The sequence below is a fragment of the Veronia pacifica genome, assembly GCF_001707825.1.
GTDB lineage: Bacteria > Pseudomonadota > Gammaproteobacteria > Enterobacterales > Vibrionaceae > Veronia > Veronia pacifica.
Genome location: NZ_LYBM01000028.1, coordinates 1 through 57,671, shown reverse-complemented (window position 1 = coordinate 57,671; position 57,671 = coordinate 1). Strand labels below are relative to the sequence as shown.

The 57,671-nt window shown below is 47.6% G+C and carries 52 protein-coding genes, 8 tRNA genes and 3 pseudogenes (1 of these 63 running past the window's edge); 26 read left to right on the top strand and 37 right to left on the bottom strand.

All coding sequences use genetic code 11. The annotated features are described in order from the left end of the window. The 8 genes from A8L45_RS14915 to dinB form a co-directional block, all read left to right on the top strand. Window positions 1–531, top strand: the 3' portion of a protein-coding gene (locus A8L45_RS14915; RefSeq protein ID WP_068903646.1) for an NADH:ubiquinone reductase (Na(+)-transporting) subunit B. It extends 714 nt beyond the left edge of the window; 531 of the gene's 1,245 nt are visible here — the last part of the coding sequence; its start codon lies beyond the left edge, outside the window; the stop codon is at window positions 529–531. Beyond that, a complete protein-coding gene (locus tag A8L45_RS14910; protein WP_068903644.1) occupies window positions 518–1,300 on the top strand; it encodes a Na(+)-translocating NADH-quinone reductase subunit C in 783 nt (260 codons plus the stop codon). The genes A8L45_RS14915 and A8L45_RS14910 overlap by 14 nt, the downstream gene beginning before the upstream one ends. Beyond that, window positions 1,293–1,925: an NADH:ubiquinone reductase (Na(+)-transporting) subunit D gene (locus tag A8L45_RS14905; protein ID WP_068903641.1), complete on the top strand. Its 633-nt coding sequence runs from the start codon at window positions 1,293–1,295 to the stop codon at window positions 1,923–1,925. The genes A8L45_RS14910 and A8L45_RS14905 overlap by 8 nt, the downstream gene beginning before the upstream one ends. 6 nt (window positions 1,926–1,931) lie before the next feature. Further along, window positions 1,932–2,528, top strand: coding sequence for an NADH:ubiquinone reductase (Na(+)-transporting) subunit E (gene nqrE, locus A8L45_RS14900; RefSeq protein ID WP_068903639.1), 597 nt, complete (start codon window positions 1,932–1,934; stop codon window positions 2,526–2,528). Window positions 2,529–2,559: 31 nt separating this feature from the next. Further along, window positions 2,560–3,783, top strand: coding sequence for an NADH:ubiquinone reductase (Na(+)-transporting) subunit F (gene nqrF, locus A8L45_RS14895; protein WP_068903637.1), 1,224 nt, complete (start codon window positions 2,560–2,562; stop codon window positions 3,781–3,783). Window positions 3,784–3,913: 130 nt separating this feature from the next. Continuing rightward, window positions 3,914–4,930 carry an FAD:protein FMN transferase gene (locus A8L45_RS14890; protein ID WP_068903668.1) on the top strand — a complete coding sequence of 339 codons (1,017 nt, stop codon included), beginning with the start codon at window positions 3,914–3,916 and terminating at the stop codon, window positions 4,928–4,930. A 10-nt stretch (window positions 4,931–4,940) separates the two neighbouring features. Beyond that, window positions 4,941–5,162 carry a (Na+)-NQR maturation NqrM gene (nqrM, locus tag A8L45_RS14885; RefSeq protein ID WP_068903635.1) on the top strand — a complete coding sequence of 74 codons (222 nt, stop codon included), beginning with the start codon at window positions 4,941–4,943 and terminating at the stop codon, window positions 5,160–5,162. 144 nt (window positions 5,163–5,306) lie between these two features. Next, on the top strand, window positions 5,307–6,380 hold the full coding sequence (gene dinB / locus A8L45_RS14880) for a DNA polymerase IV (protein WP_083228355.1): 1,074 nt from the start codon (window positions 5,307–5,309) through the stop codon (window positions 6,378–6,380). Between the two features lie 80 nt (window positions 6,381–6,460). Here dinB and A8L45_RS14875 read toward each other — a convergent pair whose 3' ends face one another. The 3 genes from A8L45_RS14875 to A8L45_RS14870 form a co-directional block, all read right to left on the bottom strand. Next, window positions 6,461–7,243 carry a ligand-gated ion channel gene (locus A8L45_RS14875; RefSeq protein ID WP_217492164.1) on the bottom strand — a complete coding sequence of 261 codons (783 nt, stop codon included), beginning with the start codon at window positions 7,241–7,243 and terminating at the stop codon, window positions 6,461–6,463. A 117-nt stretch (window positions 7,244–7,360) separates the two neighbouring features. After that, on the bottom strand, window positions 7,361–7,600 hold the full coding sequence (locus A8L45_RS25030; protein ID WP_217492163.1) for a hypothetical protein: 240 nt from the start codon (window positions 7,598–7,600) through the stop codon (window positions 7,361–7,363). A 356-nt stretch (window positions 7,601–7,956) separates the two neighbouring features. Beyond that, window positions 7,957–9,429 (bottom strand): aminoacyl-histidine dipeptidase, encoded by a 1,473-nt coding sequence (locus A8L45_RS14870; protein ID WP_068903631.1) that lies wholly within the window; start codon window positions 9,427–9,429, stop codon window positions 7,957–7,959. A gap of 382 nt (window positions 9,430–9,811) precedes the next feature. On the opposite strand from A8L45_RS14870, the gene A8L45_RS14865 reads away from it, so the two are divergent. From A8L45_RS14865 to A8L45_RS14840, 6 genes are all read left to right on the top strand, one after another. Then, a complete protein-coding gene (locus tag A8L45_RS14865) occupies window positions 9,812–11,098 on the top strand; it encodes an NCS2 family permease (protein WP_068903629.1) in 1,287 nt (428 codons plus the stop codon). 55 nt (window positions 11,099–11,153) lie between these two features. Then, a complete protein-coding gene (gpt, locus tag A8L45_RS14860; RefSeq protein WP_068903627.1) occupies window positions 11,154–11,612 on the top strand; it encodes a xanthine phosphoribosyltransferase in 459 nt (152 codons plus the stop codon). 125 nt (window positions 11,613–11,737) lie between these two features. Then, a complete protein-coding gene (gene frsA, locus A8L45_RS14855) occupies window positions 11,738–12,991 on the top strand; it encodes an esterase FrsA (RefSeq protein WP_068903666.1) in 1,254 nt (417 codons plus the stop codon). Window positions 12,992–13,128: 137 nt separating this feature from the next. Continuing rightward, window positions 13,129–13,533, top strand: a complete 405-nt coding sequence (crl, locus tag A8L45_RS14850; RefSeq protein ID WP_068903626.1) for a sigma factor-binding protein Crl — start codon at window positions 13,129–13,131, stop codon at window positions 13,531–13,533. A 105-nt stretch (window positions 13,534–13,638) separates the two neighbouring features. Beyond that, window positions 13,639–14,769 carry a glutamate 5-kinase gene (gene proB / locus A8L45_RS14845; RefSeq protein ID WP_068903624.1) on the top strand — a complete coding sequence of 377 codons (1,131 nt, stop codon included), beginning with the start codon at window positions 13,639–13,641 and terminating at the stop codon, window positions 14,767–14,769. A 30-nt stretch (window positions 14,770–14,799) separates the two neighbouring features. Continuing rightward, on the top strand, window positions 14,800–16,053 hold the full coding sequence (locus tag A8L45_RS14840; protein WP_068903621.1) for a glutamate-5-semialdehyde dehydrogenase: 1,254 nt from the start codon (window positions 14,800–14,802) through the stop codon (window positions 16,051–16,053). Window positions 16,054–16,116: 63 nt separating this feature from the next. Here A8L45_RS14840 and lipA read toward each other — a convergent pair whose 3' ends face one another. The 13 genes and pseudogenes from lipA to leuS form a co-directional block, all read right to left on the bottom strand. Continuing rightward, window positions 16,117–17,082 (bottom strand): lipoyl synthase, encoded by a 966-nt coding sequence (gene lipA, locus A8L45_RS14835; protein WP_068903619.1) that lies wholly within the window; start codon window positions 17,080–17,082, stop codon window positions 16,117–16,119. After that, on the bottom strand, window positions 17,079–17,666 hold the full coding sequence (gene lipB, locus A8L45_RS14830; RefSeq protein ID WP_390336091.1) for a lipoyl(octanoyl) transferase LipB: 588 nt from the start codon (window positions 17,664–17,666) through the stop codon (window positions 17,079–17,081). The genes lipA and lipB overlap by 4 nt, the downstream gene beginning before the upstream one ends. 200 nt (window positions 17,667–17,866) lie before the next feature. Then, window positions 17,867–18,136: a DUF493 family protein YbeD gene (gene ybeD, locus A8L45_RS14825; RefSeq protein ID WP_068903614.1), complete on the bottom strand. Its 270-nt coding sequence runs from the start codon at window positions 18,134–18,136 to the stop codon at window positions 17,867–17,869. A 203-nt stretch (window positions 18,137–18,339) separates the two neighbouring features. Beyond that, a complete protein-coding gene (locus A8L45_RS14820) occupies window positions 18,340–19,506 on the bottom strand; it encodes a serine hydrolase (RefSeq protein WP_068903612.1) in 1,167 nt (388 codons plus the stop codon). 211 nt (window positions 19,507–19,717) lie between these two features. Then, a complete protein-coding gene (locus tag A8L45_RS14815; RefSeq protein ID WP_068903611.1) occupies window positions 19,718–20,890 on the bottom strand; it encodes a serine hydrolase in 1,173 nt (390 codons plus the stop codon). A 91-nt stretch (window positions 20,891–20,981) separates the two neighbouring features. Beyond that, complete coding sequence (locus A8L45_RS14810; protein WP_068903609.1) at window positions 20,982–21,797, bottom strand: septal ring lytic transglycosylase RlpA family protein; 816 nt, start codon at window positions 21,795–21,797, stop codon at window positions 20,982–20,984. After that, window positions 21,797–22,921 (bottom strand): peptidoglycan glycosyltransferase MrdB, encoded by a 1,125-nt coding sequence (gene mrdB / locus A8L45_RS14805; protein WP_068903664.1) that lies wholly within the window; start codon window positions 22,919–22,921, stop codon window positions 21,797–21,799. Before mrdB ends, A8L45_RS14810 begins: the two co-directional genes overlap by 1 nt. After that, window positions 22,917–24,794: a penicillin-binding protein 2 gene (gene mrdA / locus A8L45_RS14800; protein WP_068903607.1), complete on the bottom strand. Its 1,878-nt coding sequence runs from the start codon at window positions 24,792–24,794 to the stop codon at window positions 22,917–22,919. The genes mrdB and mrdA overlap by 5 nt, the downstream gene beginning before the upstream one ends. Window positions 24,795–24,797: 3 nt before the next feature. Next, a complete protein-coding gene (gene rlmH / locus A8L45_RS14795) occupies window positions 24,798–25,268 on the bottom strand; it encodes a 23S rRNA (pseudouridine(1915)-N(3))-methyltransferase RlmH (RefSeq protein WP_068903605.1) in 471 nt (156 codons plus the stop codon). A gap of 4 nt (window positions 25,269–25,272) precedes the next feature. Beyond that, window positions 25,273–25,590, bottom strand: a complete 318-nt coding sequence (rsfS, locus tag A8L45_RS14790) for a ribosome silencing factor (RefSeq protein WP_068903603.1) — start codon at window positions 25,588–25,590, stop codon at window positions 25,273–25,275. A gap of 133 nt (window positions 25,591–25,723) precedes the next feature. Further along, on the bottom strand, window positions 25,724–26,743 hold the full coding sequence (gene holA / locus A8L45_RS14785; RefSeq protein ID WP_068903600.1) for a DNA polymerase III subunit delta: 1,020 nt from the start codon (window positions 26,741–26,743) through the stop codon (window positions 25,724–25,726). Next, window positions 26,740–27,393 carry an LPS-assembly lipoprotein LptE gene (locus A8L45_RS14780; protein WP_068903598.1) on the bottom strand — a complete coding sequence of 218 codons (654 nt, stop codon included), beginning with the start codon at window positions 27,391–27,393 and terminating at the stop codon, window positions 26,740–26,742. Before A8L45_RS14780 ends, holA begins: the two co-directional genes overlap by 4 nt. Before the next feature lie 12 nt (window positions 27,394–27,405). Next, window positions 27,406–29,978 (bottom strand): annotated as a pseudogene (gene leuS / locus A8L45_RS14775) (leucine--tRNA ligase). 107 nt (window positions 29,979–30,085) lie between these two features. Here leuS and A8L45_RS14770 point away from each other — a divergent pair. Further along, window positions 30,086–30,562, top strand: coding sequence for a zinc ribbon-containing protein (locus tag A8L45_RS14770; protein ID WP_068903596.1), 477 nt, complete (start codon window positions 30,086–30,088; stop codon window positions 30,560–30,562). Between the two features lie 137 nt (window positions 30,563–30,699). On the opposite strand, the gene A8L45_RS14765 is transcribed toward A8L45_RS14770, so the two are convergent. The 6 genes and pseudogenes from A8L45_RS14765 to miaB all read right to left on the bottom strand — a co-directional run bounded on the left by A8L45_RS14765 (window position 30,700) and on the right by miaB (window position 36,843). Then, window positions 30,700–31,290, bottom strand: a complete 591-nt coding sequence (locus tag A8L45_RS14765; RefSeq protein ID WP_068903594.1) for a lipid-binding SYLF domain-containing protein — start codon at window positions 31,288–31,290, stop codon at window positions 30,700–30,702. 84 nt (window positions 31,291–31,374) lie between these two features. After that, the gene (lnt, locus tag A8L45_RS14760; protein WP_245680736.1) at window positions 31,375–32,883 is read right to left on the bottom strand and encodes an apolipoprotein N-acyltransferase; all 1,509 of its coding nucleotides are present in this window, start codon (window positions 32,881–32,883) and stop codon (window positions 31,375–31,377) included. A gap of 23 nt (window positions 32,884–32,906) precedes the next feature. Then, window positions 32,907–33,772: pseudogene (gene corC, locus A8L45_RS14755) on the bottom strand (CNNM family magnesium/cobalt transport protein CorC). A 20-nt stretch (window positions 33,773–33,792) separates the two neighbouring features. Then, window positions 33,793–34,257, bottom strand: coding sequence for an rRNA maturation RNase YbeY (gene ybeY, locus A8L45_RS14750; protein ID WP_068903590.1), 465 nt, complete (start codon window positions 34,255–34,257; stop codon window positions 33,793–33,795). After that, window positions 34,258–35,340 (bottom strand): PhoH family protein, encoded by a 1,083-nt coding sequence (locus A8L45_RS14745; protein ID WP_068903588.1) that lies wholly within the window; start codon window positions 35,338–35,340, stop codon window positions 34,258–34,260. It abuts the gene before it with no gap. 78 nt (window positions 35,341–35,418) lie between these two features. After that, window positions 35,419–36,843: a tRNA (N6-isopentenyl adenosine(37)-C2)-methylthiotransferase MiaB gene (gene miaB / locus A8L45_RS14740; RefSeq protein ID WP_068903585.1), complete on the bottom strand. Its 1,425-nt coding sequence runs from the start codon at window positions 36,841–36,843 to the stop codon at window positions 35,419–35,421. A gap of 325 nt (window positions 36,844–37,168) precedes the next feature. Between miaB and A8L45_RS14735 the strand changes: the two genes are divergently transcribed. Next, window positions 37,169–38,332 carry a 2-octaprenyl-3-methyl-6-methoxy-1,4-benzoquinol hydroxylase gene (locus tag A8L45_RS14735; RefSeq protein ID WP_068903583.1) on the top strand — a complete coding sequence of 388 codons (1,164 nt, stop codon included), beginning with the start codon at window positions 37,169–37,171 and terminating at the stop codon, window positions 38,330–38,332. Between the two features lie 146 nt (window positions 38,333–38,478). Here the strand turns inward: A8L45_RS14735 and A8L45_RS14730 are convergent. The 13 genes from A8L45_RS14730 to lolB form a co-directional block, all read right to left on the bottom strand. Continuing rightward, window positions 38,479–38,553: transfer RNA gene (locus A8L45_RS14730), tRNA-Gln, on the bottom strand. Window positions 38,554–38,589: 36 nt separating this feature from the next. Next, a tRNA-Leu gene (locus A8L45_RS14725) sits at window positions 38,590–38,676 on the bottom strand. Between the two features lie 49 nt (window positions 38,677–38,725). Next, window positions 38,726–38,810, bottom strand: a tRNA-Leu gene (locus tag A8L45_RS14720). A 41-nt stretch (window positions 38,811–38,851) separates the two neighbouring features. Beyond that, window positions 38,852–38,938, bottom strand: a tRNA-Leu gene (locus A8L45_RS14715). Window positions 38,939–39,017: 79 nt separating this feature from the next. After that, window positions 39,018–39,094 (bottom strand) — tRNA-Met (locus tag A8L45_RS14710). A gap of 11 nt (window positions 39,095–39,105) precedes the next feature. Continuing rightward, window positions 39,106–39,180, bottom strand: a tRNA-Gln gene (locus A8L45_RS14705). A gap of 37 nt (window positions 39,181–39,217) precedes the next feature. Beyond that, window positions 39,218–39,304, bottom strand: a tRNA-Leu gene (locus tag A8L45_RS14700). A 32-nt stretch (window positions 39,305–39,336) separates the two neighbouring features. Next, window positions 39,337–39,413 (bottom strand) — tRNA-Met (locus A8L45_RS14695). A 251-nt stretch (window positions 39,414–39,664) separates the two neighbouring features. Next, complete coding sequence (gene ychF, locus A8L45_RS14690) at window positions 39,665–40,756, bottom strand: redox-regulated ATPase YchF (protein WP_068903581.1); 1,092 nt, start codon at window positions 40,754–40,756, stop codon at window positions 39,665–39,667. Between the two features lie 38 nt (window positions 40,757–40,794). Beyond that, window positions 40,795–41,385, bottom strand: a complete 591-nt coding sequence (gene pth, locus A8L45_RS14685) for an aminoacyl-tRNA hydrolase (protein ID WP_068903662.1) — start codon at window positions 41,383–41,385, stop codon at window positions 40,795–40,797. A gap of 182 nt (window positions 41,386–41,567) precedes the next feature. Further along, window positions 41,568–42,515: a ribose-phosphate pyrophosphokinase gene (locus A8L45_RS14680; protein ID WP_068903660.1), complete on the bottom strand. Its 948-nt coding sequence runs from the start codon at window positions 42,513–42,515 to the stop codon at window positions 41,568–41,570. A gap of 42 nt (window positions 42,516–42,557) precedes the next feature. Beyond that, complete coding sequence (gene ispE / locus A8L45_RS14675) at window positions 42,558–43,427, bottom strand: 4-(cytidine 5'-diphospho)-2-C-methyl-D-erythritol kinase (protein WP_175401996.1); 870 nt, start codon at window positions 43,425–43,427, stop codon at window positions 42,558–42,560. Beyond that, on the bottom strand, window positions 43,415–44,005 hold the full coding sequence (gene lolB / locus A8L45_RS14670; protein WP_068903577.1) for a lipoprotein insertase outer membrane protein LolB: 591 nt from the start codon (window positions 44,003–44,005) through the stop codon (window positions 43,415–43,417). Before lolB ends, ispE begins: the two co-directional genes overlap by 13 nt. A gap of 253 nt (window positions 44,006–44,258) precedes the next feature. Between lolB and hemA the strand changes: the two genes are divergently transcribed. The 6 genes from hemA to kdsA are packed head-to-tail and all read left to right on the top strand — an operon-like array spanning window position 44,259 to window position 49,562. After that, a complete protein-coding gene (hemA, locus tag A8L45_RS14665; protein ID WP_068903575.1) occupies window positions 44,259–45,518 on the top strand; it encodes a glutamyl-tRNA reductase in 1,260 nt (419 codons plus the stop codon). Between the two features lie 15 nt (window positions 45,519–45,533). Continuing rightward, window positions 45,534–46,622: a peptide chain release factor 1 gene (gene prfA / locus A8L45_RS14660; RefSeq protein ID WP_068903573.1), complete on the top strand. Its 1,089-nt coding sequence runs from the start codon at window positions 45,534–45,536 to the stop codon at window positions 46,620–46,622. Further along, window positions 46,622–47,482, top strand: coding sequence for a peptide chain release factor N(5)-glutamine methyltransferase (prmC, locus tag A8L45_RS14655; RefSeq protein WP_068903570.1), 861 nt, complete (start codon window positions 46,622–46,624; stop codon window positions 47,480–47,482). Before prfA ends, prmC begins: the two co-directional genes overlap by 1 nt. 15 nt (window positions 47,483–47,497) lie before the next feature. Then, the gene (locus A8L45_RS14650; protein ID WP_068903568.1) at window positions 47,498–47,878 is read left to right on the top strand and encodes a SirB2 family protein; all 381 of its coding nucleotides are present in this window, start codon (window positions 47,498–47,500) and stop codon (window positions 47,876–47,878) included. A gap of 6 nt (window positions 47,879–47,884) precedes the next feature. Continuing rightward, window positions 47,885–48,694 carry a SirB1 family protein gene (locus A8L45_RS14645; RefSeq protein WP_068903566.1) on the top strand — a complete coding sequence of 270 codons (810 nt, stop codon included), beginning with the start codon at window positions 47,885–47,887 and terminating at the stop codon, window positions 48,692–48,694. Window positions 48,695–48,707: 13 nt separating this feature from the next. Continuing rightward, window positions 48,708–49,562: a 3-deoxy-8-phosphooctulonate synthase gene (gene kdsA / locus A8L45_RS14640; RefSeq protein ID WP_068903564.1), complete on the top strand. Its 855-nt coding sequence runs from the start codon at window positions 48,708–48,710 to the stop codon at window positions 49,560–49,562. Window positions 49,563–49,687: 125 nt separating this feature from the next. Here the strand turns inward: kdsA and A8L45_RS14635 are convergent, their stop codons facing one another. Then, window positions 49,688–51,562, bottom strand: a complete 1,875-nt coding sequence (locus A8L45_RS14635; protein WP_068903562.1) for a methyl-accepting chemotaxis protein — start codon at window positions 51,560–51,562, stop codon at window positions 49,688–49,690. 426 nt (window positions 51,563–51,988) lie between these two features. On the opposite strand from A8L45_RS14635, the gene A8L45_RS14630 reads away from it, so the two are divergent. From A8L45_RS14630 to A8L45_RS14615, 4 genes and pseudogenes are all read left to right on the top strand, one after another. After that, window positions 51,989–53,323, top strand: coding sequence for a Na+/H+ antiporter NhaC family protein (locus A8L45_RS14630; RefSeq protein ID WP_068903560.1), 1,335 nt, complete (start codon window positions 51,989–51,991; stop codon window positions 53,321–53,323). A 179-nt stretch (window positions 53,324–53,502) separates the two neighbouring features. Beyond that, window positions 53,503–55,172, top strand: a pseudogene (gene ushA, locus A8L45_RS14625) (bifunctional UDP-sugar hydrolase/5'-nucleotidase UshA). A gap of 126 nt (window positions 55,173–55,298) precedes the next feature. Continuing rightward, on the top strand, window positions 55,299–55,784 hold the full coding sequence (ybaK, locus tag A8L45_RS14620) for a Cys-tRNA(Pro) deacylase (protein ID WP_068903558.1): 486 nt from the start codon (window positions 55,299–55,301) through the stop codon (window positions 55,782–55,784). Next, window positions 55,785–56,399, top strand: a complete 615-nt coding sequence (locus A8L45_RS14615) for a LysE family translocator (RefSeq protein ID WP_068903556.1) — start codon at window positions 55,785–55,787, stop codon at window positions 56,397–56,399. Window positions 56,400–56,464: 65 nt separating this feature from the next. Here A8L45_RS14615 and smrA read toward each other — a convergent pair whose 3' ends face one another. Continuing rightward, window positions 56,465–57,049, bottom strand: a complete 585-nt coding sequence (gene smrA / locus A8L45_RS14610; RefSeq protein ID WP_083228356.1) for a DNA endonuclease SmrA — start codon at window positions 57,047–57,049, stop codon at window positions 56,465–56,467. Window positions 57,050–57,671: the final 622 nt, after the last annotated feature.

The window sequence follows — 57,671 nt, the reverse complement described above, 5'->3', positions numbered from 1 at the left end:
AGTCAATGGGCTTCTGGTGGTCAAGGAGAACTGGTACACAACGTAACAGGTCAGACTATCACCTGGATGGATGCCTTCATTGGTAACATTCCTGGTTCAATCGGTGAAACCTCAACACTGGCTTTGGCTATTGGTGGTCTGTTCATCATTGGTCTGGGCATTGCGTCATGGCGCATCGTGCTGGGTGTGCTGATTGGTCTAGTGGCGACAGCGACCCTGTTCAATGTTGTTGGCTCTGACACTAACCCAATGTTTAACATGCCTTGGCACTGGCACCTTGTTCTGGGTGGATTTGCGTTTGGTATGTTCTTTATGGCAACCGATCCCGTCTCTGCTTCATTCACCAACAAAGCGAAATGGTGGTATGGCATTTTGATCGGTGCAATGGCTGTAATGATTCGTGTGGTTAACCCAGCATACCCAGAAGGTATGATGCTGGCTATCCTGTTCGCGAACCTGTTTGCACCGCTGTTCGACAACCTGGTTATCCAGGGCAACATCAAACGGAGACTGGCTCGTGTCAAGCAATAACGATAGTTTTAAGAAAACGCTGACAGTTGTAATCTCACTGAGCCTAGTGTGCTCAGTGATTGTATCGATGGCGGCAGTATTTCTGCGCCCTCAACAACAGGAAAATGCGCGCCTGGATGTTCAGCGCAACATTATCGCCGTGGCTGGTCTCGCTGGCGACACCTCGAACGTTACTGAAATGTTCGACAAGTACATTGAAACCAAGCTGGTTGATTTGAATACTGGTGAGTATAGCAATGCAGTAGATGCAGCATCGTACAATCAAAACCTTGCTGCAAAAGAGGCGGATAAGTCAGTAGCACTTACGCCTGAGCAAGACAAAGCTAAGATCTTACGTCGTGCCAACCTTGCTAAGGTTTATTTGGTGAAAGACGACAAGGGCAACACGACTCGCATGATCCTGCCAGTACATGGCAACGGTCTGTGGTCGATGATGTACGCGTTCGTTGCTATCGAAACCGACGGTAACACAGTGGCGGGCATCACTTACTACAAGCAAGGTGAAACTCCGGGACTTGGCGGTGAAGTTGAAAACCCTCGCTGGCGTGCGCAGTTTGTGGGCAAAGAGCTGTTTGATGATAATGGTCAGCCTGCATTAAAAGTCGTTAAAGGCGGTGCACAACCGGGTGATGTTCACGGTGTAGATGGCCTTTCAGGTGCGACTCTGACCAGTAATGGTGTTCAGGGCACGTTTGATTTCTGGCTTGGCGACAACGGTTTCGGACCTTTCCTAGCTAAGGTTCGTAATGGAGGCCTGAACAATGGCTGAAGCGAAAGAACTTAAAAAGAATCTGTGGGCACCAGTCCTAGATAACAACCCGATTGCCCTGCAGGTACTCGGTGTTTGTTCGGCACTGGCAGTTACCACAAAGCTGGAAACAGCGTTCGTAATGACTATCGCAGTAACGTTTGTAACTGCTTTCTCGAACCTGTTCGTTTCGGCTATTCGTAACCATATACCTAACTCAGTGCGTATCATCGTCCAGATGGCGATCATTGCATCGCTAGTTATCGTGGTTGATGAAGTGTTGAAAGCCTATGTGTATGACATCTCTAAACAGCTGTCAGTATTCGTTGGTCTTATCATTACTAACTGTATCGTTATGGGTCGTGCTGAAGCATATGCGATGAAGTCTGCTCCTTTACCGTCATTCATCGATGGTATTGGCAACGGTCTTGGTTATGGTTTCGTCCTTGTTACTGTTGGTTTCTTCCGTGAGCTGCTGGGTTCTGGCAAGCTGTTCGGTATGCCTGTAATGCCTTTGATATCTGAGGGTGGTTGGTATCAGCCTAACGGTCTGATGCTGCTGGCACCTTCTGCGTTCTTCCTGATCGGTCTTCTGATCTGGGGTATTCGTAGTCTGAAACCAGAACAAGTCGAAGCGAAGGGGTAAGACGTCATGGAACATTATATTAGTCTGCTGGTTCGTTCGATTTTTATCGAAAACCTGGCATTGTCTTTCTTCCTTGGAATGTGTACGTTTCTGGCCGTTTCGAAGAAGGTAAAGACGGCATTCGGTTTGGGTGTTGCGGTAACTGTCGTTCTTGCAATCGCAGTACCGGTTAACAACCTTATTTACACCAATGTTCTGCGTGAAAATGCGTTGGTTCAGGGCGTCGATCTGACGTTCCTTAACTTCATCACCTTTATTGGTGTAATTGCGGCGCTGGTACAGATTCTTGAAATGATTCTGGACCGTTTTTTCCCGCCACTGTATAACGCACTGGGTATCTTCCTACCGCTGATCACAGTTAACTGTGCAATCTTCGGTGGTGTATCCTTCATGGTACAACGTGATTACAACTTTGCTGAGTCTGTAGTATACGGCGTAGGCTCAGGTATCGGCTGGATGTTGGCAATTGTGACACTTGCGGGTATCCGCGAGAAGATGAAGTATTCTGATGTACCACCTGGACTCCGTGGTCTGGGTATCACCTTCATCACTGTCGGTCTGATGGCGTTAGGCTTTATGTCTTTCTCCGGTGTACAACTGTAAGTCGGGTAAACCGCGAATTAAGGTATAGTCAATGGACATTATTCTTGGTGTTGTGATGTTTACTCTTATTGTACTGGCACTGGTTTTGGTGATTTTGTTCGCCAAATCCAAGCTGGTACCATCAGGTGACATCAGCATTCTCATCAATGGGGATGCAGACAAAACAATTAACACGCCAGCTGGCGGTAAGCTGCTGAGTGCGTTAGCAGGTTCAGGTATCTTTGTATCATCTGCATGTGGTGGTGGTGGTTCTTGCGGCCAGTGCCGTGTGAAGATTAGCTCTGGCGGCGGTGATATTCTGCCGACTGAGCTCGACCACATTTCGAAGGGTGAGGCTCGTGAAGGTGAGCGTCTAGCCTGTCAGGTTGCAGTAAAATCTGACATGGAAATTGAATTGCCTGAAGAAATCTTTGGTGTGAAAAAGTGGGAATGCTCTGTTATCTCTAATGACAACAAAGCGACCTTCATCAAAGAGCTTAAGCTGCAAATTCCGGATGGTGAATCTGTGCCGTTCCGCGCAGGTGGTTACATCCAAATTGAAGCACCTGTGCACCACGTTAAATACGCAGACTATGATATTCCTGAGGAATACCGTGGCGACTGGGAGAAATTTAATCTCTTCCGTTACGAGTCTAAGGTGAACGAAGAAACGATTCGTGCTTACTCAATGGCTAACTATCCAGAGGAAGAAGGCATTATTATGTTGAACGTGCGTATCGCTACGCCGCCGCCTAATAATCCTAATGTTGCTCCGGGTATCATGTCATCGTACATTTGGTCTCTGAAGCATGGTGATAAAGTAACCATTTCTGGGCCGTTCGGTGAGTTCTTCGCGAAAGATACTGACAACGAGATGGTTTTCGTGGGCGGTGGTGCAGGTATGGCGCCTATGCGTTCACACATCTTTGACCAGCTCAAACGTCTGGGCTCCAGCCGTAAGATGTCTTTCTGGTACGGTGCTCGTTCCAAGCGTGAAATGTTCTATGTAGAGGACTTTGACGGCTTGCAGTCAGAAAACGACAACTTCGTTTGGCACTGTGCATTGTCTGATCCGCAGCCAGAAGATAACTGGGACGGTTACACTGGCTTCATTCACAATGTCCTTTATGAAAACTATCTGAAAGATCATGAAGCGCCGGAAGACTGTGAATATTACATGTGTGGTCCACCGATGATGAACGCGGCCGTTATTGGCATGTTGAAAGACCTCGGTGTTGAAGACGAAAATATTCTGTTGGATGACTTCGGTGGCTAGATAAGCTATTGAAATAATGGATGTATGGCTGACCTGTTTGGGTCAGCCATTTTTCGTAAAGGGCAGAAGAAACAAGGATGCTATTCAGTTATTTTTTCTGGAATCTGTCTCGCAAAATGTGGAATACGTGATGAAAAAAATCTTCTTACACATAGGCCTGGTTATCGGTCTAATGTTGTCTGTCGCTGGGTGTGACAAAGCACCTGAGCTTGTTCATCTCAAGGGCTCAACAATGGGAACCTACTATTCAGTGAAATTCACTGATGAGGGGAATCTTCCTGATGCCAAAGCCATCCAGGCTGAAATTGATAAGCGCCTCGAGCTGGTCAACGACCAGATGTCGACGTATAGAAAGAATTCTGAACTGAGCCGTTTCAACCAGTCAAGAGACTCAAAGCCTTTTGAAGTATCTGCAGACACTGCCAAGGTGATAACGGAAGCACTTCGTATAAATAAACTCACCGAAGGCTCACTGGATATCACCGTGGGACCCTTGGTTAATCTTTGGGGTTTTGGTCCTGAAGGCCGACCTGATCGTGTACCATCGGCAGAGCAGATAGCTGAGCGCCGTGCGATAGTCGGTATAGAACATTTGTCTGTTGATGGCAATAAATTGGAAAAAGACATCCCTGAGCTCTATGTCGATCTTTCGTCAATTGCGAAAGGTTATGGCGTGGATGTAGTTGCTAATTATCTTGCAAGCATCGGGGCACAGAATTACCTGGTAGAAATCGGTGGTGAATTACAGCTTAAAGGTCTGAATCAAGAAGGCAAACCGTGGAAAATTGCTATCGAGAAGCCGACTGCTGGTCTTCAGTCTGTACAGGAAATCATCGCACCGGGTGATATGGCTATGGCCACTTCGGGTAGTTATCGTAACTATTTTGAGGAAAATGGTGTACGCTATTCTCATACCATAGATCCTAAAACAGCCAACCCGATCAAACACAGATTGGTATCAGTGACTGTTCTGGATAAGTCATGTATGACCGCTGACGGTCTCTCTACTGGCTTTATGGTGCTGGGAGCGGAAAAAGCGCGTGAACTGGCAAACAAAGAGAACATTCCTGCCTTCTTTATCGTGAAGACAGATGAAGGTTTCGATGAGATTGCGTCAGACGCGTTTGCTAAGTATTTGTCTAAATAAGGGTCACTGAATGTCTGTGTTTTTTGTGACATTCTCTATCTTCTTGCTCGTCATTGGCGGCATGGCGATTGGTTACATAGTTCAGCGTAAAACTATCAGCGGAAGCTGCGGAGGTCTTGGACCTTTGGGTATTGAAAGGATTTGTAACTGTCCCGAGCCCTGTGATGCACGTAAAAAACGTGAAGCAAGAGCTGCAAGAGCAGAGGAATGGAAGAGAAACCAAATCCTCTGATGTCGTAAGGAAAGCCGCCTACGGGCGGTTTTTTCTTGTCTGCAATATTTACGTTATTTCCTTCAAAGACTTGCCATATTCCACTTTCACATATTTGATTAACACTGTATAAATAAACAGTCTTGAAACGTTAATACTCTGTCTATGAGAAAGATCATCCACATTGATATGGACTGCTTTTTTGCCGCAGTGGAGATGCGAGACGATCCATCGTTAGCTTCTATACCTCTGGCGATTGGTGGTTCTGAAAAGCGTCGGGGAGTGATTTCTACCTGCAATTACATAGCCCGAGAGTACGGGGTACGTTCTGCGATGGCGACAGCACACGCATTACGCCTTTGTCCAAACCTCAAAGTTGTCCGTGGTAACATGGCGAAGTACAAGGCCGTTTCTCTTCAGATTCGTGAGATTTTTTCTCGTTACACCGATAAAATTGAGCCTCTTTCTCTAGACGAAGCCTACCTGGACGTAACAGACAGCACCCTCCACCAAGGCTCTGCGACGCGAATTGCGGAAAGTATTCGAGCCGATATTGTTAATGAACTCAGGCTGACAGCGTCAGCTGGCGTTGCTCCAGTGAAGTTTGTTGCTAAGGTTGCATCTGATATTAATAAGCCAGATGGAATTTGCGTTATACCACCTGCCGCAATTGATGATTTTGTTCAAACACTGCCGCTTGAAAAAATTCCGGGAGTAGGAAAAGTCACATTAAAAAAGCTCCACGGTCTTGGCCTGTATTCCTGCTCAGATGTGCAAAAATATGACAGCACTGAGCTAGTAAAACAATTTGGTAAATTTGGCTATTCACTCTGGAAACGCAGCCACGGTATTGATGACCGGGATGTTGAGACTCACCGAGAACGAAAGTCCGTGGGCGTTGAACGCACATTGGCCCAAGATATAAGTACACAGCATGAATGTTTGGCCGTCATGGAGACCCTTTACGATGAGCTTGAAAAGAGGTTGGCTCCAGTGTTGGCGGAAAGAGAGATTAATCGGCAGGGTATAAAACTCAAGTTTTCTGATTTTCAACAAACTACCGTCGAACATCGTCAGGATGTCTTTAACAGGGAAGTATTTCCATTACTACTCAGAGAGGCCCTGGAGAGACAGCAGGGGCGTGGAATACGTTTAATTGGCCTATCTGTAGGCCTTGCATCGAAAGCCTCTCAGAATCAACAGCAGCTCAGTTTTGACTGGGATCGAAAAAGCACATGACGACATGCTTTATTTCACCCTGTCTTTATCTATTGCATTTCAACAGATCTAGTGGCGATACGTCACCTTAAAACACAACCCTATCTGACTGAGAGTGTGATGCCTACCAATGCGATTAATGTAAGAGGCCAGTACCCCTGTTTGGCAATAATGTTATCCCCATAATGAATAATCCTCGCCCAGCGCGCCCTGACTGAAAAGAGATAAGCATTCGTCGAAGCTAATGCCAACAAGCAGTACATTAAAATATAAAAGTACTCGATATATACGATGCCAGAGCCCGGAAATTCTTCCCTCAACTGAATGTGTGCAAGCATCACAACAAAAAATAGGGCTGAACAGGCACTGATAAAACCTGACATCGTAAAACCAAATCGGCTCTCTAGATGCTCTTTATCCGTGATCGTTAATAATGCTGAAAACAGGAGTGTTGCGACTAAAAATAAGGGAAGAAGGTAAACGATAAAGGCATTCTCAAATTTTCTTTTCAGTAAAACATTAAAGTGCAACTCAGGAAATCCATTCTGGCCTATGTACGCGCTATTACCAAAGTTACTGTCGTAATTTGAATATCGGTAATTAAAGTATGTGTTGTCGCTTTCCCATGTGCCAAGAACAATATCCTTTTCTAGACCGAATGTTTCAGTTGAGCTAACTGATTTATAAGCGTCAAAATCCGGGACTAATACTACATTACGGTAAAAATCTTTTGCCCATAGGTGAATCCATACTGTCTTATGATCAAATGGATAAAGTGAATAATCAAAATATTGTCGTAAAGTTGCCTCAAAAGACCAGCCGATAACTTCAATATTATTTTCTTTAATACGGTATTTTTCCGTTATCTTTGTTTCTGAATTCACTTGTTAGGGTAATTCAAAGCCAACTTCTCCCGGTGCCGGCTTTATTTCGTCATGTATTCCATCCTCATAGTGCTGCCAGATATAGCCCGATAGCGTCACATCAGAAGCATTTTTAAATTATAGAGACTGGATAAAAATACCTGTTTTAACCTGTAACATAGGTTCACTCTGCTGAGTCTGCCAATCAGCCAGTGCATTATCAACATCACTGTCATTCACCAGTTGAAGCGGTCTTGCATGCTCATTGTTCATGCCAACCCAGAGGCTTATTAACGTAATCACCAACACCAGAGAAATGCATGTAGATATTATCCAGCCAATCGAATGCTTGGATAAATATAACTTTCCTATTGTCACAAGTGGATTCCCGTAAACGAATGGATGACCCTGTAGTGTGATTCGAAGTCTGAGTCACAGGGATGCTAATCAAGTTGGTTGTACTTTAACGCCACAGCGTTTATCCGAAAGATGACAGCTTTATGTGTAGGGGAAAGATCACGAAAAAAATTACGCTTTTTCATGATGTTAAATGTTTAAATGCGAAGGGTTGTTTGCAAGTTTAGAAACAGTATTTTCGGGATACGCTTTCTACATGACCTACAGGTAGGCAGTAAACGAGTGTTTTGGTATTCGAGCCAATGACAGTAACGACTAATCCTGTGTTACAGGCAAGAAAAAAGCACTCCGGAGAGTGCTTTTAAACGCTGAGATTGTTAACTTTTTTCTGGAATGGCTTTCAGCATTGCCAGCATTTGTTCCCAGAATAGAGCAACCGTTTTTATCTCCACTTTCTCATCCGGAGAGTGAGGGAATTTAATGGTCGGGCCGAAAGAGATCATATCCATTTCGGGATACGGTTCTTTGAATAACCCACACTCAAGACCTGCATGGATCACCATAATATTGGGGACACGACCGTAAATGTCTTGATATGTCTGACGGAAAATCTTCATTACCTGTGAGTCAGCATCAGGCTTCCAGCCCGGGTATGCACCACTGAATTGAGATGCGGCACCTGCCAATTCAGCCAGCGAAGCGAGCATGCTCTCAACGCTCTGTCGACCGCTGTCAGTGAGAGAGCGGATCAAACAAAGCACAGTGACTTGCTCAACGTCTGTGCTGATCACTCCCATGTTCAGTGATGTTTCAACCACTCCTTCAATATCATCGCTCATACGGATAACGCCATTAGGACACGCGTTGACGGTGGCAATGACACGTGCTTGGTCGGATAAGCTCAATGCGTTTAGAGCGGCCTCTGAATCAACCACAGTCAGTTCGATACTGTCTTCAATGCTTCCTAACTCCGCTTTTAGCGTCTGCTGGAACTGCTCAAAGCAGGCAATCAGTTTTTCTGTTTGCTGTGATGACAGGGCGATATCTGCAGCTGCCTCACGCGGGATAGCATTGCGAAGCGTGCCGCCTTTTAACGACAGCAGGCGCAACCCAAGATCATCGCTGTGGGCGGCAAGAAAACGGCCGAGCAATTTGTTGGCATTTGCGCGACCAGTGTGGATGTCGCATCCAGAGTGACCGCCTTTAAGTCCCTTAATCTGTAGGCGACGGGCAACATAGTCTCCTGCCAGTGTTTCCCGCTCAATATTGAACGTCATAGAGGCATCCACGCCACCGGCGCAGCCCATATAGACTTCACCTTCCTGCTCTGAGTCAGTGTTGAGCAGAATATCGCCCTGAAGCCAGTCTGCCTGCAGGCCAAACGCACCCGTCATGCCTGCTTCTTCATCTATAGTCAGTAATACTTCAAGCGGACCGTGCTCAATGGACTTGTCTGCCAAAACGGCAAGGCAGGCAGCCATGCCCATACCATTATCAGAGCCCAGCGTGGTGCCTTCAGCCGTTACCCACTCGCCATCGATATAAGGGCGAATAGGATCGCGTGTAAAGTCGTGGTCTGTCTCTTCATTTTTTTGCGGCACCATATCAATGTGCGCCTGCAAGACCACGCCTTTACGATTTTCCATCCCAGCACTGGCGGGTTTGCGGATAAGTGCGTTTCCTACCTTATCTCGCTCAACCTCCAGGCCTTCGCCTGTTGCCCATTGAATAATGTACTGTGCCAGCTGTTCTTCATGCTTTGAAGGGTGTGGAATAGAACAAATTTTATCGAAAAACTGCCAGACGGGTTGTGGTGATAAATGACTGATTTCAGACACGTATAGCTCCATAATCTTTGCTAACAACCGTTGTTTACCGAGAGTCGCTCTTAAGTACAAGAGCAGAAAGAACGATTGTTCTGGTTACTGTTGTTTACAGAATATCACTGCTGCACCATCAGTTATAGGGCAATCAAACCTGCGGGGATGGTGATGGTAAAAAATGGTATGCGTCTCAGATATTGCGTTAGTAATCAAAGGCGGTGATCGCGCAACAGTAGGTGTGAAAGGTACAGAAAATCAAAAATCCAAAGCATGCTTGATGATGATATCACTTTCAGCTGGAAATTTTGGTAACCCGACGGTACTATGCGCGTAAATTTTAAAGCAAACGTTTTCCTTTGCTTTTTTGCTGCCAAGTATACGTTTTAAACACTTTCAAGGAATCCATTCTATGCTAGAGCGCCTTTTTAAATTAAAAGAGCACGGCACCGATATTCGCACCGAGATGATTGCAGGCCTTACTACCTTTCTTACCATGGCCTATATCATTTTTGTTAACCCACAGATTTTGTCAGAAACAGGGATGGATCGGGGAGCTGTTTTCGTAGCGACCTGTATTGCGGCAGCAATCGGCTGTTTTATCATGGGTTTTGTTGCTAATTACCCAGTGGCTCAGGCACCAGGTATGGGGCTCAATGCCTTCTTTACCTACACAGTCGTTTTCCAGATGGGTTACTCCTGGCAGGTTGCTCTGGCTGCTGTCTTCTTATCCGGTGTGTGCTTTATTTTGCTTAGCTTATTTAAAGTACGTCAGTGGATCATCAATTCTATTCCAGTTTCGCTTCGTACCGGTATTACAGCTGGTATTGGGATGTTTCTCGCCCTCATTGCGCTGGAAAACTCACAGATAGTTGTTGATCATCCAGCAACGCTTGTTGCATTGGGTGACATTACTGCATTTGGTCCTGCCATGGCCGCGCTAGGCTTTTTCCTGACCATTGGTTTGGTAAATCGAGGCGTTAAAGGGGCAGTGATGTTGGCTATTCTGATTGTTACCACGATCAGCGTATTGGCAGGCCATGTTGACTATAATAGTGTGATATCTGCACCGCCGAGCCTGATGCCGACGTTCATGCAACTGGATTTTGCTGGCGCATTTGAGGTTGGACTTATCTCAATTGTGTTCGCTTTCCTGTTCGTGGATTTGTTCGATACAGCGGGTACATTGGTTGGTGTGGCACAGAAAGCCAACCTGATGGATGAAAATGGAAACGTTCCCCGTCTCGGCCGTGCGCTGTTTGCCGACAGTACAGCAACATCGGTAGGCGCACTTCTGGGAACATCAAATACGACCTCATACATTGAGAGTGTTTCCGGTGTAGCCGAAGGCGGCAGAACCGGATTAACCGCCGTTGTCGTTGGTTTACTGTTTCTTCTGGCGCTGTTTTTCTCGCCGCTGGCGGGTATGGTTCCTGCCTATGCGACAGCGGGAGCGTTGTTCTACGTTGCGATTCTTATGATGTCAGGTCTGGTGAATGTGAACTGGCGAGACCTGACTGAAGCGGCCCCCGTTGGCGTAGTCTGTCTGATGATGCCTCTGACGTACTCGATAGCCAGCGGTATTGGTCTAGGATTTATATCCTATTGCGCAATAAAAGCGCTCAGTGGCAAAGCTAAAGACGTTCATATCAGTATTTGGGTGCTTGCAGTACTCTTCTTGCTCAAGTTCTACATGTAAACCAGAAAGAAGTCATCTCTGACTCTCTGGTTAACTTGGTATTAAAGGTTAATTTATGACAACAAAATTCGTGATCACTTGGGACAACATGCAGATGTACACCCGTCAATTGGCAGAAAAACTTCTCCCTGCCGATCAGTGGAAAGGCATCATAGCAGTGAGCCGTGGCGGTTTAGTACCTGCCGCTATCTTGGCCCGGGAACTGGGTATCCGCTATGTCGATACAGTCTGCATCTCAAGCTATGATCATGATCATCAGCGCGATATGCGAGTTCTGAAGCAAGCCGATGGTGACGGTGAGGGATTTATTGTCGTTGACGACTTGGTTGACACTGGCGGTACGGCTGAAGTTGTCCGTCAAATGTACCCTAAAGGCAAGTTTGTCACTGTATGTGCCAAGCCAGAGGGCAAGCACCTCGTTGATGACTATGTTGTCGATATTCCACAGGATACCTGGATTGAACAACCATGGGATATGGCAGTGACATACGTCGATCCCATCAGTAAAAAGTAAGTAAATACATACTCTGAAAGCCCCTCTATGGGGCTTTTTTTGTATCTATTGTTGAACTGTTGCTTCCTCAAGTTACACGGTCTGATTTACACTGTGGAAAAGCAGTAATGAAATTGGAGACCGGCTTGTCTGAGGCTTATACCGAAAATTTATCCGAGACACTTTTTAACAACTATAGGCATGCTAGGGAAACCTCGGTTATCGTCGGAACTGATAAAAAACATGTCGGCAAGGTCAGCCAGGCGATTGATGGCATCAGTAAAACGGGCTGGTACCGTGTGCTTCGCCGCCCTCAGTGGATATGGCAGGGTGTCGATCCGATTGAGATGGAGGCAACACTGGCAAAAATTGCGGCATCCAATAACCAAAGATCGGATGATATGTTGCTTGATACTGTTGTCGGCTATCGTCCGGGTAACTGGATCTATGAATGGTCCACGGTAGCCATGTCATATCAAAAGAAAGCGCAACTTTGCTATGAGGCTGGCGAGAAAAAGCGCGCTGCAGAACTCTGGATGAAAGCGTCCACTCACTTCAGCATTGCAGCATATCCCCATCTTAAAGGTGATTCCCTTGCAGCACAGGCTGAAATACTGGCAAAGCAGGCTTTTACCTTAGCCACTGAAAACCTTCCAACGAAAGTTAAAACTATTGAATTTACCCATCAGGGTAAGCCTGTCAAAGGCATGTTATACCTGCCTCATACTGTCTCCCCTCTGCCTGTGGTCATAATAAGTGGTGGACTTGAGACACTCCAGACCGAGCTGTGGCAAGTATTCACTGACTACTTTGCTGAGCAGGATGTTGCCCTTCTGACTCTGGATATGCCGTCTGTGGGGTATTGCTCAGATCATCAATTGTCACAGGACAGCAGTTGTCTACATCAGGCTATGCTTCAACACCTCCGCAAGGTGCCATGGGTTGATCATAACCGTGTCGGCTTTCTGGGTTTGCGATTTGGCGGCAATGCCGCAGTCAGAATGGCATTTGTCGAGCCTGACAGGGTGAAAGCCTGTGTGTCATTGGGTGGTATCGTTCACAGTGTCCTTAACGATCAGAAAAAACTGTCTGCGGTACCTTCTATGCATCTGGATATGTTGGCTTCACGTCTGGGACGGAGATTGGTGACGGGAACATTACTGACATCACTAAGGGCGTTGTCTCTCAAAAATCAGGGGCTGTTAGCTGGTCGGCGAACTCAGGTGCCTGTGCTGGCAATCAGCTTGAAAAATGACCCTGTTTGCCCTGAGTCGGATAACAGACTGATTGCGACTTATAGCCAAGGCGGAAAGGCCATTACCCTACCAAATAAACCGCTGCATGATGGTTATCACAGTGCGATGCAGGAAACAGTTCAATGGTTTGCAAAGCACTTGTGATCGATATCAGTTAAATGTTGATCTTTGGATGATCAAAAGCCCATAGGTCGTTGGTGAAAAAGAAATTTCAGTATCAGCGTGATATACCCATAGAACAGATAACAACAATGTAAATCAAATTCTTTGGGAGTTTTGCTATGGCTGAAGATACTGTGATCCTTTCACATGGAAGATTGCTGACTCGCTTTGCGGCGCTGGGTCCTTACCTCAGGCAGAAAAAATCCAGCCCAGACACCTACTTTTTTGACTGCTTGTCGGCGTGTGTTAATGCTAAAAAAGCGCCTGAATCCCGTGAGTTTTGGGGCTGGTGGTTGGAATTAAGCGCAAGGGAAGGCGGCTTTGATTACAACTACTGGTTTGGAAAGTTTGACGATAAAGGTAACTGGCAGGAAGAGACGGTGCCAGCCAAATCAAGTGATGAGGTCGTTGCAACACTGGAGAGTTTCTTCACTAAAATTCGTGGTTTTGTTGAAGGTGACTTGCAACTTACAGTGACGCCAGCTGGTAATCTTGCACACCCCAAACTTGGTGAAGACGCCTGATCATTCCTGTTTTTTTGTGATTTCGCGCTTTTACTTGTGATCTTTGCCCGGGATTGATAAAAGATTGATTATATAAACATCATTTATAATCCCAGGGCAGGGTCAGTGAATACAGAAAGCGTTAAAAATACATCTTCCCAGACTATCGTTGTCAAACTCGGCACCAGTGTACTGACAGGGGGTACCCTAAGCCTTGACCGGGCACATCTGGTCGAGCTAATACGCCAGTGCGCCCATCTTATCCGCGATGGACATAAAATCATCATAGTCACATCAGGGGCTATCGCCGCTGGTCGTGAACATCTTGGTCATCCTCAACTTTCTGATACGGTTGCAAACAAGCAAATGCTGGCCGCTGTCGGCCAGAGTAGCCTTATTCAGGCGTGGGAAAATCTGTTCGGTATTTACAATATCCACATTGGCCAGATGCTGCTGACCCGGGCCGATCTTCATGACAGAGAACGTTATCTCAATGCCCGCGATATGCTTCATGCATTGCTCGACAACGGAATAGTGCCAGTCGTCAATGAAAATGATGCAGTTGCAACGAGCGAAATCAAAGTAGGTGACAACGATAACCTATCAGCGCTGGTTGCCATTTTAGCTGAGGCTGACAAGCTCTTGCTGTTAACTGATCAGCCTGGCCTGTTCACCGCTGACCCGCGCAGTAATCCGAATGCTGAGTTGATCCGTGAAGTACACACTATCGACGAGACGCTTCATAAACTGGCCGGTGGCAGTGTAAGCGGGCTGGGTACGGGAGGTATGGCGACTAAACTTCAGGCTGCAGATGTCGCGCGCCGGGCAGGCATTGAAGTGACCATTGCAGCGGGAAGTCGACCGGAAGTTATTGAGCATCTGGTAGTCGATAAGCCCGCTGGTACGCGTTTTCTCCCGTTGGCATCACCACTTGAAAGTCGGAAAAAATGGATTTTGGCCGGCCCCCCGCCAGAGGGAGATATCAGGATTGATGATGGCGCTGCCAATGCGGTACTTAAGCGAGGCAGTAGCCTTTTAGCAAAAGGTATTACCGATGTAACTGGACAGTTTGATCGCGGAGCGGTTGCCCGAATTTGTGATAATAAAGGGAAACTACTGGCCCGGGGTATTTGTCGCTATTCAAGCCATGATTTAAATCGGATCGCCGGAAGTCACAGTCAGGATATCGCTGGTATTCTCGGTTATGAATATGGCCCGGTTGCCATTCATCGCGATGATTTGGTTGTCATAGATTAGAAAAACAGAACTTACAGGCAGGGATTTAGAATGAGTCTGAACGAAATGGGTTTTGCCGCCAAAGAGGCCGCATACGCACTGGCGACTGCAGCAACAGCCCAAAAAAACAGGGCACTGGCAGTCATTGCTGATGAGCTCGCGATTAACAAAGCAGCGATACTCGCGGCGAATGAAAAAGATCTTGAAGCAGGGCGCGCGTCAGGGTTGCCGGAAGCGATGCTTGATAGATTGATGCTTAATGATGCACGACTCGATGGCATCATTGCAGATGTGCGCAATGTGATCACTCTGGATGATCCGGTAGGCAGTGAAGTGGACTGTAAGGTGTTGGAAAATGGCATGACGCTGAGTAAACGCCGGGAGCCTATCGGGGTGATTGGGGTGATTTATGAAGCTAGACCTAATGTCACTATAGATATCGCCTCTCTTTGCCTGAAAACAGGTAACGCCAGTATTTTACGAGGTGGTAAAGAAACGTTTCATTCTAATATGGAACTGGTAAAAGTCATTCAGACTGCGCTTGAGAAAGCAGGCCTTCCTGCTGCGTCTGTCCAGTATATTGAAAAGCCTGACCGTGAACTTGTGACTGAGCTGCTTCATCTTGACCAATATGTTGATATGATTATTCCAAGAGGTGGTGCGGGGTTACACAAGATGTGTAAACAAAACAGCACCATCCCTGTGATCATTGGCGGTTTTGGTATCAGTCATATCTTCGTAGATGAAAGCGCAGATTTGCAGAGGGCACCTGATGTCATCATTAACGCTAAAATTCAGCGGCCTTCTGCCTGTAACGCGTTGGACACCTTGTTAGTACACCGTGCTATTGCGCAGCCTTTACTCTCTGCTCTTTTGCCATCATTCAACGACAACAACGTAGCTCTGGTGGCAACAGAAGAGGCCATGCCATTGTTGTCTGGTGCGGAAACACTCAGGGCTTCTAAAGAACAAGACTTTGATACTGAGTGGTTGAGCAACACGTTGGGAATTACATTGGTTGATGATGTGAATGACGCGCTCACTCATATGAGAGAGCATAATGCCAGTCATTCAGACGCTATTCTGACCAATGATCTGGCTGCGGCAGAGGCATTTATTAATGGTGCAGGTTCAGCTGCTGTGTATGTGAATGCATCGACACGTTTTACTGACGGCGCACAGTTTGGCCTTGGTGCCGAGGTAGCTGTGTCCACTCAGAAGCTACACGCACGTGGTCCAATGGGATTAACCGAGCTGACGACCTATAAATGGGTGGGTAAGGCCGATTATTTACCAAGACCTTAGTAGTGACTGGTAACGAAATAAAAAAGGGACGCACTTGCGTCCCTTTTTTGAATATTCTGGCTGCTATTTAATTTCTACGCCCTGAGCCTGCAGGTCAGCATGGTAAGACGAACGAACAAAAGGACCGCAAGCTGCATGGGTGAAGCCCAAATCCAGCGCGATTTCTTTCAGTTCATCAAATTCCTCTGGCGGTACATAACGCTCCACGGGAAGGTGATGACGACTCGGAGCGAGATATTGGCCCAGCGTTAACATGGTCACGCCATGTGCACGAAGGTCTTTGAGTACCTCAACAATCTCTTCTTTGGTTTCACCCAGCCCCATCATCAGACCTGATTTGGTCGGAACGTCAGGGTGCATTTCACCAAATTTCTGAAGAAGCTGAAGCGACCATTTGTAGTTTGCTCCCGGGCGCGCCTTGCGGTAGAGGCGAGGGGCCGTTTCCATATTGTGGTTGAAGACATCTGGCGGATTGTCCTTCAGGATATCCAGTGCTTTGTCCATCCGGCCACGGAAATCAGGTACCAGTGTTTCGATACGGATATTCGGATTTAGTGCACGAATTTCGCGATTACAATCTGCAAAATGCTGAGCACCACCATCTCTTAAATCATCACGGTCTACCGATGTCAGCACCACATACTTGAGCGCCATATCTGAGATGGTTTTCGCCAGCTTTTGCGGCTCATCAGAGTCTGGTGTCAGTGGACGGCCATGGGCAACGTCACAAAATGGGCAACGTCTGGTACAAATTGCACCAAGGATCATAAAGGTTGCCGTGCCATGGTTAAAACACTCAGCCAGATTAGGGCATGAAGCTTCTTCGCAAACCGAGTGAAGTTTATTTTTGCGCAGAGCAGACTTTATTTCCTGAATGCGCTTGCTGTCCGAAGGCAGCTTAATCTTCATCCACTCCGGTTTACGAAGCATCTCTTTTTGCTCAGTCGGTACATTTTTGACCGGGATGAGCGCCATTTTATCTGCATCACGGTATTTGACACCGCGTTCCATCTGGATCGGTTTGCTCATGGTTTGTTGCTTTCCATTTGGGACTCCACATTGTCATAGCCAAGTGAGGAAGTCAGTTTATTTATTAATACGGGTTGAACGTCAGTTAAGGATGACGGTCCGCCTAAATCAACTATCTGTGTCATGGCCATGCCAGCATAGCCACAGGGATTGATTCTCAGAAATGGATTCAGATCCATGTTGACGTTCAATGCAAGGCCGTGGAACGAACATCCTTTTCGGATTCTGAGACCAAGAGAGCATATTTTATTATCACCGACATAGACGCCAGGTGCGTCAGGACGGGCGCAGGAGGAAATCCCAAAGTGTTCCAGTGTATCGACCACTGCGTTCTCGATGCAGCTGACCAAATGGCGCACACCAATTTTATTACGTTTTAAGTCAATAAGGATATACACTACCTGCTGACCGGGGCCATGAAAAGTCACCTGACCACCCCGGTCACTCTGGACGACAGGAATATCGCCAGTGTTCAGCAAATGTTCGTCTTTGCCCGCCTGTCCCTGAGTAAATACAGGGTCATGTTCAACGAACCAGATCTCATCAGTGGTTTCACTGTCTCGCTCTGCAGTAAATTCGTGCATAGCGTTGAATGTCGTCTCATAGGGCTGACGACCGAGTTGACGTACGATTAGGCGTTTTAACAGCAAATCTTCACCTGATTATTAAACAGAATGGCAGCCATGCAGCTGCCACTCGTGCGTCCTGCTTATCGCTGCCTATTATAACGACAGACGGCTGAATATTCAGCCGTCTTTACGATTAATAATGTCCTTTGATGCAGTTACAGCACCATACGTACGATATCGATCTCGCCGAGTTCTTTGTACAGCGTTTCAACTTGCTCGATTGAAGTGGCTGTGATTGAAACAGAAACTGAGTTATACGTCCCTTTTCCGCTTGGCTTCACTGCAGGCGTATAGTCACCCGGTGCGTGGCGTTGTATCACTTCTAATACCAGATCGGGCAATTCAGGTTTAGCGTAACCCATCACTTTGTAAGTGAATTTACAAGGGAACTCCAACAGATCTTTCAATTTTGGTTGTTCTTGCATGATTTCTCCGAAAAACCAAGCTTCGGCATGGCTTTAAAATTGACGTATTGTCGCGTTCAAGCGATATGAGGTGAATAGTAATGCCACATGTACTAGAAAACAAGACTGGGCGCCGTATCGCGTAATACGTGCGCCGTAAGAGGATGGGTACGAGGAGCTGGGCTGAGCTTTACACTTATGTGATTTTTACTTCTAAGCGCCTATTAGAACAGGTTTTTCGCCAGTAAAATGGTGTAGTCAGTCAGTCGGCTAAATAAACCACCCTCATCAATATTCTCCATGGCTATCAATGGGAAGTCTGCAATATCTTCGCCATCAACGCGGTAGAAGAGTGTTCCTACGATATCGCCCTGCCTAATTGGAGCTTCTAGATTTCTATCAAGTTCAAAGTTGGCTTCAAGGGCGCGAGCTTTTCCTCGATGAAGGGTTACATATGTATCTTCTTTCACACCCAGTGCAATGGTGTCTTTGTCACCCATCCATACCCGCTCACTGACAAATGTCTCGTTGGCTTTATGGGGAGAGAGAGTATCAAAGAATCTGAAGCCGTAATTAAGCAGTTTTTTACTTTCGGCCTTACGCGCATTGGCACTTTTTGCTCCCATCACGACTGAAATAAGGCGCATCTTTCCTTCAGTAGCAGATGTGGCCAGGTTATATCCGGCCTCGCTGGTATGCCCCGTCTTAATGCCATCGACATTCAGGCTTTTGTCCCATAACAGGCCATTGCGGTTGTATTGAGGAATCTCATTAAAGGTAAACGCTTTTTCTTTATAAATTGCGTATTCTTCTGGGACGTCACGAATAAGTGCCTGACTTAACAGGGCTAAGTCATAAGGGGTGGAGTAAATCCCCTCGCTGTCCAAACCATGGGAGTTGGTAAAGTGGCTGTCCCGCATGCCAAGTGTCTCAGCCCAACTGTTCATCAGACCAACAAATGAATCTTCGGAGCCCGCAACGTGCTCGGCCATTGCAACACACGCATCGTTACCAGACTGAATAATAATTCCACGGTTAAGGTCAGCGACTTTTACCGTTTTACCCACTTCAATATACATTTTGGAACTGCCGGGGAAGTTTCTCGCCCATGCGTTCTCGCTGATCACTACGTCGTCATCAAGACTGATATTGCCCCGTGCAACCTCCTGACCAATCACATAGCTGGTCATCATTTTGGTCAGACTGGCGGGTTTCAGTTTCTCATATTCATTATTAGCAGCCAGTACCTTGCCTGAGTAGTAGTCCATCAGGATATATCCTTTGGCTGCTATTTGAGGCGGATCGGGAACAACACTGGGAGCGGCCTGTGCACTGGCTGAAAACACAAACGACATTGCCAGAGTAGTGAAAATACGAGCAGATAATTTCATAGATATTGGCATTCTTTAATATGTGCTAGAAGTGAGAATCGCTATCACTATATCAAAGGAAATTTCTTATGGCTGGGTCAATCGTGCCGAGTGACGTACAGATCGCATTGTTATGCGGGGGAAAAGTGTTACCAGTCATTTCGATAGTCGGGATGAAAAAAAGCCACCGTACTAAAGGTGGCTTTTTCAAATTAAGAGGGAGCGTTCGGTTCTAGAACAAGCTCTTGAATAGCAGAATAATGTAGTCAATTAGACGGCTGAAGAGGCCACCTTCTTTCACATCGTTCAGTGCAACAAGCGGGTACTCAGCAATATCTTTATCATCTACCTGATAAAAGAGCTTACCGACAACATCCCCTTTGCTGATTGGCGCCTCAAGGTTTTTCTCTAGAACAAAACTGGCTTTGAGATCCTGTACTTTGCCGCGCGGTAGCGTCACGAAGGTATCTTCAGAAACACCCAACGCAACCTGATCGGTATCGCCCATCCACACTCTTTCAGTCACAAAGGTTTCATTCGCTTTGTGCGGAGAAACGGTCTCAAAGAAGCGGAAACCATAATTGAGTAGCTTTTTGCTTTCGGCTTTACGTGCGTTGGCACTTTTGGTCCCCATTACAACAGCGATCAGGCGCATTTTGCCCTCAGTCGCCGAGCTGACAAGGTTATATCCAGCTTTGTCAGTATGGCCAGTCTTTATACCATCAACGTTCATGCTCTTGTCCCAAAGCAGACCGTTACGGTTGTATTGGACAATATCATTGTAGGTAAATGACTTTTGCTTATAGATGGCGTATTCCTCAGGCACATCACGAATCAGAGCCTGTCCAAGCAGGGCCAGATCATACGGCGTCGAATACAGACCTTCCTGATCGAGTCCGTGGACGTTGGTGTAATGCGTATTCTTCATGCCAAGGCTTTTTGCCCAACCATTCATAAGGTCGACAAAAGAATCCTGAGAACCCGCGACATGTTCTGCCATCGCGACACAGGCATCGTTACCAGACTGAATAATGATACCGCGGTTAAGGTCAGCGACCTTCACCGTGGTACCCACCTCGATAAACATCTTAGAACTTCCCGGAAAGTTCTTTGCCCACGCGTTCTCACTGATCACTACATCATCATCAAGGCTGATGTTACCTCTTGCAACTTCCTGACCTATCACGTAGCTGGTCATCATTTTGGTCAGGCTGGCAGGGTTTAGTTTTTCGTTTTCGTTATTTCCGGCAAGTACCTTGCCGGAATGATAATCGATAAGCACATACCCTTTTGCTGCAATTTGTGGTGCATCCGGTACGACACTTGGTGCGGCAAAAACAGAGGTACTGCCTAGCATGACAGATGACAATGCAAGCGTTTTTAGTAAACGGGAAGATTTTTTCATAGATAACTGTACTTAGTAGGTGTAACAAGCGTCCAAAATTGCCATCACTATAACAAATAAAATAGTCAGTGGCAGGCATTGGCCTAACAAGTTACTGTTGATTCTTATTCAATTTTTGTAATGAACCCGGACTTAGCTGTTCGGTGACGATAAATGCACCGTTGAGCTGCTGTTTTACTGCATTGGCACTGGCCATTCTGGCTTTATCAATTGATGTGTAAGGCCCAAGCCTGACCAAGAATATCTTATCGTTTCGCTGCTTAACATTGTAAGGTTCACTGAGCGCTTTACCGTAACGTTGTGCAGCTGCTTCCGCTCTTTTCTTATCGCTTAGTGCAAGTAGCTGAACGAAGTACTGTTCTTTGACCGCAGTTTGCCACTCCAGTTCATCTTTTGGTTTGTCGGCGCGAATTAGTGTGATCTTCACGGGAGCGGTGCCCGTTTTTAGCACCCCAAGTTTTGATGCTGCCGCATAGCTGAGATCAATGATTCTTCCCTGATGGAATGGGCCTCGGTCGTTGACTCTGACGATAGCCTTTTTACCATTTGCGGTATTTTCAACCTCGACATAACTCGGCAGAGGCAAAGTTTTGTGTGCGGCAGACATTGAGAACATATCGTAGATTTCGCCGTTAGAAGTCAGGTGACCATGAAATTTCTCACCGTACCACGAGGCCAGTCCCTGTTCGGTAAAACCGTTTTTTGTTTCAGCAATTTTGTAGTGTTGCCCATTAAGGGTATAGTCGCGATTTCCAGCCCGACTGTATGACTCGTAGCGAGGCTGAGCATCTTCAATGTGTGCAAGGGATGGTCTGGCTTCAGGTGTTTTATCTTGCGACATATCGTAGCGACTGCCTGACGAACAACCACTCAGGATCAGTGCAGCAATAATTATTTTATTTCTCATCAAGAAGCCTTAGATAGCATTTTTCTGTGGGTGTGAATAGACATTAAAATACCGAAACCAGCCATCAGGGTTACCATGGAAGTACCGCCGTAGCTAATTAAAGGTAGGGGGACACCGACAACGGGCAGAATGCCGCTGACCATCCCAATATTAACAAAAACATAGACGAAGAAGCTGAGCACTATACTACCCGCCATCATTCGGCCAAATGCCGTTTGGGCACGACTGGCGAGCAATAGACCACGAGCAATCACGAACAGGTACATGGCCAACAGGCAACAGACACCAATTAAGCCCCATTCCTCTGAAATAACGGCAAAAATAAAATCCGTGTGCCGCTCTGGTAGAAACTCCAACTGAGACTGGGTGCCTTGTAGCCAGCCTTTGCCGCTGACTCCACCTGAACCTATCGCAATCTTCGACTGGATGATGTGGTAGCCCGCACCCAGTGGGTCGGACTCTGGGTTGAAGAGTGTTCTTACCCGGGTTCGCTGGTACTCATGCATCAGAAAGAACCACAGAACAGGGACGAAAGCCGCAACCAGCGTGGCCGCTGATAGGATGATCCGCCAGCTTACTCCTGAGAGAAAGAGCACAAACACGCCAGATGCAGCGATAAGGATAGATGTCCCCAAATCAGGCTGCTTGGCAATCATAATAGTGGGAACAAAGACCAGCATTAGGCCGATCAACAAGCTCTTCATACTGGGAGGAAGAGGATCTTTACCTATGTAGCGGGCAACCAGAAGCGGTACCGCAATTTTGATGATCTCCGATGGCTGAAAAGTCAGTACACCCAAATCCAACCAGCGCTGCGCGCCTTTTGCCGTCGAGCCGAATAGCAATACGGCGACAAGAAGTATGATGCCTATGATATACAAGTAGGGGGCCCAGAACTCGTAATGTCTGGGAGGAACTTGTGCCAAAGCAAACATGATGCCGAGTGCCAGTATCATACGTATGATTTGCCGTTCAATCATGGCAGCATCCTGACCGCTGGCACTGAACATAACGACAAGGCCAAAGGCCATCAGGGCAAGTATGCCCAGCAAAAGTGGAGCATCCACATGCAGCCGTTCAAAAATCGATTTTTTTGACCGGCTGTAGCGAAGGTATTCATTAATTAACCTCTTTACGGGGTGGTGTATCCACCAATATATGATCAAAGATCTGACGCGCGACTGGCGCTGCATTGGATGAGCCTCCCCCAGCATTTTCAAGTACCAGCGCGACAATCACTTCTGGTGCCTCAAAGGGAGCAAATCCTACATATAGGGCGTGATCTATCAAGTGTTCAGCGAGTTCATCAGAATTATATTTTTCGTTTTCGCCCAGACCAAAAACCTGAGCGGTTCCCGTTTTTCCCGCAGACTGATACTTGGCACGGTTGAACGAGTTTCTAGCTGTCCCTTTCTTACCGTGATTAACCCGCCGCATTCCCTCCAGTGTCGTTAGCCAGAATTTATCCGGTACATTGGCAATGGGTGGATAAGGGTCGGATTTCAACGGCGAGCTAGCTTCATCGTTAATAAAACCACTGACGACATGGGGTGGGTTGACGACACCATGATTGACCAACACGCTAGCTGCTTTGGCTATTTGCATTGGGGTTGCGGTCCAGTAGCCCTGACCGATGCCAACAGGAATGGTGTCACCCTGATACCAAGGCTTACGGTATCGTGACATTTTCCATTCACGGGTCGGCATGTTAGCACGGCTCTCTTCATGGATATCGATACCTGTGTATTCGCCAAAGCCAAATTTACTCATCCAGCGCGAAAGACGGTCTATACCCATGTCATAAGCGATTTGATAGAAAAAGGTATCGACAGATTCTTCAACAGATTTAACGACATCTACTCGTCCATGCCCGCCTTTTTTCCAGTCCCGGAAAGGGCGGGTACTTGAATTGGGCAAGCGCCAGTAGCCGGGGTCATTACGTATTGTCGAAGTGGTAATAACATTTTCCTGCAAGGCGGCGACTGCAATGAAAGGTTTGACTGTTGATGCTGGCGGATACGTTCCCAGTGTTGCCCGGTTATACAGAGGGCGGTTTCTGTCGTTGAGCAGGGCACTGTACTGCGATGGTGAGATACCATTAACAAACAGGTTGGGGTCGTAGCTGGGGGTCGAGACCATTGCCAATACGCCCGAGGTTTTAGGATCTAACACCACGGCTGCGCCCCGGTTGTCGCCCAGTAACTCGCGGATGTATAGCTGAAGCTCTATGTCGAGATTGAGCACCAGATCGCGGCCTGGCTCAGGGGGAACGTATTTCAGGGTGCGGATAATGCGACCCCGGCTGTTTACCTCGACTTCCTGATATCCGGCAGTACCATGCAGGTCCTCCTCGTAATAGCGCTCAATGCCAAGCTTGCCAATATCCCGAGTGGCTTTGTAATTGTTACTGCGTTCTTCGCGGTCGAGCCGCTCAAGATCTCTGTCATTGATTTTGGCCACATAGCCGAGGACGTGTGTCAGAGCATCGCCAAACGGATAATAGCGTTTGAGATAACCTTTGACCTCGACGCCTGCGAACTTGTGCTGGTTCACGGAGAAGACCGCCACTTCCTGTTCAGTCAGCTGACTTTTCAATGTGACGGTCTGAAAGCGTCGGGAGCGTCGTTTTTCCTTTTTGAAGTTCCGGATATGGCTGTCTGTGATGTATATAAACTCACTGAGTGCAGCAATGGTCTCCGGGATATTTTTCACTTGCTCCGGAATGAGCTCGAGTGAATAGACTGGCCGATTTTCAGCCAGTAATACACCATTTCTGTCATAAATCAGGCCCCGGTTCGGTGCGATCGGCACAACCTTGATCCGGTTGTCATTCGAACGAGTCTTGTAGTCCTGATGGTCACTGACCTGCAGCGCGTATAGGTTAACAACCAGCACACTGACCAAAAAGATGATCATGCTGAACGCCAGGACTGCCCGGCGGAAAAAAAGCGCAGATTCTGACCTATGGTCTCTTATTGGGCTACGCTTGTGTTTCATTCACTATTCCCTGTGATATGGGTGGTTTGCTGTAATGCTCCATGCACGGTAAAGACTTTCTGCCATTACGACTCTCACCAGAGGGTGAGGAAGCGTGAGCGGTGACAGTGACCAGCTTTGGTCAGCGGCTGCTTTGCAAGCCGGTGCCAATCCCTCTGGGCCGCCTATGAGTATAGACACGTCACGACCATCCAGTTTCCAGCTTTCAAGTTGTCCAGCCAGTTGTTCCGTATCCCACCGTTTGCCCGGGATATCCAAAGTCACAATGCGATTACCGCGGTTGACAGCGGCAAGCATGGCTTCACCTTCCTTGTGGAGAATACGGGCAATATCAGCATTTTTACCCCGTTTTCCAGCCGGAATCTCAATTAATTCCAACGGCATATCCTTTGGAAAACGGCGGCTGTACTCTCGGTATCCTTCTTCAACCCATTTTGGCATTTTATTGCCAACTGCAATCAGTTGAATTTTCATTTTTTCAATTCCAGAGTTTTTCTAACTGGTACAACTCGCGTTGTTCTTCCTGCATTACATGAAACATGACGTCGCCCAGATCCAGCACGACCCATTCGCCTTCCCGCTGACCTTCCATGCCAAGCAGTCCAACATTTGCGGCGCGTGCTTCTTCAGCGATGTGATCGGCAATAGAGGCGACGTGACGTTTAGAGTTACCTGTACACAGGACCATATAATCGGTGACGCTGGACATTTCTCGGACATCAAGTGTGACTATGTCTGCGGCCTTCATATCATCGGCTTTATCGGCGACAAAATCTTGAAGTTGTTCTGCTAGCAAAAGCTACCTCTCATGGAATAGTAAATAATAATGATAGTCACTCTCTGCCACGTACAATGCGGCAGAGTGCAAAAGTATAACATTCGATACGTTGAAAATAACCAGAGTTGCTCAGTGTATCCGGTTATCTAAGTTAGCGCAGCGGAGGTTGCGGGCTGGAGAAAGTAATACAAAACTCCGCCAGTGCTGACCATGGACGACTGTCAAAATCGGTTTTTACCATCACCTCAATCTCGCTGAGTTGTTTCAGAAGACCCAGAAGACGCTGCAGAGGTAAGCGATGAAGAGCCGCTGTTAAAGGTGCCCTTCTTGCCTGCCAAACTTTGAAGTGGTCAAAAATATTGCCGAGAGACATGCCATTTCTGCCATATTCCTGCATCTTACAGAGCTGGAACAACTCCTTTTGAATCACCCTGAGTAGCAAGGTTATTTCAACCCCTTCGCCCTCTAGTTGCCTCAGAATGTTGACGACCCTTTTGGGTTTTCCTTCAATCATTGCGTCAGTTAACTGGAATGGGCTGAAATGATTATGTCGTGACAGAGTATCTCTCAGTCTGGGAAGTGTCAGCTCACCATCTGGAAAAAGAAGTTGCAGCTTCATCAGGCTCTGAGACAGTGCCAGCAGATTTCCCTCGTGCCACTGTGCCAGCATCAGTACCGATTCATGATCGGGTTTCAAACCCAAAGCATGGCAGCGTGTTTCGACAAATCGCGGCAGTTGTCGCTGGTCAGGAGTGTTGCAGGGCACATATACGCCGTTTTGGGCGAAGAGCGTAAACCACTTGGCGGATTCTTGCTTTTTGTTGAGCCTTGGGCCCTCAAGGATCAACAAAATGTCATTGTGGAGCAGGGGCTCAAGTACTTTTAGTGCATTTGCCTGCGCGGTGGTCAGCGGGTTATCCGGCAGAGTCAGGATGAGAATCTGACGTGCAGAAAATAAGCTGAGCGCCTGACAGCAATCGTACACATCATTCCAGCTTAACTGTGCATCGACAGTGAAACGATGTTTTTCATCAAACCCATGTGCTCTGGCGCTGTCCATTACCTGCTGCAGAGCTTCCTGCTTCAACAGGGGTTCATTGCCGAACAGCAGATAGGTGTTTGTCAGGCTATGTGCCAGCTTTTGCGCTAACTGTTCCGGGTAAGTTCTCATTGCGAACTGTCACCTTTGAACAGTTCTGGTAGGAGTTGCTGGTCGCTTTTTCCCTCAAATCGATTTTCAATGCTCAGCGTCGATGTCCCATCGTCACTTTGAAGCTCTTCAACCTGCTTATTAATCGCCTGTTGTTGTTCAAAGTCTTCGATGTAGCGGGTAATACGGGTGAGTTGCCGCATGATTTGTTTGGTTGCCTCGGTGCGCAGTTCAGCTGCCAACATATCTTGTTCAACAGACTTAGCCAGTGCGGTCAGTGGATTATCAAGATAACTGCGGTTTAATGAGGCTGAGAAGGCATAGCTGCCCTTGCCCGGTACTGTCACATTATATCTGGCGGTGTAGGTGAAGGCTTTCTCTGCTACTTTACTGCTCTGGTAAAGCGACAACGTCCTCTCGCCATAGCTCTCGCCAGTGAGGTTGAGGTTGGCGATATCCTTCTCGGGCAGAACAAGTTTGATATCCTGAAGCTCCAGTTGGTTACGCACTTCACGGGTGAGAGGCCCGTAGGGGTCAAAGCTGGTCACAGACAGTGATTGAAGCTCTTCGGGGAGGTTGTAGCTGTTTTTAAGGTGGAATCCGCAAGACGCGGTGGTCAGAACGACCACCGCGACCATCAGGCTCCGAAGTGAACGAAAAATCGAATTCACCGGAGTCTCCCTTTAATTGGCAACGATATTGACCAGTTTGCCTGGTACGTAAATCACTTTGCGGATAGTTTTACCCTCGGTGAATTTGACTACGTTTTCGTCTGTCTGCGCCATCTCTTCTACTGACTCTTTGGCCGCATCTGCTGCCACAGTGATCTTAGCACGCAACTTACCGTTGACTTGAACGATGATCAGTTTTTCATCTTCAACCAAGGCATCTTTGTCAGCTTGCGGCCAAACAGCATCGTCGATGTTTGACTGACCCAACGCTTCCCACATTTTGAAGCAAATATGAGGAGTGATAGGGTGAAGCATCAGAGTGATTGCCTTGAGTGCCTCATCCATAATCGCGCGGTCGCTTTCCGATGCCTGAGGTGCTTTGTTCAGGCGGTTCATTAGCTCCATGACTGCGGCGATAGCGGTATTGAAGGTCTGACGACGACCAATATCATCGCTGACTTTGGCAATGGTTTTGTGTACTTCGCGACGCAGTGTTTTCTGGTCGGCGCTCAGTGAAGCAACGTCCAGAGCGGTAACCTCACCTTTAGCAGTGTGCTCGAAGACCAGCTTCCATACGCGTTTCAGGAAGCGGTTGGCACCTTCTACGCCAGACTCCTGCCACTCCAGCGTCATATCTGCTGGCGATGCAAACATCATGAACAGACGCACAGTATCTGCACCGTATTTGTCGATCATTTCTTGAGGGTCGATACCGTTATTCTTCGACTTGGACATCTTGGTCATGCCCGAGTGAACAACCTCATTACCCTCTTTGTCAGTCGCTTTGGTGATCCGGCCTTTTTCATCACGCTCGACGTTCACATCAGTTGGTGCAACCCAGATCTTGGCACCTTTTTCATTGGTGTAATAGTAAGCATCTGACAGCACCATGCCCTGACACATTAGGCGCTTGAACGGCTCATCACTAGAAACCATGCCTGTGTCACGCATCAGTTTGTGGAAGAAGCGCGCATAAAGCAGGTGCATACAGGCGTGTTCAATACCACCGACATATTGGTCGACTGGTAGCCAGTAGTTCGCTGCATCTGAATCCAGCATTTCGTCTGCCTGCGGTGAGCAGAAACGCGCGTAGTACCACGATGACTCCATAAAGGTGTCAAAAGTATCAGTTTCACGCAGTGCAGGTTCACCGTTAAAGGTCGTTTGCGCCCATGTTTTATCGGCTTTGATCGGGCTGGTCACTCCGTCCATCACGACATCTTCCGGCAGGATAACAGGCAACTGATCAGCAGGAACTGGATGGACTTCGCCATCTTCAGTAGTGACCATAGGGATTGGTGCTCCCCAGTAACGCTGACGGGATACACCCCAGTCGCGCAGACGGAAATTGACGGTTTTCTTGCCTTTGCCTTCAGCTTCTAGCTTGGCGGCAATGGCGTCGAATGCTTGCTCGAAGTTCAAGCCGTCAAATTCAGCAGAGTTAAACAGCACACCTTTTTCTGTGTATGCCGCTTCAGAAATATCCAGTTCAGAGCCATCAGCAGGTTTGATAACACCTTCAATAGCCAGACCATATTTGGTCGCAAACTCGTAGTCACGCTGGTCATGACCCGGAACAGCCATAACAGCACCCGTGCCGTAATCCATCAGAACGAAGTTGGCAACGTAGACAGGGACTTCACGGCCATTTAGCGGGTGAATAGCAGTAAGGCCAGTATCCATGCCTTTCTTTTCCATGGTTGCCAGTTCTGCTTCAGCAACCTTGGTGTTTTTACATTCGTCGACGAATGCTGCCAGCTCAGGGTTATTTTCTGCTGCAATGGCTGCCAGAGGGTGGCCAGCGGCAATACCGACATAGGTTACGCCCATCAGTGTGTCCGGACGAGTTGTGTAAACTTCCAGATCGTCCTGACCTTTCACATTGAACTTAAGTTCACGCCTTCTGAGCGGCCAATCCAGTTGCGCTGCATGGTTTTGACCATATCTGGCCAGCCTTCCAGCTTGTCGATATCATCCAGCAACTCTTGTGCGTAGGCGGTGATCTTTACAAACCACTGTGGGATTTTTTTCTGCTCTACCGGGGTATCGCAGCGCCAGCAGCAGCCATCTTCTACCTGCTCGTTAGCCAGAACCGTTTCATCGTTTGGACACCAGTTAACAGAAGATGTCTTTTTATAGACCAGACCTTTTTCATAAAGCTTGGTAAAGAACTCTTGCTCCCAGCGGTAGTACTCTGGAGTACAGGTTGCAAATTCACGGTTCCAGTCATAACCAAAGCCCAGCATCTTGAGCTGTTTTTTCATGTACTCGATATTTTCGTAAGTCCATGAAGCAGGAGCAGCTTTGTTTTTCACTGCAGCATTTTCCGCAGGCAGACCAAATGAATCCCAGCCGATTGGCTGCATAACATTTTTACCCTGCAAACGCTGATAGCGAGAGATCACGTCACCGATTGCATAGTTCCGTACGTGGCCCATATGTAGTCGCCCACTTGGGTACGGGAACATTGAAAGGCAGTAAAATTTTTCTTTACTGGCGTCTTCTTTTACTTCAAAAGTTTTATTGTTGTCCCAGTCAGACTGAACTGAGGGCTCAATGTCCTGAGGACGGTATTGTTCTTGCATCGATGACATCCGGGAAATTGTGAGATAGGTTTATATAGTTCCAGACTAATCGACATAGAATAACTAAAGGCAGAAGCAGCAACAACACTTGAATGCAGGGGGACGCGATGTCAAAGCAAAAACCGGAATATCAGGTACTTGTTGAGCGGGTAAAAGATGCTCTTGAACACACACCCGAAGAACTTGAAAGATGGGTAGCACTCACAGAGCGTTACGTCGCCGCCGCCCGCGAAATGACGCAGGATGAACTGGCGTTAATCCAGTCATATTTCAAACGTGATGTGCAGGAGTTTGGCGACCAGTATCAGGACTCAGCTGAGCAGCCAGATGTTTTTTCTGAACTGGTTAAAGATACGCTATGGGAGCAACTTGCTGAAATAACAGATAAAACTCAGCTCGAGTGGACTGAGATCTTTGACGACATCAAACATCACGGCATTTACGAAGAAGGTGAGGTTGTTGGGCTCGGGATCCTCCAGTGTGAAGAGTGTGGCAATCAGACCAGGCACACTCATGTTGGTGTGCTCACTGCATGCATCGTTTGCGGCAACCGTTTTTTCAGTCGCCACGCCTTCCCTGTCTGAGAGATGTATGCACCACGCTCTATATTTTTAATTCTGTCGTGGTGCGCGCACGATTTTTTTGGCTTCTCTCTTGAAAAGCGTTTTTGTACGGATGATCAACATACCACGGTTTAACCCGGCTTTAGATGTACCAGCGTCTAGAGTTTGCTTATCTCAAAATGCTGTCCAGCCACTGCTGCTTCAATCATCAAACCACCCTTGTTTTGAGTGAAAACAGCAGTGCCATTGACATACCGGGCCTTAAACTCGTGTCGGCTTGAACCTGTTGTGACACCTTGAGTGCCGGCGGACGCTGCTGCACCCTCTGTCAGAGCAGCGGCGGACACCTGTGCGTTAAGAGCAAACGTGCCTGAGAGGAAGTCTTCAAACGTTCTGGCATTCTCAAAAAATAGAATTTCACTAAAAGCCTGCCCACCAAAGGCAAAACCGACAGAAATCTGTTTGAGTTCAGCCTGAGAGACTGCGACATGTTTGCGGTATACGATGCCCTTGCCATATGCGCCACCGACCCAGAAGGCCCCTTTGCCGACAGAAGGAAAAATGGCATAACCGTATGACTGCTCAAAGAAAGGCGTTAGTTCAGGATAGACTTTAAAGCTGTCCAAGGTGGCCTCTGCCTGAGTCAGTAAAGGAACTTGCTTAGTGCTTGTTGCTGCACAGCCAGAGAGCAATGTCATTAAGGCACAAAGCATTAGGATGAGTGGGTTGAATAGCTGTCCTTTTCGCATTTTGTTCCTCCATGGAATCCGTCGATAAACTCTTTTTCGTGATTATGGGCCGTAATCTGATCAGGAAAACGGCCCTGTCTATTGTCAGTTTTCCTTTCTTTGCTTGAGAGCACCGACAACCGTAATGATTAGACAAATAATCACCCATACGTTCAACGGCCATTCACCATACTGAGTGAAGGGTGTCTCACCGCGTGTTGTGATTGATTCCGTGCGGAGTACTTCACGAGTGAACTGAGGGATTTCTGCATGAACCTTACCCTTGTAGTCAATCGCGGCGGTGACACCTGTATTGGTTGCTCGTAGCACGGGCTTGCCATTCTCAAGTGCCCGCATTCTCGCAATTTCAAGGTGCTGGTGCGGGCCTATAGAGTCTCCAAACCAAGCATCATTTGACAGAGTCAGGATAAAATCCGTATCTGGTCTGATGTTCTCTCTCACCTGCTGGTGGAACAGGATCTCAAAACACAGTGCCGGGGCAAGGTGGTAACCTGCTGCAACCAGATTTGGTTGAATATAGTCACCTCGGGTAAACGATGACATGGCGAGATTGAATAGCGGTGCGATAGGTCTTAACCACTCTTCAAATGGAACAAACTCACCGAACACCAGCAGGTGATGCTTGCTGTAAGAATGACTGGCTGGATAGTGATAACCGTCGGTGCCATTCATACCGATAGCAATAACATTATTGAAAAACTGCCCTTCGTCATTCTGGTCAACGACACCAGTGATCAGGGCCGTTTTGTTGTAACGTGCTGCCGTATCCAGTCTGCTCAGAAAGTCAGGTAAATCGCGTTCTAGCGCAGGTATTGCTGCTTCTGGCCAGATTATGATGTCAGCGTCCCAGTTTTGTCTGGACATGTCCTGGTAGCTCAACAATGTTGGCCAGCGCTGGCTCGGTAACCACTTCAGTTCCTGAGAGATATTTCCCTGAACCATAGCAATTTTTACTGGTTTATCGGTCTGCGGGGTAACCCATGAAACCTGACCAAGCATCAACGAGAGCAGAGTAACAACAGCAGCAGGCATCAGCATCTTTATATCGCGCCTGAAAAGAGTTAATACCACTGAGCCAGCTATCAACATCATAGCCAGTGTAATGCCCTGTACGCCCAGCAACGGGGCAAACGCAGCCAACGGGCTATCAATTTGGCTATAACCTGGCCAGAGCCATGGAAAACCCGTCAGCATCCAGCCTCTGAGCCAATCAATAATCAGCCACAATGCCGGGGCGAAGACCAGTAAGGTCACTATTTCGGGGATGGAAGTGAATCGCCGCAGCAGATAGCCAAACAGGGCAGGGTAGAGTGAGAGGTAGACAATCAAAAGACCGATGATCATCAGACCTACAGGCAGTGGCAGGCCACCGAAATGATAAATAACCTCATAGACCCACGCGATACCTGTGCCAAAGTGTCCAAGGCCCCACAGGAAGGCAAGACCAGAAGCGTTTCTGGCAGACTGCCGATGAATAATAAGCAACAGCACTGTCAGTGATACGAGGGTGGCAGGCCAGAATGAATACGGGTCAAAGCCAAGCGTGGCGAATCCGCCAGAAAAAACGGCCACGATGGGCCGTTTATATTTCATGATATTTTTTAGCATAAATCCGGTTACGCTGTTTCTTCAGTGTTAGTCTCTGGAATAGTAACCTGTAATTGAATGATGCGTCGACTGTCTGCTGCGGTCACTTTAAAATGGAAGTTGTCGATATCGACCTCTTCACCGCGACCAGGTAAGTGACCGAAACTGGTCATCACCAAACCACCTATGGTATCAATGTCTTCGTCACTGAAGCTTGAACCGAATCGCTCGTTGAAGTCTTCCAGCGTCGTCAGCGCTTTTACCGAGAAGTATGCTTGCTCAGACGGCGGATCTCCTGCTCGTCTTCGTCATCATACTCGTCTTCGATTTCGCCGACGATTTCTTCAAGGATGTCTTCAATGGTTACCAGACCTGATACACCACCAAACTCGTCGACAACAATCGACATGTGGTAGCGTTCTTCCTGAAACTCTTTCAGCAGGCGATCAACCCGCTTGCTTTCAGGGACCAGATCGGCGGGGCGAAGCACCTTGTCCATATCGAATTGGTCGCTATCCGGGCGCAGGTAGCGCAACAGATCTTTGGCCAACAAAATGCCTTCGACATGGTCTTTATCATCGCTTATCACGGGATATCGTGAATGCTGTGCTTCGATAATGACAGAGATAATATCTTCGAGTGGTTGAGAGCGCTCTATGGTCACCATCTGCGAACGGGGTATCATGATGTCTCGGATCCGCATTTCGCTGATTTGCATAACGCCTTCCAGCATGCCGCGGGTTTCCTCGTCGATCAGATCGTTTTGTTCTGAATCGCGGATAACATCAACCAATTCCTGCCTGTCTTTCGGCTCTCCCTGAAAGATCTGGCCTATACGTTCGAAGAAGGTCTTTCTACTCGGACCTTCAGAGCTTTGTGAGTTGTCTTCGTTCATCAGTTCTTTACAAAGTCAATTTATACGACGTCTTCGGCGTAAGGGTTAGGGAATCCAAGCTCTTCCATGACACGCATTTCGAGGGACTCCATTTCTTCCGCTTCTTGATCGTCAATATGATCATAACCTAGCAGATGCAGACTGCCGTGTACAACCATGTGGGCCCAGTGGGCATACACTTCCTTGTTTTGCTCTTGTGCTTCACGCTCAACGACCTGACGGCAAATAATCAAGTCGCCTAACAAATCCAGCTCAATACCCGGTGGGGCATCGAAAGGAAATGACAGGACATTTGTCGGCTTGTCCTTACCGCGGTAATCGCGGTTGAGGGACTGGCTTTCAAATTCATCAACGATACGCACAGTGACCTCTGCCTGCTGACGGAACGGTTTTATTGCCTGCTCAAACCATTGGCTGAGCTGTTTTTCTGTCGGCAGGTTGTCGGTATCAGACGTGGCCACCTGGAGGTCAAGGAAATAAGTCATTTACGGTTGTTTCTCTTCAGTTTGGATATTTTGTGTTGCGTTCAGCGCCTGCTCCCGCTCCTGACGGCGGCGTTTTTCTGCCTCCTTGCGGGCACGAGCGTCCTCTGCTTCCCAAACGTCATAAGCTTGTACAATCCTTGCGACAACAGGATGACGGACAACGTCATCAGCTTGGAAGAAGTTGAAACTGATCTCATTCACTTCTGCCAGAACTTCGATGGCATGGCGTAGGCCAGATCGCGTGTTGCGTGGCAAGTCAATCTGTGTAACATCACCAGTGATCACGGCGCGGCTGTTAAAGCCAATCCGGGTCAGGAACATTTTCATTTGTTCCACCGTGGTGTTCTGACTTTCATCAAGAATAATGAATGCGTCATTGAGTGTGCGACCACGCATGTAAGCTAAGGGAGCCACCTCGATGACGTTGCGCTCGATCAACTTCTCGACCCGCTCAAAGCCCAGCATTTCGAACAGGGCATCGTAGAGAGGTCGCAGATAAGGATCGACCTTCTGGCTAAGATCGCCCGGTAAAAAGCCGAGCTTCTCGCCAGCTTCAACCGCAGGTCTTGTAAGCAGTATTCTGCGTATCTCTTGACGTTCAAGTGCGTCAACTGCTGCAGCAACGGCCAGATACGTTTTTCCCGTACCTGCAGGACCCACACCAAAAGTGATGTCGTGAGTGATCATATTGCTGATGTACTGTGCCTGATTAGGTGTACGTGGTTTGATCACTCCCTTTTTGGTTTTGATGTTGATCTCTTTACCATAGGGGATGGATGATTCAGTGCTCTGTTCAAGCACACCGCTTTCTTTGATCGCTAAATGAACCTGCTCTGGCTCAAGGTCAGGGTAATGGCCTTTCACCGGGGCGGTTTCAACATAGAGACTCTTAATGATGTCGACCGCAGCTGTCGCTGTGTGTGATTTTCCTACAACGGAGAATTGGTGACTGCGGTGATTGATTTCTACGCCGAGACGGCGCTCGAGTTGTTTGATATTGTCATCAAAAGGCCCGCACAGGCTTGCCAGTCGTGTGTTATCGGCAGGTTCCAGCGATACTTCAACAGTAATAATTTTGTTCAATGCTATCCTCGCAATGATTGCTGGCAACTCATGTTACCAGCAACAGTCGTTTCAGCCACTGAGGCACTCATACTCCTATTATGGAGTATACACGCCTACGCCAAGTTCATCTTCCTTGCGCGTTTTGGCAATTAATTCTGCAGGTGATACGGCAACCCGCAGGTTCATTTCTTTCTCTGTACGTATCAGTTTACCACGAAGAGAATTCGGCATAACTTCATCAATTTTCACGTCAACAAATTGTCCGATCAAATCAACTGAGCCCTCAAAATTCACCACGCGATTATTCTCAGTACGGCCGCGAAGCTCCATCAGATTTTTTCTTGATGGGCCTTCCACCAAAATACGCTGCTCAGTGTTCAACATTTGACGTGAGTAGCGCATTGCCTGAGTGTTTATCTGTTGCTGAAGCTGATAGAGACGCTCTTTTTTATCCTGCTCTGGCGTATCATCTGGCATATCTGCTGCAGGTGTACCCGGACGAGGCGAGTAAACAAAGCTGAAACTCATGTCAAAGTCTACATCGCGAATCAGCTTCATCGTTGCTTCAAAGTCTGCCGCAGATTCTCCCGGGAAACCTACAATGAAATCTGAGCTGATTGAAATCTCTGGACGTGCCTCACGCAACCTTCTGATTTTTGACTTATATTCAATCGCAGTATGCGGTCGCTTCATCATGGTCAGAATACGGTCGGAACCACTCTGGACAGGCAGGTGCAGGAAACTTACCACCTCAGGTGTATCACGGTACACCTCGATGATATCGTTGGTAAATTCGATAGGGTGGCTGGTGGTATAGCGGATACGATCAATACCGTCGATAGCCGCAACATAACGCAGAAGCTCTGCAAAGGTACAGATATCACCATCATGCATTTCACCGCGATAGGCATTAACATTCTGGCCGAGTAGATTTACCTCACGTACTCCCTGCTCAGCAAGCTGAGCAATTTCAAACAGCACGTCATCCAGAGGACGGCTGACTTCCTCACCACGGGTGTATGGCACAACGCAGAATGTGCAGTACTTCGAGCAGCCTTCCATGATAGAAACAAAGGCTGTTGGCCCTTCTGCACGAGGCTCTGGCAGTCGGTCAAACTTCTCGATCTCAGGGAAAGAGATGTCCATGACGGGAGCTTCGTCGTCACGTGACTGGTTAATCATTTCTGGCAGACGGTGCAGTGTCTGTGGGCCAAAAATAACATCTACATAAGGCGCGCGCTCACGGATATGGTCACCTTCCTGTGTGGCCACGCAGCCACCAACACCAATCACCAGACCCGGCTTCTGATCTTTTAAATTCTTCCAGCGGCCCAATTGATGGAATACTTTTTCCTGTGCTTTTTCACGGATAGAACAGGTATTGAGAAGCAGGACATCTGCCTCTTCAGGTTCTTCGGTCAGCTCATAGCCGCCAGCCGCATTTAGCAGATCTGCCATTTTCGATGAATCGTATTCGTTCATCTGGCAGCCCCAGGTTTTGATCAGCAGTTTCTTCGCCATGTCACGTATGCTCACAGTTTATTTTACTTGCACCGGCTTTATCCCGTCACGCTACTGCTCTTAGGCAGGGGTAACGAGACACCGAAAATTCACATTGCTCATTAGACTATGACTCAATTTCTGACCATAGTTCCAGCGAGCCGCGTATTGTACTGTTTTAGACCAACGCTGACTAGATCACGTTCCGTCGAATTACACTCTCTATTTTAGTTGCTGATACCGTATCTAATGGTCGCAATCATGAACTGAGGGGGTAGAATGCAGGTATGAATTTTGCCTGACTGTAATAACTGATTGATTGTGGTGGGCAGTATGGAAGAAAGACATGAAGCAATTTGAAATAATTGTTGTTGGCGGCGGCATGATCGGTGCTGCAACGGCATTGGGATTAGCCCGTCAGGGCAAAAAAGTAGCGATGATTGAGCGGGATTTACCTACCCCTTTTTCCTCGGAACAACCGATGGATTTAAGGGTATCTGCAATTTCTCCCGCATCGGTGAATCTATTGCGGTCAATGAAAGTGTGGGATAGCGTTGTCGCGATGCGCGTCTGCCCCTATCGCCGTCTTGAGACCTGGGAGCATTCAGACTGTCGGGTTCGCTTCAGTAACGATAAGCTCGACCTTGATGAACTTGGGTTCATTGTCGAAAACCGTATTATCCAGCTCGCGTTGTGGCAGGCTTGCGAGCAACAGCCTTCACTCAGCACTTTCTGCCCGCATACTATTACCTCCATCAAGGCTGATGATGAAGGCCATACTGTCGAATTGGACGACGGCAGCCAATTACATGGTCAGTGGATAGTGGGTGCCGACGGGGCTAACAGTCGTGTTCGAGATTATGCCCGTATTGGTGTCACAGCGTGGGACTATCGCCAGCATTGTATGCTGGTTAACGTGGAAACTGAGGATCCTCAGCAGGATATTACGTGGCAGTGGTTCACGCCTACAGGGCCTCGCTCATTCCTTCCTTTGCCCGGACATCAGGCGTCCTTGGTTTGGTACGATGCACCAGCCCGTATCCGAGAATTGACGTCAATGGGCAATAAAAAACTGGCTGACGAAATCTGTGCTCATTTCCCTGATCAGCTGGGTAATATCAAAGTGCTTGATAAAGGAGTGTTCCCTCTTACCCGTCGTCATGCGCAGAAATATCATACAAATAATATTGTTGTACTGGGTGATGCCGCTCATACCATCAATCCATTGGCGGGACAGGGAGTCAATCTCGGTTTCAAGGATGTTGACGTATTGCTTGATGAAGTGGCATCAGCCGGGGAGCAGTGGTGCAATGAGACGGTATTAAGGACATTCCAGCGTCGTCGCCGACCTGACAACCTGTTGATGCAAACTGGAATGGATTTGTTTTATGCAGGTTTCAGCAACGAGATAAAGCCACTTGTGACACTGAGAAATATCGGCTTGAAGCTTGCTGAAAACAGTGGTCCGGTCAAAGAGCAAATACTGAAGTACGCGATGGGGCTGTCATAGACAGCGGTAATATTTATTTTACTGATGCGTCCGAGGCCTGCATTGTTGCAGGCTTTTTTCTCGATGTACTTAATGGCGTGTTATCTCAATCAGAAAAATAGCCACCAAAACCAAAAAAAGCCCGCCGTAGGCGAGCTTTCTTAATATGGCTGGGGTACCAGGATTCGAACCTGGGAATGACGGGATCAAAACCCGTTGCCTTACCGCTTGGCGATACCCCAATACTTTAAGTATACGCAACCCAATCAAAAAACGATTGGTGCGAGGGGAGGGACTTGAACCCTCACGTCCTTTCGGACACTAGCACCTGAAGCTAGCGCGTCTACCAATTCCGCCACCGTCGCATCGTATTATTGTCAGTTTTATCTTGCTGACTCCCCGAAGGGCAAGAGATGGTGCGGAAGGAGAGACTTGAACTCTCACACCTTGCGGCGCCAGAACCTAAATCTGGTGCGTCTACCAATTCCGCCACTTCCGCATATTGTTGTCCTAATAGCCCGTTAAGCTACTGGCACTGTTTGGTGCGGGGGGAGGGACTTGAACCCTCACGTCCTTTCGGACACTAGCACCTGAAGCTAGCGCGTCTACCAATTCCGCCACCGCCGCAAATTTTTCATACGTACTTTTCAGTCAAACAGATGGTAGCTCTGTTTCGTATGTCGAAAGCTAATGCTTCCAGAATAAGTGGTGGCTACGACGGGATTCGAACCTGTGACCCCATCATTATGAGTGATGTGCTCTAACCAACTGAGCTACGTAGCCAACCTGAATAGTGGCTGGGGTACCAGGATTCGAACCTGGGAATGACGGGATCAAAACCCGTTGCCTTACCGCTTGGCGATACCCCAACAATTATCATGCATCTGAGCATAACAATATAAATTTTGGTGCGAGGGGAGGGACTTGAACCCTCACATCCTTTCGGACACTAGCACCTGAAGCTAGCGCGTCTACCAATTCCGCCACCGTCGCATGGTTTCTCTATGAGAATGGCACTAGGAGAATGGTGGCTACGACGGGATTCGAACCTGTGACCCCATCATTATGAGTGATGTGCTCTAACCAACTGAGCTACGTAGCCATCTCTTTCCGGGGTTATCCCCGTTAGTGCGGGGCGCATTATGCGAATATGTCCCTAGGCCGTCAACCCTTTTTATCCAGTTTTTTTATACAAACAGCGTTGTCGCTGCCTTTTTGTTCAAGCTGATGACTTTTAATACGAATTGCGTCCCGTGTCACGAACTAAAGACGATATTGCCGCAAATAAAAATAAAAAAAGCTGACTTAATGCCAGCTCTTTTCTGTATGTCATGATGCTTTGAATGCAGTCAGTTACACGTTGAAGCGGAAGTGAATCACGTCGCCGTCTTTTACGATGTAATCTTTGCCTTCCAGACGCCATTTACCTGCGTCTTTAGCACCGGATTCACCTTTGTTTTCAATGTAATCGTCATAACCCACGACTTCGGCACGGATGAAGCCTTTTTCAAAGTCGGTATGAATCTTACCCGCAGCCTGTGGTGCCGTTGCGCCAACTGGCACTGTCCAAGCGCGAACTTCTTTCACGCCAGCAGTAAAGTAGGTCTGCAGTGTCAGTAATTCGTAGCCAGAGCGAATCACTCGGTTCAGGCCCGGCTCATCGAGGCCCATTTCCTCAAGGAAAACTTCAGCTTCATCTGCATCCAGTTCTGCAATTTCGCCTTCAATTTCAGCACAGACGGCAACAACAGTTGCACCTTCAACAGCAGCGATCTCACGTACTTTGTCGAGGTAAGGGTTGTTTTCAAAGCCGTCGTCGTTCACGTTGGCGATGTACATAGTCGGCTTCATGGTCAGGAAGTTCAGGTAATCGACCGCAGCTTTTTCTTCTTTGCTCAGTTCGACAGAGCGCAGCATGTCACCTTCTTCCAGCACCGGAAGCAGTTTCTCAAGTACGCTGATCTCGAATTTAGCATCGCGGTCACCGCCTTTCGCTTTTTTAGCCTGACGCTGAATAGCTCGCTCACAGGCCTCAAGGTCAGCCAGTGCAAGTTCTGTGTTGATCACATCGATATCTTCCGCAGGATCAACTTTACCCGCTACGTGAACAATGTTGTCATTCTCAAAACAACGCACTACATGGCCGATTGCATCAGTTTCACGGATGTTAGCCAGGAACTTGTTACCGAGGCCTTCACCTTTAGATGCACCAGCAACTAAGCCAGCAATATCAACAAATTCCATTGTGGTAGGAAGGATACGCTGAGGGTTGACGATCGCTGCCAGCGCGTCGAGACGCAGGTCTGGCACAGGTACCACGCCCGTGTTTGGTTCAATGGTACAGAACGGGAAGTTGGCCGCTTCGATTCCGGCTTTGGTCAGTGCATTGAAAAGCGTTGATTTGCCGACGTTTGGCAGACCAACAATACCGCATTTAAAACCCATGAGATGGTAACCTTTTCGTTAAAAAATAGTGTTAACGCTTATTGCGCTTTGAACGTATGCAGGCGATTTTGCGCCTTGGCCAGATCATCCTTAAGCAGGATATCGATACAGCGAACGGCTTCGTCGGCCGCCTGTTCAATCATAGTCTGCTCACTGGCGGGTGCTTTCGTAAGTACAAAGCCTGCCACTTTATCTTTATGGCCGGGATGGCCGATACCCAGTCGCAGACGATAGAAATCTTTGTTGTTACCCATTTTACTAATGATATCACGCAAGCCATTATGACCACCGTGGCCGCCGCCTTTCTTAAATTTGGCAACACCCGGAGGGAGATCAAGCTCATCATGCGCCACCATAATTTCTTCAGGTTTGATCTGAAAAAACTTTGCCAGTGCCGCCACTGATTTACCAGACAGGTTCATGTAAGTCGTTGGTATCAATAGACGTAAATCCTGACCGGCATGTGTAATTCTGGCCGTCAAACCAAAATACTTTTTATCTTCTTTCAACGGCACATTATGGATACGCGCTAATTCTTCTACCACCCATGCACCAGCATTGTGTCGGGTTTTTGCGTATTCCGGGCCGGGGTTTGCCAGCCCGACTAAAAGACGAATTTGATCACTCACGGCGAGATTCTCATTGTTATGGCTTAACCAATTTATCGGCCTGTGCATAGCCGTTCCCGGGCGGCACAGACAAAAAGCGGCTTATCCTACCATTAAGTCGCGGTGTCGCTCAAACCTGCCGGAGAAAGGCAAAAATAAAAACGCCCCGCAAAGCGAGGCGTTTATCGGGAAGAGTCTCTAACTTACGATTCAAACATCGCAGAAATAGATTCTTCATTGCTGATGCGGCGAATTGCTTCAGCCAGCATGCCCGAGAGGGTCAGCTGGGTAATACGGCCTGTTGCCTGCATTTCAGCGCTCAGTGGAATGGAGTCAGTGACAATTACTTCATCAATGACTGAATCTTTAATGTTCTGAGGTGCGTTACCTGAGAAGACAGCGTGAGTTGCATAGGCGAATACGCGCTTAGCACCACGGTTTTTCAAGGCTTCTGCTGCTTTACACAGGGTACCGCCAGTATCGATCATATCATCAACGATGATGCAATCGCGGCCTTCCACGTCACCGATAAGGTGCATGACTTCAGAGACATTGGCACGTGGGCGACGTTTATCAATGATGGCGATATCGGTATCGTCCAGCAGTTTAGCGGTGGCACGTGCACGTACAACTCCGCCAATATCAGGAGAAACGACGACAGGATCTTGTAGGTCTCTTGCAACCATGTCTTCCAGCAATACTGGCGTACCGAAGATGTTATCCACTGGCACGTCGAAGAAACCCTGAATCTGGTCAGCGTGAAGGTCGACGGTCAAGACGCGGTCTACACCAACGTTAGACAGGAAGTCTGCAATGACTTTTGCGGTGATAGGTACACGGATTGAGCGAGGGCGACGATCCTGACGGGCATAGCCAAAGTAAGGGATAACTGCGGTAATACGGCCTGCAGATGCGCGTCGTAGCGCGTCGATCATAACAACCAGTTCCATCAGGTTGTCGTTGGTCGGTGCACAGGTAGACTGGATAATAAATACATCACTACCCCGTACGTTTTCGTTGATTTCTACTCTAACTTCACCATCAGAAAAACGGCCGACGTTCGCGTCGCCAAGAGACATATAGAGACGGTTAGCGATGCGTTGGGCGAGAACTGGAGTAGCGTTACCAGCAAACAGCTTCATATCAGGCACGGTGGAAAACCTCGGGGTTGAATCCATTGAGTATTTTCTGTCTCAAGCAGCATTATCATCAAGGGCCGATAACAGCGGTGAGCGGTTGACACCTTGAGCAACAAAGCCACTGAGCCAGTCGGGCAAATTTTTGTGGACGTCGCGGGCTTCCTGTTCACTGTCAAATTCAGCAAAAACACAGGCACCTGTCCCGGTCAGTCTCGACGGCGCGTATTCTAACAGCCACGCTAGAGCCTTATCAACCTCTGGAAATAACTCTCTTACTATCTTTTCGCAATCGTTTTCGTTTTTTGTAGATAATAGTTCAGTTAATGCTCTGCTGGGAGTATTTCTTGGCAAATCTGGATGAGAAAAAATGCTTTCAGTGGCAATACTTACCGCAGGTTTTGCGACTAAAAACCACTTTTCTGGTGCTTCTGCGGGCTGTAACCTCTCACCGATACCTTCAGCAAACGCGGTGCGCCCCCTCACAAAAACCGGCACATCGGCACCGAGAGCTACACCAATCTCAGCAAGTGTATTTTCGTCTAATCCGAGGTTCCACAGTTTATTGAGAGCGACGAGTGTGGTTGCAGCGTTTGATGATCCCCCTCCGATTCCGCCTCCCATAGGGAGTACTTTATCAAGATGAATATGAACGCCTTTGGTAATGCCAGACCGTTTTTTTAATGCGCTGGCGGCTTTGAATATTAGGTTGCTCTCAAGGGGTACACCCTCGAGTTCCGGGCTTAGTGTGATATGACCAGAATCATTTGGGGTGATTGACAATGTATCGCCGTAGTCAAGGAACTGAAACAGGGTTTGCAGCTCGTGATAGCCGTCGGCGCGTTGTCCGGTGATGTAGAGAAAAAGATTGAGTTTGGCCGGTGAGGGCCAGACCGATGTGGTTGTCGTCATGGTTATAATATCCAGTCTGATATGTCGATCTTTACCCGTTGGCTATCATTGTTCATTCTGATGCGAGAGGGCAAGACGATGTCGTCTGTATTGGTGTAACTTGGGTAACTGAGCGTCCAGTCGGCACCAGGTTGGCGGCTGGTGATAGTATTCACTTTTTCGTCGCTATCGAGGATAAAATCCTCATTTTGGCCCGGTAAGCCTTTTAGCCAGCCGGGGAGATTATTTAGAGGTAAATTAATACCTGTCAGCCGTTTTATTAGGCTTTGCGCGTCAGCACCGAAATAAGTGGTGCCGTCTTTGTCTGTCACCCTTGTCTCTTTTCCTGTGGTATTGAGCGTTAGTAAGGTGCCAGAAAAATTGTAGAGTCTAAGTTCTATGTTTTGATTGTCTTGTTTCCAGACAAAGTTAGCAGAGACCCGCTGCTTAAGACTGATAAAACCGACTTTTCCGCTCAGTTGAAAACGGTTTAGTGTTTGCAGTTGTGCCTGGTGGCTTTCCCATGTTCCTGATGATGTCTTTGTTAATGAGGTGCAGCCAGACACTATGAGTAGGCAAAAGCTGATTAGGGACAAAAATACCGGACGGAACATGGGGAAAACTCCTTTTAAAACGGAAAGGCATTATGTCTCTTACCGGGTAAAGGATGCAAAGCCAGACTGCTAATTTTCTGCATTTGTTGAAATATCAGACAGTAAAATACGGCTAATGCCCCTGACTGAACAAAAGTGTCACAATTATTGTGGATAGCGGTATAACGGTATCAATGTTATCTTTAATTCGACGGGCCCTTAAAGTAAAATCCACGGCTCGGATTTCATCTGGTGCTGTCGGTAACGCTACTTAATGAGCTTGTTAGTTCTAGGAATAAACCATAAGACCGCCTCGGTCGACCTGCGTGAAAAAGTTTCTTTTTCACCACAACAATTACGAGATGCTCTCCGCCAGCTCAAAGAGCAGCCAGATGTGCGGAGCGGGGTTATTATATCTACGTGTAACAGGACAGAAATCTACTGCGAGCTGAATAACGCGGGTCAGGACGGAGTCGTCAATTGGTTGTCTCAATTCCATCATCTTGATGCTGAAACCTTATTGCCTTATCTTTACGCTCACCACGGCCAGGCTGCGGTGGAACACCTTATGCGCGTTGCTTCAGGGTTAGATTCCCTCGTTCTGGGAGAGCCCCAGATTCTCGGGCAGGTAAAAAACTCTTATGCCGACGCGGCAGATGAAAACACTATTTCTGGTGCGTTGGACAAGTTGTTTCAAAAATCATTCACTGTCGCCAAACGGATCCGAACTGAGACCGATATTGGTGGTAATGCTGTTTCTGTTGCTTTTGCGGCCTGTACGCTGGCACGCCAAATCTTCGAATCGCTCCGAGAGACGACAGTGCTTTTGGTTGGCGCTGGCGAAACGATTGAACTGGTTGCCAAACATCTTGCTGAACATGAATGCAAAAAACTGATTGTTGCCAATCGGACTCATGAGAGGGCAAGAGAACTGGCAGACAACTTTGGCGCTGAGATCATTGCGCTGGAGGCGATCCCTGAGCATATGCACCGGGCAGATATTGTGATTAGCTCCACCGCAGCTCCGCTGCCTCTTATCGGCAAAGGTATGGTTGAAAAAGCAATAAAAGCGCGTCGTCACCAGCCTATGCTCTTGATTGATATTGCTGTTCCTCGTGATATTGAGGAAGAAGTCGGTGAGCTGAACGATGCTTACCTGTACACCGTTGACGATCTTCAATCTATTGTTGAACGCAACATAGAACAACGCAAACTGGCGGCTATTAAAGCGGAAGGGATCGTTGGCGAAGAAAGTGACGGGTTCATGGCCTGGATTCGCGGCTTGGAATCGGTAGAAACTATCAAACAATACCGAGCCCAGTCGGAGTCTGCAAAGGCCGAAATTTTGAACAAAAGCCTACAAGCATTAGCCAATGGTGCTGATGCGGAAAAAGTGCTGACAGAGCTCAGCAATAAACTGACCAATAAACTCATACATGCACCGACGCAGGCTATGCAGTCAGCCGCAAGCCGGGGAGATACAAGTACCCTGTCTGTTTTGCGCCGCAGCCTTGGCCTCGATGCCGACAAGTAAGCCTGAATATCCACTATGAAACCATCGATTGTTACTAAATTAGAAATGCTTGCTGAGCGTTACGAAGAAGTTCAGCATCTCCTCGGCGATCCTGCCATTATTGGTGATCAGGACAAGTTCCGAGCCTTGTCGAAAGAGTACAGCCAGCTCGAAGAGGTCACCAAGTGCTTTGAGTCATATCGTCAGGCTGAGGAAAATCTTCAGGCTGCCGAAGAAATGGCCAGCGAAGATGATCCTGAAATGCGCGAAATGGCGCAGGAGGAGATCAAAGAAGCCAAAGCTGAAATCATTCGGCTGAGTGACGAATTGCAGGTACTTCTGTTGCCGAAAGACCCGAATGACGAACGTAACTGCTTCCTTGAAATCCGCGCTGGTGCTGGTGGTGATGAAGCCGCAATATTTGCAGGTGACTTGTTCCGTATGTACAGCCGTTATGCAGAATCACTTGGCTGGAAAGTTGAAGTGGTCAACGCCAACGTTGGTGAGCACGGCGGTTACAAAGAAATGATTGCCAAAGTCAACGGTGACGGTGCTTACGGCGTCATGAAGTTTGAATCAGGCGGTCACCGTGTTCAGCGTGTTCCGGCTACGGAGTCACAAGGCCGAGTTCATACATCGGCGTGTACTGTGGCTATTTTGCCTGAGATCCCTGAAGCAGAGATCCCTGAAATTAACCCATCAGACCTGAAAATTGATACTTTCCGTGCCTCAGGCGCGGGTGGTCAGCACGTCAACACCACCGATTCAGCGATTCGTATTACCCACTTGCCAACGGGTACAGTGGTTGAATGTCAGGATGAGCGTTCGCAGCACAAGAACAAGGCGAAAGCCATGTCAGTTTTGGCGGCCCGGCTGATTAAAGCTGAAGAGGAAAAACGTGCTGCAGAGGAAGCGAGTGAGCGCCGAAACCTTCTGGGTTCTGGTGACCGCTCAGATCGTATCCGTACTTATAACTATCCGCAGGGTAGGGTGTCTGATCACCGCATCAACCTGACGATTTATCGTCTTGACGAAGTGATGCAGGGCGAACTTAATAGCCTGATCGAACCTATTGTTCAGGAATTCCAGGCAGATCAGTTGGCGGCGCTGGCAGACCAGAACTGATGTCAGTAACCATTGAGGCAGCCTTAAAGCAGGCTGCCGAACATTTGGAATGCGCTCAAAGCCCCTCCGCCAGAATTGATGCGTCGGTATTACTTTGTCATTTACTGGACAAACCGAGCAGCTACTTGTTCACCTGGCCGGATAAGACGCTCACTGAACAGCAGTTGTCTGGGTACCAGCAATTGATCAAACGTCGTTGTCAGGGAGAGCCTGTTGCTTACATAACTGGCACGCGTGAATTTTGGTCGCTAGAGCTTGATGTCGAACCCAGCACCCTAATACCAAGGCCGGATACCGAGAGGTTAGTGGAACTGGCATTGGAAAAAATTACTTCCGCATGTCGATCTGTTCTTGACCTTGGCACAGGTACAGGCGCGATTGCCTTAGCCATTGCATCTGAAAATCCGGGCATCTCGGTCATAGGTGTCGACCTCAGGCATGAAGCCGTCGCGTTGGCCACGCGTAACCGAGAAAAACTGAAACTCAACAATGCCAGCTTCCTTCAAAGTAGCTGGTTTGATGCCGTGTCTACTTCGACGTCTCAGCCGTTTGATGTTATCGTAAGCAATCCACCGTATATAGATCCTGAAGACCCACACCTCAGTCAGGGGGATGTGAGGTTTGAGCCTTCCTCAGCCTTGACCGCTGATGATCACGGTCTGGCGGATATTCGTCATATATGTTTTTACAGCCCCCAATTTCTTAGTCACGAGGGCTGGTTACTGATTGAGCATGGCTATGATCAGGGCGAGTCCGTAAGGGAACTCTTCCTGTCCGCAGGATTTACTGAAGTGGAAACAATAAAAGATTATGCAGACCTTGACCGCGTAACACGTGGACGGTACTGCCATAACAAATAACTGGAGCTTGGGACAATGTACTCTGCGTTGAAGCATATTCACCTGCTGGCTATTGCCATCAGTGTGACATTTTTTATCGTCCGCTTTTCTTGGCAGCTTGCAGGCAGCCAGATGAGTCAGAAAAAATGGGTTAAGGTGTCGCCCCATATTATCGATACCGTATTGTTGGCCTCTGGTATTTCACTGATCGTGATCACTGGATTTATCCCCTTCACTGAGGGAGGGCAGTGGCTGACAGAGAAGATTACATGTGTCCTCGCGTATATTGCACTTGGCGTTGTCGCTATGAGACCGCAGGCGGGTAAGTTATACAGGGTTTTTGCTTTCGGAGGAGCGCTTGGCTGGGTATATGCGGCAGCGACTCTGGCATTAAGTAAATCATCCTTTTTACTGTGATGAAGTATGTTTGAATTTAGTGAACAGGAATTGGAGTCCGTGTCCCTTCTGGAAGCGGCATTGGCTCTTAACGCGGCCATTGTACCGGCCACTCAGACCATCTGGGTAAAACAAAAATTAGAACTGATGCTGGCTGATCTGAATGATAAGCTGGCGATGGAGTCCAACGAGCAACTCCGCCTCGAGGGGCTGTTACGTGTCTTCTACAAAGAATGGAATTTTCGCGGTGATATACACCAGTTTTTCGATTCTGAGAGTGCTTTCATTGACAAGGTACTTGAGCGTCAGCAGGGGATCCCTGTTAGCCTTGGCGCGCTATTGGTTTACTTTGGGCAGAAACTGGACTTACCCATTAAGGCCGTTGCCTTTCCGACACAGCTGGTGGTGAAAGTCGACTGGCGTGACAGGGAATCTGTGTTTATCAATCCGTTAAACGGTGAATTTATTTCGCAGAGGATACTTCGCGGTTGGTTGATAGGTCAGAAAGGACCAACAGCAGAGCTCGCTGAAGAACATTTGGAAAGCTCGGACAACTCGACCATTATCGGCCGTTGGTTGGCTGTGATCAAAAGCGCCTTCTTACGCGAAGAAAACTATACCAACGCACTTCGATGCAGCGAGCTTGCCCTCTCTTTCAGTCCTGATGATCCTTATGAAATCAGAGACCGAGGTTACATCTTCCAGCAGTTGGACTGTGACTGGGTTGCCGTCAGTGACTATGAGTATTTTATTGAGCAGTGCCCGGATGATCCGGCCGCCGAACTGTTGAAAATTCAGGTGAAGGTACTCACTGCTCAGGAACCGACATTCCACTAATCAGGAATTTATCATGACAGTACAAAAAACGGTGCACATTGGTGATGTTAACGTTGCCAATGATCAGCCTTTCGTTCTCTTTGCAGGGATGAACGTTCTGGAATCACGCGATCTGGCGATGCAGATTTGTGAGCACTACGTGGAAGTAACCCAGAAATTGGGCATCCCTTATGTATTTAAAGCCTCTTTCGATAAAGCAAACCGTTCCTCGGTACATTCATACCGTGGGCCGGGTATGGAAGAGGGCATGCGGATCTTTGAAGAACTGAAATCTACTTTTGGCGTCAAAGTCATCACTGATATTCATGAGATACATCAGGCGCAGCCAGTATCAGAAGTGGTTGATGTCATTCAGCTCCCAGCTTTTCTGGCCAGACAAACCGATCTCGTTGAGGCGATGGCCAAAACCGACGCTGTGATCAATGTGAAAAAACCGCAATTTATGAGTCCGGGTCAGGTCGGGAATATTGTCGATAAGTTTGCTGAATGTGGTAACGAAAAAGTCATTTTGTGTGAACGCGGTTCATGCATGGGTTACGACAATCTGGTTGTCGACATGCTTGGCTTTGATGTCATGAAAAAAGCCAGTAACGGTAGCCCAATCATCTTTGATGTTACCCATGCGCTTCAATGCCGTGATCCATTGGGTGCCGCATCTGGAGGCCGTCGTGAGCAGACCGTTGATCTGGCCCGTGCTGGTCTAGGTACCAAGATTGCAGGCTTGTTCATAGAAGCTCATCCAGACCCAGATAATGCACGCTGTGATGGCCCTTCTGCCTTGCCACTGAATAAGCTTGAGCCTTTCCTCAAGCAAATGAAGGCATTGGATGATCTGGTGAAAAGCTTCGAAGATATCGATATTCGCTAGGACATACGGAATAAATGAAAAGCCGGCGTTTGCCGGCTTTTTTTGTCGCTATCATTTATTGCTCATATCTGTTGTGCTGTACACGGAGACCCGGTAACTGAGAACGGCTACCGGGGGCACAGTAATTACAGACCGAAGCGAGAAATTTCCTTACTCAGCTGACCTGACAGGTTTGACAGCTCGCTGGCCTGAGCGGCCGCTGCTGTTGCTTCCTCAGCCAGAAGATCTGACGCGTCTTTAATACCCTGTGTATTTCGGGTGATCTCAGAGGTTACCAGAGATTGTTCTTCTGCAGCGGATGCAATTTGCGTAGCCATATCGCTGATTGATGATACTGCACTGGTAATTTGCGAGAGGCTCGCAGTGGCAGATATCGCATCATCAACACTGGTGCCTGCAAGGTGACGACTGTCATTCATAATAGTGACTGCCGAGCCAGTGGTATTTTGCAGCGTTTCAATCATAGACTGAATCTCACGTGTTGAATCGTGAGTACGCTGACTGAGAACCCTTACCTCGTCTGCTACAACAGCAAAGCCTCGTCCCTGTTCACCGGCACGTGCTGCCTCAATGGCCGCGTTCAATGCCAGCAGGTTAGTTTGCTCTGCGATATCCTGAATGGTAGCCAGAATAGAGCTGATGCTTTGTGCATGCTGATTGAGCTCAGTGATCACATTGGTGGCTGTTTCTACTTCCTGTGATAAGTTGCTGATGGAATTCTGGCTCTGGGTAACCTGACCTGCGCCTGACTGAGAACAGGTCACTGCTTCACCGGAAAGGTGCGCAGTTGTCTCTGCGTTACCTGCAATTTCCTGCGTTGCTGCAGACATTTCATTGATAGCCGTGGCAACCATATTAATTTCGTCTTGCTGAAGACGGATGCGCTCACTGCTGGTTTTGGTAAATTCTGCAGAGACACTTGCCTGCTGCGAAAGAGATTCACTGACTTGTTTAACGGCGCTCAACGTGGTGAAGATATTACCGACAAAGGTATTAAAGTTTACTGCTAGCCTTCCTACTTCGTCGTTACTGTTTGGTTCGAGACGCTGTGTCAGATCAGCCTCACCACTGGCAATTTCTTCCATAGCTTCTGATACGCGCTGTAAATCACGGAACAGATAGTTAACTAACCACGCAGCTGACAAGATGATAACCAGGGCAAGGACAATGCCCAATGCGGCGGAGTCAAACATCATATCGTGGTAAGCTGACATTTCTGTTTCTGAGTCCAGCTCAATACCAATAACCCAGTCAGAATTTGGTAATGCTGAGAAGTAGTAAAATTTCTCTTTACCATCCATTGGCAGAGTCACTAAGTCACCGCTTTTCACTGCATTAACAATAATGGTTGGATTGAGCTCGCGGTTGTATTGATTGATCGATTTACCCGTCAGGTGGCCGCTTGGGTGGGCGAGAAGTTGGCTTTTGGCATCAAGCAACATGACGAAAGCATTCTGTCCCACTTTTATCTGACTGATACTCTCCAGCAGTTTGTCCAAAGGCAGGTCACCGCCGATCACACCATCGAAGCGACCATTGACCATAACAGGGCTGGCGACTGTTACCATCAGCTTTCCAGTGATAGCGTCTACATACTTGTCAGTAATAACGCTTCGGTTAGTTTCTTTTGCCAAGGTGTACCATGGGCGGCTTCTTGGATCGATGGGGGGAGTTTCACCATTCGACAGATAGATATTGCCATCCGCTTTGCCATAAAATGTGATAGAAAAATCGGCAGACATCTTGGTCAGCTTAAGTGCTTGAGCGGTATCATCCCATGGAGCTGTTTTTGCAAACCCTTCCACTGCAGCAATTTTGGAACCAAACCAAGCGTTAATATTCTCACTGGTTAATGATGTTGTGATACCAACCCGGCTTTTTACGTTTTTCAATGTTTGCGTATGAGTCTGGCTGGCTGTAAGTGTTGAAAGAACTGCAGCCATAAGAACGATTGCAGCAAGGCACGCGCCGATGAGTTTTTGTTTGAGAGAAATATTCATTGTGTTTTCCATGCATCAAACGGGGTGGACGTTTTCGGAAATGGCCCACAGAGTTTTAGGAATTATTGTTATTGAGCTTTTCATCCACTTGAAAAGCCAGTTACCTACTTAACGGCAAATATTAATCATTCTTTATACTTTTTTAGGCATATATTTGCTTAATCATAATCAGATAGGTCATTAATAAAACTTTACGCGCATAAACAATCGTTTGTGTCACTGCTGAAGGTAAATAATCAACATCTAATACACTTGATTGCATCAAAAGCTCTACAAGTTAAGTGGATTCATTTTTAGATAAATGTGTCCTTACTAACCGTTATATGATGGATTGTTTTGTTTGGACGTTTAGACGTCTATAAGTTGACTGATATATCAAAAGTGATTAATCTGCGGTTTACATCATAAAAACACTGCAAGAACACAATGAGAACTACAACAGAATCATCGATCAGGCCGTCTTCGGTTGCTTTACTCCCGCTCCTTCTTTTTCTAACCATCTTTATCGGTACGGGCTTTTATTTGACGTCGCAAGATGTGGATTTTGCCTTTTACCAATTACCAGCTCCAATAGCCATTCTACCGGCTATCGTACTGGCTATTTTACTTAGTCGTGAAAAGCTAAATACTGCTATTTCACAGTTCATCAATGGTGTCTCACACCCAGATATTATTAGTATGTGTCTGATTTATCTACTGGCAGGTGCTTTTGCTGCGGTAGCTAAAGCCAGCGGTGGCGTAGATGCAACGGTTAATTTGGGTCTTACATTATTACCGGGCTGGTTGATCCTGCCGGGACTGTTCCTCATTGCTGCATTTATCTCGACCTCAATGGGAACATCAATGGGTACCATTGCGGCCATCGCCCCTGTTGCTCTTGGCATCGCTGAAAAAACTGGTATTGACCCAGCGTTGATGGCAGGTGTTGTCATGAGTGGTGCAATGTTTGGTGACAACCTTTCTATTATCTCCGATACCACGATTGCTGCCACTCGCTCACAGGGCTGTGAGATGAGAGATAAATTTCGTGAGAACTTCAGAATCGCGCTGCCTGCTGCGCTCGTGGTTTTCGCTATTTTTGCATTTGCCAATGAGGCGTCAGAAACACCGGTTGTTGAGAAGATAGATATCCTTGCGGTTATCCCTTACCTGACTATTCTGGCGCTGGCTGTCTATGGTCTAAATGTTTTCGTCGTGCTGTCTCTGGGAATTGTACTTGCCGCTCTGGCAGGTTTTGCAAGTACGGGAGACTTCGCTGTTATGGAGTTTGGTAAGACGGTTTACCAAGGTTTCAGCAATATGCAGGAAATCTTTTTACTGTCTCTACTCATAGGTGGTCTAGCTGAAATGATGCGTCAGCAAGGCGGTTTGGCTTTTATCACTCAGAAACTGAACAGTCTTATTGGGCGCTCAACAACAAAGGGTAAAGACACCAAGGCCGGAGAGCTCGGTATAGCTGCGTTAGTTAGCCTTGCCAATGTATCAACAGCTAACAACACGGTTGCCATTATTGTTTCAGGTGGTGTGGCTCGCTCTCTGGCGGAAGAGAACGAAATCGACAGCAAACGCAGTGCCAGCCTGCTGGATATCTTTTCGTGTGTCGTTCAGGGATTACTGCCTTACGGTGCGCAGGCATTGCTGTTGGGATCGACTTTTGGTCTGTCTCCGCTTGAGGTTGTTTCCCACTCTTGGTACTGCCTATTGCTGGCTGTTTCTGCTGTCGTCAGTGTTTGGCTTACCAGTCGCAAAAAGTACAAATAAAAGTACACAGTGTAGATCTTGGTTCACATAAAGATGCAAATTAGGTGATCTAAAGCGCAGCTTTTTGAATCAATAGTGTCACTGTTACCGGGTTTATTTAGACTCTGTCCGTGAGCGTGAATGCCAGGCTGTTGCCTGGCTTTTTCAGATATTATGGACTGACTAAATAGGGTAACCCAATGATGGCTCGTCTCTCCCTCAAAGCAGCAATCAGTGCTGCATTACTGGCTTCTTTGTCAGGCTGCGCAACTTCTGATAAGGCGGCAGTTCCAAGTTGGAAACCAGACACAACATATAACCTTACTATTCTTCATACCAATGACCACCATGGCCGTTTTTGGAATAACAAATATGGTGAGTATGGTATGGCTGCCCGTAAGACTCTTATAGACAGATTGCGTGCAGATGCCGAAAAGCAAGGAAGTGCAGTGTTACTGCTCTCTGGCGGTGACATCAATACTGGTGTGCCAGAGTCTGATCTGCAGGATGCAGAGCCTGATTTTAAAGGCATGACACAAATCGGCTACGATGCAATGGCACTGGGCAACCACGAATTTGATAACCCTCTTTCAGTGCTTGAGAAACAAATGAACTGGGCAGACTTCCCGATGCTGTCTGCCAACATTTATGACAAGAAAACAGGCAAACGTAAGTTTCAGGCGTATGAAATTTTCGAGCGTAATGGTCTGAAGATTGCTGTTATTGGCCTGACGACTGAAGACACTGCGAAACTAGGTAACCCTGAGTTTATCAGCGGTCTGGATTTCCGTGATCCGAAAGCTGAAGCGGCCAAAGTTATTGCCGAACTGAAAGAAAATGAAAAGCCAGACGTAGTTATCGCTGCGACTCACATGGGGCACTACGTTGATGGTCAGCGCGGTATCAACGCACCAGGTGATGTTGCACTGGCACGCTACCTACCAGAAGGCGATCTGGACATGGTCGTTGGTGGTCACTCTCAGGAGCCTGTTTGTATGGAAGGTAGAAACCTTCTTAAAAAGGGCTTCAAACCAGGTGATGAGTGTCAACCAGACAACCAGAATGGTACCTGGATTGTTCAGGCTTACGAGTGGGGTAAATACGTCGGCAAGGCTGATTTTACCTTCCGTAACGGCGAATTGAACCTGGTCTCTTATGACTTGATCCCGGTTAACCTGAAAAAGAAAGTGAAGATTAACGGTGAGAAAAAACGTGTCTTCATTCAAGAAGAAATCCCTCAGGATCCTTCATTGAAAGCCTTCCTTCAGCCATATCAGGAGAAAGGTCAGGGTGAACTGAGCAAGAAGATCGCTGAAACCGATGGCAAGCTCGAAGGTGATCGTCATGTTGTACGTTTCCAACAGACTAACCTTGGCCGTATGATTGCTGCAGCGCATAAAGAACGTGCGAAAGCAGACTTTGCAGTGATGAACTCTGGCGGTGTGCGCGACTCAATCGAGGGCGGTGATGTCACGTACAAAGATGTGCTGACCGTTCAGCCATTCGGCAACATGGTGACTTACACAGACATGTCCGGTAAAGAAGTACTGGATTACCTGAACGTTGTTGCTACCAAGCCAGTAGACTCAGGTGCTTACGCGCAGTTCTACGGCATTTCCATGGTAGTGGAAGGTGACAAGGTCAGTGATGTTAAGATTGGCGGTAACGCGCTGGATCTGGATAAGACTTACCGATTCACCGTACCTAGCTACAATGCTGCAGGTGGTGATGGCTACCCGAAACTTAACAAACACCCAGGTAACGTAAACACGGGTTTTGTTGATGCAGAAGTGCTGAAAGAGTTCTCGAGAAAAATAGCCCGATTAATGTGAACGACTATGCGCCTAATGGTGAAATGGTTTACAAGTAAATCGAACTAAAAACGAAGAAAGCGCTGTTATCAGCGCTTTTTTTTCGCCCGTAAAGCAATAAACTCAGCCCGGAGAGGTGATAGGTCTCTGTGTATGTATTATTTTACGTTCAGGAGGAATGCAGTATGACACCAGCAGTGAAAGCAGCAGAAAAAGCAGGTATTGAATTTAATCTACACAGTTATCATCACGATCCAGCTAACCCTAATTTTGGTACTGAAGCGGTCGAAAAGTTAAATCAGGATCCAGCTACCGTGTTTAAAACCTTACTTTTTTCCCTTAATGGCGATCCTAAGGCGTTGGCTGTTGCCGTCGTGCCCGTCTCTGCAATGCTTGACCTAAAGGCTGCTGCCAAAGCTGCCGGGGTGAAAAAGGCTGAAATGGCTGACCCTGAACTTGCCCAAAAAGTGACAGGTTATCTGGTTGGGGGTATTAGTCCACTTGGTCAGAAAAAGCGCCTGCCTACATGGATTGATCAGTCGGCAGCAGACTATGATGTGGTGTTTGTCAGTGCAGGGAAGCGGGGACTTGAAATTGAGCTGGCTCCGGCTGATTTACTGGCCCTCACTAATGGTAAGATGGCTGAAATTGCCAAATTCCAGGAGCGTTAAATGACAATATCAGCATGGTTCGGTCTGGCGCTTGTTTGTGTACTTGGCGCAATGTCACCTGGCCCTAGTTTAGTGGTCATGGCGAAGCACAGTTTATCAGGTGGACGTTTGCACGGTATTGCCGCTGCCTGGGCGCACGCGCTAGGGGTAGGGGTGTATGCCGTATTGTCCCTTCTTGGTCTTGCAGTCGTGTTAAAAGAAACACCGACTTTGTTCAATGCGCTTGCTTATGCAGGAGCCCTGTATCTGGCTTGGCTGGGGTTTAAATCACTGCGGTCTAAAGGTGGCGTAGCAGACAGAATCGTGTCAGGTGAACAAAGCAGTATCGTTGAGGCAGTTCGGGATGGCGCGATGATTTCTGTACTTAACCCAAAACTGGCACTCTTCTTCCTTGCTCTATTCAGCCAGTTCGTTGCCCTCGGCACAGACCTCAGCAGTCGAGCCATTATCGTGGTCACACCGTTTGTTATTGATGGCCTCTGGTACACACTGGTAGCTTTCGCACTGTCCTCGACCAGTATTCTGGGGCGGCTCCAGACTCACGCTGTTACTATAGACCGCCTATCTGGTGTCTTACTTATCTTATTGGCTATTCGTGTAGTGATACCGTGGTGAATGATAGAGTGATAGGAGAAGCACGACTTGATCGTGCTTCTTTTAACCCGTTATGAGGGGAGTGCTTAGCCCGTTCTGTGCATGTGTCGTTCGCGGTTTTCGAGTTTTTTATCTTGGCTCTTCTTCAGCAGTATATAAAGTGCACCCGTACCGCCTTGATGCCTTTGTGCAGAGTGAAAGCACATAACCTCTGAAATTTGTTCCAGCCACTGACTGACAAAACTCTTCATCCTTGCTGGTGGCGTCGAACGCTCTCCTTTACCGTGCACAATGATAACGGTTCGGATATCCATTTTTTGGCATTGTCTCAAGAACCGCAAAATTTCTGTTCTTGCATCTTTAAGCGTCATCTTATGTAGGTCCAGACGGGCCTGAATATCATACTTTCCGAGACGGAGCTTCCGATATACCCCATCCTGAACGCCTGGACGTTTAAAGGCGACGATATCATCTGGTTTTATCATGCGGACAAAATCCAGAGAGAGATATTCAGGGTCGCCCTCGTTTAATGACTGGGCAGCGAGTTGGCGAGCGAGTTGTGCATCCGTAGGCTTATGGGATTTCTGAGAAGGCTCGACGGTGTCGTTGCTGATAGGGGCAACGTCTGCCATCATTTCCTTGAATAGGTCAGCGTCGTTGTTTCCGTTCATAATCTTTAGAGCTTCAGTGGAACGTTCGCTCAGTATAGCGAACAAGTGTTATTAGGTCTCACTCTAAAATACGAGATTCAGTAAGGGAATCGTTCACATGACGGGAGAAAAAAATAGCCAGTGACCTGAGTCACTGGCTGCCACAACAATTAGGCTGATAGTGATAGATTATGGAGCTGGTGCGGATACTGTCTGAGAGATGAAGCATCCGATAAAACCTATAATACGGCCAACATGCGAAATAGCATGATAAGCGAGGCGATTCCCATCGAGTCTCCAAAAAAGAGACTGAGCCAATATTCCATTATTATCTCTATGCCGTTAACTTGCGGAGAAGAATGCCAGTCTTTCAGTCTCTGAGTACTGACATAGATCAATTCGTCATCATCTAAGTCAAAGACCACAGTTTTTAACTTTCAGAGGTAGTTAACCCCATTCTTTGTGATTTAGAAGTTTTGTTTGAGAGAACAATTATTGAGTATTCGCATTCTTAATAAGCGATTTTCGCTGTCAGTTTAGCCGGTTGAATCGAGTAGACCGAAAAAGTGCATAAAACACTTGAGTCTATCTGATGGATGGGTATTATAGGCGACCTCTGACAGGGTAAGCCCAGTCAGAAATG

Excerpts from the sequence above, each read along its gene's own strand:
- A8L45_RS14905 (WP_068903641.1), top strand. The coding sequence starts at position 1,293 with ATGGCTGAAGCGAAAGAACTTAAAAAGAATCTGTGGGCACCAGTCCTA.
- nqrE (WP_068903639.1), top strand. The coding sequence starts at position 1,932 with ATGGAACATTATATTAGTCTGCTGGTTCGTTCGATTTTTATCGAAAAC.
- nqrF (WP_068903637.1), top strand. The coding sequence starts at position 2,560 with ATGGACATTATTCTTGGTGTTGTGATGTTTACTCTTATTGTACTGGCA.
- A8L45_RS14890 (WP_068903668.1), top strand. The coding sequence starts at position 3,914 with ATGAAAAAAATCTTCTTACACATAGGCCTGGTTATCGGTCTAATGTTG.
- nqrM (WP_068903635.1), top strand. The coding sequence starts at position 4,941 with ATGTCTGTGTTTTTTGTGACATTCTCTATCTTCTTGCTCGTCATTGGC.
- dinB (WP_083228355.1), top strand. The coding sequence starts at position 5,307 with ATGAGAAAGATCATCCACATTGATATGGACTGCTTTTTTGCCGCAGTG.
- A8L45_RS14870 (WP_068903631.1), bottom strand. The coding sequence starts at position 9,429 with ATGGAGCTATACGTGTCTGAAATCAGTCATTTATCACCACAACCCGTC.
- A8L45_RS14865 (WP_068903629.1), top strand. The coding sequence starts at position 9,812 with ATGCTAGAGCGCCTTTTTAAATTAAAAGAGCACGGCACCGATATTCGC.
- gpt (WP_068903627.1), top strand. The coding sequence starts at position 11,154 with ATGACAACAAAATTCGTGATCACTTGGGACAACATGCAGATGTACACC.
- crl (WP_068903626.1), top strand. The coding sequence starts at position 13,129 with ATGGCTGAAGATACTGTGATCCTTTCACATGGAAGATTGCTGACTCGC.
- A8L45_RS14840 (WP_068903621.1), top strand. The coding sequence starts at position 14,800 with ATGAGTCTGAACGAAATGGGTTTTGCCGCCAAAGAGGCCGCATACGCA.
- lipA (WP_068903619.1), bottom strand. The coding sequence starts at position 17,082 with ATGAGCAAACCGATCCAGATGGAACGCGGTGTCAAATACCGTGATGCA.
- lipB (WP_390336091.1), bottom strand. The coding sequence starts at position 17,666 with ATGCACGAATTTACTGCAGAGCGAGACAGTGAAACCACTGATGAGATC.
- ybeD (WP_068903614.1), bottom strand. The coding sequence starts at position 18,136 with ATGCAAGAACAACCAAAATTGAAAGATCTGTTGGAGTTCCCTTGTAAA.
- A8L45_RS14820 (WP_068903612.1), bottom strand. The coding sequence starts at position 19,506 with ATGAAATTATCTGCTCGTATTTTCACTACTCTGGCAATGTCGTTTGTG.
- A8L45_RS14815 (WP_068903611.1), bottom strand. The coding sequence starts at position 20,890 with ATGAAAAAATCTTCCCGTTTACTAAAAACGCTTGCATTGTCATCTGTC.
- A8L45_RS14810 (WP_068903609.1), bottom strand. The coding sequence starts at position 21,797 with ATGAGAAATAAAATAATTATTGCTGCACTGATCCTGAGTGGTTGTTCG.
- mrdA (WP_068903607.1), bottom strand. The coding sequence starts at position 24,794 with ATGAAACACAAGCGTAGCCCAATAAGAGACCATAGGTCAGAATCTGCG.
- rlmH (WP_068903605.1), bottom strand. The coding sequence starts at position 25,268 with ATGAAAATTCAACTGATTGCAGTTGGCAATAAAATGCCAAAATGGGTT.
- holA (WP_068903600.1), bottom strand. The coding sequence starts at position 26,743 with ATGAGAACTTACCCGGAACAGTTAGCGCAAAAGCTGGCACATAGCCTG.
- A8L45_RS14770 (WP_068903596.1), top strand. The coding sequence starts at position 30,086 with ATGTCAAAGCAAAAACCGGAATATCAGGTACTTGTTGAGCGGGTAAAA.
- A8L45_RS14765 (WP_068903594.1), bottom strand. The coding sequence starts at position 31,290 with ATGCGAAAAGGACAGCTATTCAACCCACTCATCCTAATGCTTTGTGCC.
- lnt (WP_245680736.1), bottom strand. The coding sequence starts at position 32,883 with ATGAAATATAAACGGCCCATCGTGGCCGTTTTTTCTGGCGGATTCGCC.
- ybeY (WP_068903590.1), bottom strand. The coding sequence starts at position 34,257 with ATGACTTATTTCCTTGACCTCCAGGTGGCCACGTCTGATACCGACAAC.
- miaB (WP_068903585.1), bottom strand. The coding sequence starts at position 36,843 with ATGGCGAAGAAACTGCTGATCAAAACCTGGGGCTGCCAGATGAACGAA.
- A8L45_RS14735 (WP_068903583.1), top strand. The coding sequence starts at position 37,169 with ATGAAGCAATTTGAAATAATTGTTGTTGGCGGCGGCATGATCGGTGCT.
- ychF (WP_068903581.1), bottom strand. The coding sequence starts at position 40,756 with ATGGGTTTTAAATGCGGTATTGTTGGTCTGCCAAACGTCGGCAAATCA.
- lolB (WP_068903577.1), bottom strand. The coding sequence starts at position 44,005 with ATGTTCCGTCCGGTATTTTTGTCCCTAATCAGCTTTTGCCTACTCATA.
- hemA (WP_068903575.1), top strand. The coding sequence starts at position 44,259 with ATGAGCTTGTTAGTTCTAGGAATAAACCATAAGACCGCCTCGGTCGAC.
- prfA (WP_068903573.1), top strand. The coding sequence starts at position 45,534 with ATGAAACCATCGATTGTTACTAAATTAGAAATGCTTGCTGAGCGTTAC.
- prmC (WP_068903570.1), top strand. The coding sequence starts at position 46,622 with ATGTCAGTAACCATTGAGGCAGCCTTAAAGCAGGCTGCCGAACATTTG.
- A8L45_RS14650 (WP_068903568.1), top strand. The coding sequence starts at position 47,498 with ATGTACTCTGCGTTGAAGCATATTCACCTGCTGGCTATTGCCATCAGT.
- A8L45_RS14645 (WP_068903566.1), top strand. The coding sequence starts at position 47,885 with ATGTTTGAATTTAGTGAACAGGAATTGGAGTCCGTGTCCCTTCTGGAA.
- kdsA (WP_068903564.1), top strand. The coding sequence starts at position 48,708 with ATGACAGTACAAAAAACGGTGCACATTGGTGATGTTAACGTTGCCAAT.
- A8L45_RS14635 (WP_068903562.1), bottom strand. The coding sequence starts at position 51,562 with ATGAATATTTCTCTCAAACAAAAACTCATCGGCGCGTGCCTTGCTGCA.
- A8L45_RS14630 (WP_068903560.1), top strand. The coding sequence starts at position 51,989 with ATGAGAACTACAACAGAATCATCGATCAGGCCGTCTTCGGTTGCTTTA.
- ybaK (WP_068903558.1), top strand. The coding sequence starts at position 55,299 with ATGACACCAGCAGTGAAAGCAGCAGAAAAAGCAGGTATTGAATTTAAT.
- A8L45_RS14615 (WP_068903556.1), top strand. The coding sequence starts at position 55,785 with ATGACAATATCAGCATGGTTCGGTCTGGCGCTTGTTTGTGTACTTGGC.
- smrA (WP_083228356.1), bottom strand. The coding sequence starts at position 57,049 with ATGAACGGAAACAACGACGCTGACCTATTCAAGGAAATGATGGCAGAC.